The following is a 57,671-nucleotide window of genomic DNA, read 5'->3' on the forward strand; positions in this document are numbered from 1 at the left end:
GTAACGTACGTGTGTTTTTTTATGGGGAAAACAGGGCTCTAGCGCTTATCCACCATGCGCAAAAAGCTATCTATTTAATAGCAAATGGTTAACGCAGGCCTGCGCCACCAGTCCCCTCGGCGCGCTGGATCAATTCAATCTTGTAGCCATCGGGGTCCGTCACGAACGCGATGACCGTGGTGCCGCCTTTGACCGGGCCCGCTTCGCGTGTCACGTTGCCGCCCGAGGCCTTGATCTTCTCGCATGCGGCGTAGGCGTCGGGCACGCCCAGGGCGATGTGGCCATAGGCCGTGCCCATCTCGTAGCTTTCGGTGCCCCAGTTGTAGGTCAGCTCGATCTCGGCCTGGCCAGGGTTGCCGCCGTCAAATCCCAGAAAAGCCAGCGAGTATTTGTACTCGGGGTTCTCGGACTGGCGCAGCAGTTGCATGCCCAGCACCTGGGTATAGAAATCAATCGAGCGTTGAAGGTTGCCAACGCGCAGCATCGTGTGGAGGAATTTCATCCCTTCGATTGTGCAGGGATGTCAAAAACCAGGCAGGTGGTGGTGGCGTGGGCATACAGCGTGCCGTCGGGCCCCACCAGGCGCGCCTCGGCCGTGGCCAGCTGGCGCCCGCTGTGGATCACGCGGCCTTCGGCGCGCACGCGCGGCACCTTGGGCGTGATGGCCTTGACCAGGTTGATGCCCAGCTCGGCCGTGGTGTAGCCGCGCCCGGGCTCCATGCGCGTATGGATGGAGCAGCCCAGGGCAGAGTCGAGCAGGGTGGCAAACCAGCCGCCGTGCACCGTGCCCATGGGGTTCAGGTGCTCGGCGCGGGGCGTGCCCTGGAAGACGGCCGTGCCTTCACCGACTTCGATGATCAAGAAGTCCAGCGTTTTGGCGATGGCGGCGTAGGGCAGTTCGCCACGCAGCATGGCCTGCATCTGCTCCAGGCCGTTCAGATGGGCGATCTGTTCACGCCGCGCCACGCCCGGGCCGGGGCCTGCATCCAGCCGCGCCAGGATGTCGCGCTCTTGGGCCAGCCAGTGTTCAAGGTGGTTGTGTTGGGTCATGATTTTTCCGGGTCAGTGGTGGGGTCGAAACGCATGAGTTGCATATGCAATTATTGCAGATACAATTAAATCCATGCAAGCCGACACATCCACCATGGACTTTGCCGCACCACCCGTTGCCCGGACGGTGCCACAGGGGTGCACCAACTTCAAGCTGCGCCAGCTGATGCGCCGCGTGGCCAACCACTACGACGCCGAAATGGCGAAATGCGGGCTCAAGACCACGCAGTATTCGCTGCTGTCGCATGTGCTCACGCTAGGGCCCATCCGGCCGGGCGACCTCGCTGTGGCCATGAAGATGGATGCCTCCACGTTGACGCGCAACCTGCGTCCCCTGGTCGATGCGGGCTGGGTGACGCTGGAGGCAGGCGCAGATGCCCGCAGCCGCCTGGCCCACATCACCGACACCGGCCGCGTAAAACGCGCCGAGGCACAACGCCACTGGAAAGCCGCGCAGCTTGCTCTGAATGAAACGCTGGGCGTGGAACGCGTGATGGCGCTGCATGCGCTGGTGGACGACTCACTGGATTTGCTGGCAGTGCTGCCAGTGCAGGAGGCTGGGCATGACGAATAACAACACCCCTCCAGCCACCACCCAGTCCGCCGCACCGCTGGCCCTGTGGCTGGTCCTGCTGGCTGCTGCAGGTGCTTTTGCGCTCACCATGGGCACGCGCCAGACCATGGGCCTGTTCCTGTCGGCGCTCAACACGTCCACCGCGCTGGGCATTGGCAGCATCAGCCTGGCCTTTGCGTTCGGCCAGCTGTGGTGGGGCCTGACCCAGCCGTTTGCCGGGGCGGTGGCGGACCGCATCGGCACTGGCCGCGTGATCCTTCTGGGCGTGGCGCTGGTGGCGCTGGGCACCTTCATCACGCCGTACATGACCACCACGGCCGGGCTGATTTTTGCGATTGGTGTGTTGGCTGCAGGCGGTGCAGGCATGGCCGGGCCGTCGGTGCTGATGGCGGCGACCGCGCGGCTGGTACCCGCCAACAAGCGCGGGCTGGCCAGCGGCATCGTCAACGCGGGCGGGTCGTTTGGGCAGTTTGTGATGGCGCCTGTTGCCATTGGCCTGACCGCCGCGGTGGGCTGGGCCAGTGCCATGCAGTGGCTGGGTGTGCTGGTGCTGCTGGCGCTGCCTGCGGTGTGGGTGCTCAGGGGCAATTCGAACGCCTTGGCCGCGCAGGCCGCCGCCGCATCGGGCCAGAAGGCGCTGACGGCGCGCCAGGCCATTGCCCAGGCGCTGGCCACGCCGAGCTACCGGTATCTGGCGGCGGGCTTTCTGGTGTGCGGCTTTCACGTGGCATTCCTGGCCACGCACCTGCCGGGCGTCATTGCCGCATGTGGTCTGCCGCCTGAGATCGGCGGGTGGTCGCTGGCCATGATCGGCTTGTTCAACATTGTCGGCAGCCTGGCCATGGGCTGGGCCGTGGGGCGCTGGCGCATGAAGTCGTTGTTGTCACTGCTGTACGCCACGCGTGGCCTCGCAGTGCTGATCTTCTTGTTTGCGCCCAAGACGCCCACGGTGGTACTGGTCTTTGCCGCTGTGATGGGTGTGACGTTTCTCTCCACCGTGCCGCCCACGGTCGGGCTGGTGGCAAAGATGTTCGGCACGGCCAACATGGCCATGTTGTTTGGCATCGTGATGCTGGCGCACCAGATTGGTGGCTTCTTTGGTGCCTACCTGGGCGGCAGCGTGTTCCAGGCCACGGGCAGCTATGACTGGGTCTGGTACATCGACATCGTGCTGGCCGTGGGCGCGGCCCTGGTCAACCTGCCGATCCGCGAAGCCCGGCTGGTGCGCCCTGCAGCCGCCTGACCCTGCCAACACCCGTCCACCATCCCCTCATCTCCTAATTTTTTGCCATGACCGCTCACCTTGTTTCCACCGCATCCGCCCCCACCGACATGCAGCCCGTGTACCTGGACGACCTCGCTGTGGGTGACCTGTTCAAAAGCGGCGAACACGCCATGGACGAAGCGCAGATCACCGCCTTTGCTGCGCAATTCGACCCCCAACCGTTCCACCTGGATGACACTGCTGCCCGCGCCACGCTGTTTGGGGGGCTGGCGGCCAGCGGCTGGCACACGGCGTCCGTGACCATGCGCCTGCAGGTCACCACGGGCCTGCCGATTGCGGGCGGCATCATCGGGGCAGGGGTCGAGTTGAGCTGGCCCCGGCCCACGCGCGCCACCGACGTGCTGCACGTGGTGAGCGAGGTGCTGGAGATCCAGCCCTCCAAATCCAAGCCCGACCGTGGCATGGTCACCGTGCGCAGCGAAACCCGCAACCAGCACGGCGATGTGCTGCAACTGTCCACAGTCCGCATCGTGGTGCCACGCAGGCCTGTGGCCAACGGGGCAGGGGCCTGATGTGACCGAGCCCCTGAACCCACGCACCCGCATGCTGCTGGAGGCGCCGATTGCGCCCACGCTGCTGCGGCTGGCGGCGCCCAATGTGCTGGTGATGCTGGCGCAGGCGGGCGTCGGGCTCATCGAGACCTACTTTGTCGGCAAGCTGGGCACCGATGCGCTGGCGGGCATGGCGCTCGTCTTCCCGGTCGTCATGCTGATGCAGATGACCTCTGCGGGGGCCATGGGCGGCGGTATTGCGTCGGCCATCGCCCGCGCTCTGGGTGCCCGGCGGCGCGACGATGCCGACGCGCTGGTGCTGCACGCGCTGGCCATTGCGGCGGTGTTTTCGCTGGTCTTCACCGTGGGTGTGGTGGGAGGAGGGCGCTGGCTTTACACCCGCATGGGCGGCACAGGCGGCGCGCTGGACGCGGCGCTGGTCTATTCCAATTGGGTCTTTGCGGGCGCGTTTCTGGTGTGGCTGTTCAACACGCTGTCGGCCGTGATCCGGGGCACGGGCAACATGGCCGTGCCGGCCTATGTCACGGTGCTGGGCGCCTTCGTGCTGGTGCCGTTGTCGCCACTGTTCATCTTTGGCTGGGGTCCCATGCCCGGCCTGGGCATTGCCGGCGGGGCCATCGCGCTGATGGCGTACTACCTGATCGGCAGCGTGGTGCTGGCAGCGTATCTGTGGTCGCCGCGCAGCCTGCTGCAGCCATCGTTCGCGCACATCCGGTTTCGCTGGGTGCTGTTCAAGGACATCCTGCGGGTCGGGTTGGTGGGCACTGTGTCGACCGTGGCCACCAATGTGGCGATTGGGGTGACCACCGCGTTGGTCGGCGGTTTTGGCACGGCGGCCATTGCCGGGTACGGCACCGCATCGCGGCTTGAGTACCTGCTGGTGCCCCTGGTATTTGGCCTGGGCGCGCCGTTGGTCGCCATGGTAGGCACCTGCATTGGCGCGGGCCAGCGCGAGCGCGCCTTGCGCGCCACCTGGATCGGCGCCGGCATGGCGTTTGTGATGGCCGAGGCGATCGGCCTGTGGGCAGCGGCGTTTCCCAACGCGTGGCTGTCGCTGTTCAACAGCGATCCGGCCATGCTGGAGGCGGGCGCGCTGTATCTGCGCACCGTCGGGCCGGTGTACGGCTTTTTCGGTCTGGGCCTGGTGCTGTACTTTGCCTCGCAAGGGGCAGGGCGCCTGCTCTGGCCGGTGATCGGCAACATCGTGCGCCTCGCCATTGCGGTCACCGGTGGTTGGCTGGCGCTGCGCTGGGGCGGTGGTTTGGCGGCGGTGTTCGCCGCACAGGGCGTGGCGCTGGTGCTGTATGGCGTGGTCAACGCCTGGGCGATTGCGGGTGGTGCCTGGTTTGGCCCGGTGGGATGGCCGCGCAGCATGGCGGGCTTGCTGCGGCGCATGCCGCAGGCATAGAAATAGAACAAAAATGGCTGCTAGCGCTTATTTATCAAGCGCTAACAGCTATCAATTTGGTAGTACCTCGTTGAATCAAACCGGAACGGTGTAGTTCAGCGTCATGCGGCCACCATCCACGGTCACGATCTCGCCGGTCACATAACTGGCGGCGTCGCTGGCCAGCCAGGCCACCACATCGGCAATCTCCGATGGCTCGCCCAACCGCTTCATGGGGGTGCGGCTCATGATCTTCTGCTTGGCCTCGTCGCTGGTCAGCACGGCCTTGGCGGCCAGCTCGGTGGCGATGGTGCCGGGCGCCACGGCGTTCACCCGGATGTTCTTGTCAGCCAGCGCCAGGGCCATCACGCGCGTGAGCTGGTTCACGCCGCCCTTGCTCACGTTGTAGCTGGAGATGTTGGGAATGGTCAGCACGCCGTTGACCGAACTCATGTTGACGATGGCGCCGCCGCCGCAACCGCCATTTTGTGCCACCATGGCCCGCGCCACGGCCTGGCCGACAAGGAACGAGCCCTTGAGGTTGACCCGCAGCACGGCGTCAAAGTCGGCCTCGGTCACGTCCAGAAAGTCTGCAGCCCGAAAGATGCCCGCGTTGTTCACCAGCACGTCGATGCGCCCGTGGGCCGCCAGGGTCTGGGCCACGAGCGCATCCACCTGCGCCTTGTCGCCCACATCGCAGCGCACATACAGCGCGCCCAGTTCCTGTGCCAGCGCCTGGCCCCGCGCATCGTCCACATCGACGATCACCGGTTTGGCGCCTTCAACCGCAAAGCGGCGGACGCAGGCTTCGCCAATGCCTTGGGCACCGCCAGTGACGATGCAGACACGGCCTTGGTGGCCGAAGTGGATGGAAGACGCTGAAGGAGTTTGGGAAGAAAGGGTCATGGGCACGGATGGTAGCGGCCGAGGGAGATCTCGGCCCTGTGCGGTCCCACATTGTTTAAATAGATACGATGTATATTATGTTAAATTACAAATCTACCAACATAGATCAGCAGTTCACCAAGGCGTCTTGTTGACACAAAGCCAGTACGCGCCAGCCTGGCAGACCATGTCCGCCATCACATCGAAATCCATGGGTTTGACCACGTAGCTGTTGGCACCCAGGTCGTACGACTGCACCACGTCCCGCTCTTCCTGGGAAGACGTCAGTATCACCACGGGAATCCGCCGTGTGCGCTGGTCACCCTTGATGGTGCGCAGTACCTGCATGCCATCCACCCGCGGCATTTTCAGATCGAGAAGCACCAGCTTCGGGCTGGCTTCATCGTGCTGCGAATATTCTCCAAGCCGAAACAGGTAGTTGATGGCCTGTTCGCCATCTTTGACCCACAGCATCTTGCTGGCGAACCCTCGCTTCTTCAGCGCGCGAATCGCGAGTTCTGCGTCGTTGGGACTATCCTCCACCAAGAGAATATCGACTTCTTCAAACAGCTTCATTGCAGCCCTCCCGTGGGACGGTGAAATAAAACGTGGCGCCTTCACCCACATTCCCGTCAGCCCAGACGCGCCCGCCATGGCGGTGCACTATCCGCTGGACCAAGGCAAGACCCACGCCGGTTCCTGGGAATTCCTGGGCATCGTGCAGCCGCTGAAAAACCCCAAACAACTTGTCTTTGTACTTTGGGTTGAATCCGGCTCCATTGTCACGCACGAAAAAAGTGTGTTCCTGATCATCAGAAATAGCCCCGATCTCAATGCGAGGATCGCTCTGCTTCGAACTGAACTTGAGGGCGTTCGACAGTAGATTCGTCCACACTTGCCCCAAAAGCACCCGGTCACCTGTCGCGACAGGCATTGCCCCGATATGCAGGTTCACGCGGCTGAAATCCTCGTGTTCGTTCAGTGCGTTCCAGGTGGTGAGAGCCAGCTCCCCCATCGCCAACTCCCCTACTTTGAGTGCCCGGCGGCCCAATCGTGACAACGCCAGCAAATCATCGATCAGCACCCCCATGCGCCGCCCCTCGTTCTGGATGATCTGGACTTTTCGCCGGGCTTCATCGTCCAGACTCTCGCCATGGTCTTCGACCAGGGCCTCGGAGAAACCGACTATCCATCGAAGTGGCGCACGCAAATCATGAGAGACGGAATAGCTGAAGCTCTCAAGCTCCTGATTCGCTGTCTGCAATTGCATTGTGCGCTGGGAGACGCGTTGTTCCAACTCGGCGTTGAGTTCGCGGATTTCCTGGTCAGCCCGTTCACGTTCCTGGGCTTCGCGTTCCAAGGCCTTGTTGGCTGCCTGCAGATCTTCGGCGCGCCGCCCAATTTCCGACAACATGTCATTGAACGCATCCGCCAGGTAGCTCAGCTCGTCCTTCGTGGTCTTCTCCACCCGCAGCGAAAAGTCCTTTTGCTCAGTGACCTGCCGCGCCAGTTTTGTGACGGCAAGGATGGGCTTCGTCAAGGCCGACTGCAGCCATACCGACATGCCGCTGGCCACGAGCAAGCTCAGGCCCATCACGCTGGCGAGGATGCCCAGGTAGCTCCAGAACCGCTGGACGAGTTCGTAGTCCGCGCTCATATAGACGGTGCCCACGATCTCGTTGTTTTCGAGAATTCTCTTGAAAACCGCCAGTTCGTTGTCTTCCAAACGCACCCCGTCTGACTGGGGCAGCTCGGGGATTTTGTGCCCCGTGAAACTCCCCTCGCCTCGGTATTGCGCCACCATCTTTCCGCGCGCGTTGTAGATTGCGGCCGCCCGAATCTGGCGCCGGGTCTTCAGCAGGGAGAGGTTTTCCTCTGCGGATTTGTGATCATCAAAAGCCAAGGCGGGACCGGTCGCTCGGCCCAGGATTTCTGCCTGCGTCTGTAGATCGCTGACCACATTCTGTTTGTACGTCTGAAGTTCATACCAGGCGAGCGCGGCGCCTGCCACTGTCAGTGAAACGAACGTGGCCGCGAGCATGGCCAACGCGAACTTGTAGCGGAGTGAGCGAGCGATGGCGTTCCACATCTAGCGCCCCTCGCCATGCACCTTCTGGGCCACCGCGAGCAATCGGGAGCTCAGGCGCAATCCACCTTTTTTGACGGAATCGAGCGAGACCTCGAAGCGGACATTTTTATCCACGGGCAGAAAATTGATCATGCCTCCCAGCGCCAGCCCTGCTGGCTCTTCCGTGACGACAAGTACCGGCCGGGCTTGCAAGGCGCCCCTCAAGGGTTTCAGCTGTGTGGCATCACCCTTGCCAACGAACAGGATGGCGACATCGTCCAGGGAGTCCCCAGCTTTGAGGCGGCGAACCGCAAGGCCCCGAGATTGAATCTTGCGGCCCTGAACGATTTGCATCAGTTCCTCGGCAATGGGATCGGCTCCCAGGACGCCAATCGTGAGAGGTGCGTCCACGGGGCCCGGAGATCCTTCAGGCCACTCAACGTAGCCTGCAAATTTATAGAGAAAAGCTGCTTTGATTTGGAACTCATCGTTCGGCCAGTCTGGCTGAGCTGCACACGGGTTGATGAGCACACCGAGCAGCAGCAATGCAAGGACCAAGCCCCGCTTCAACAGCAGCGAAGACAGCCAGGTTTTCACAAAGTCCACCTGATTCGCAAGGCAACGTTGCGGGGGATTTTTTTGCGGCTCATCGGCGCATTGAACTCCGGGTGAGCGCCATCAAACAGATTCTGACCCACGATCGAAAATTCGACCCCGGGCCGCACTGTCCAGCCAAAACGCACATCCACGGCCGTGTATGCAGGCACCGCGGGGTCGGGCAACGCCCCTACCCTTCGCACAATGACGTCGAGTTCCTGGCGATGGGGCAGATTGAATCCGGCACGCAGCATCCACTGGTGGCCAGGATCGTTGCCCAGCGCGCGGGGCCCTTCTGGATCGGTGCTCCCGGGCATGACGCGCAGGTTCTTGCGCAATACCGACAATCCGCCCGCCAACCGCAGATTGCGTGCCGCGTGCCACTCGCCCCAGGCTTCCAATCCCCAGGTCTTTCCTTCGATCATGTTCTGCACCTGCGCACCAGGCGCTCGCTGCCCGCTGCGCAATTTGTCCCAATGGTGCTGAAATGCAGTGACCGAATAGGACAATGTTGACGATGGCTGGGACCGGTATCCAAGCTCCAGGACCTTGGCGACTTCAGACTCGAAGTCCGGTCCTCCAGCAATGATGAATGGGGGGTTGGGCGGCAGCCGTATGTCGCGGTCCAGGCGCGCTGGCGCCCGCACTGCCCGTGAAATAGCGCCCCACCAAAGCTGGTGTGGAGAAGGTTTCCACTCAAAGCGCGCGCTTGGAAGGGACTCCATTCCTGTGAAATCATTTCTTTCCAGTTTGGTGCCAACCGTCAGGTTGAGATGCTCGGTCACCTTGAATTCGTCTTGCACAAACAGATTCGCCCAGTGCAGCGACGCTTGTGCCGGAGCAAACCCGAAAATCACGCCCGGACGAATGACATCACTGGCCTGCCTGTAACCGCCGCCCCAGAGCAGCCGGTGCGATTCCAGTGGCACACCGTGCTGAAACTCCACATCAAGAACACGCTGCCGTGGTTGGTACAGAAACGCGTCTTTCCGGTCCGTGTAGTCGTAGTAGGCCTGCAGGCGAACGTCCTGCCCTGCTTCCAGCTTTCGCGTCAGGCGGCCGAGGATGTTGGCACCGGATGCTTCCACCCGCCCTATATCAAAACGCCCAAAGAACCCGCGGTTGTCTGTGGCGCCCTCGTACACGTCGCCTTGCAAGGTCAGTTCGGTGTCTTTATCCGCCCAATCAGCCCTCCACCCCAGTTGCCCACGCGAACGGCCATCCGTGGCTGCTGTGTTCCCTATCGACACAACCGGGCGCGTCACATCCCCCTTTGCATAGACGCGAAAAGTAGCGCCCTCGCCCAGCACGCCACCGTATCTGAAAGACGCTTCCCGCCCCTGATTGCCCGCGCCAACCACCAAAAGTCCCCCCTTGGGTGTGGGCAGAGGATTTGGTGATCACGTTGATCACACCGTTGACTGCGTTGGCGCCCCACAGAGTGGCGCCAGGCCCGCTGATGACTTCTATTCGATCGACGTCTTCCAGCATGACGTCCTGCTGGTCCCAAAAAACCCCTGAGAAAAAAGGTGTGTAGACCGTGCGCCCATCGATCAAGACCAGGAGCTTGTTCCCAATGGCATTGTTAAAGCCACGTGCACTGATTGCATATTGGCTTGCGTCAAGGCGGGCGACCTGAAGATTGGGCGCCAAGCGCAAAGCTTCCGGAAGGGTGGCAGCGCCCGAACGGCGGATACTGTCGGAAGTGATCACAAAAATCGCGGCGGAAGCGTCCCCCAGAAACTCGGGATGCCTCGCAGCGGAAGTGATCTGAATGTTGGCCAGCTCTTCGATGGAAAGCTCGGCAAGCAAGGAGGCCTTGTTATCCTGTGCCTGCACAGAAGACAAAGGCAGCAAAGACAGGGTCAACCACGCTGTCAGGTATGTTCGGATCTGTATCACGGCCAGCCTCCCCCATGTTTGCGTGGCAAGCTTTCGTAGCCAGCCATTCAAAGCATGGTAGGTTGAAAACCTTTTGGTGCAAACCTTTCAACGGGGGTTGCGCATCCAAACGACGGAAATTGAGAACTTCTTGATGCCCAGGGTGCTGCACCCTAGACTACTTTCAGCACGGCAGTGTTCCGCAGGCTCGTCCTGCGGAAGGAGGAATACTTGCAAGCCGCCCCCCTGAACATCCTGATGGTCGAGGATGAGCCCAACGACGCGGAACTCGTCGCACATACCTTGCGGCGTGCATCGTTGCACTTTACGAGCCGCCGGGTAGACAACGAAGAACGGCTGCGCCACGAGCTGCGTGCGAGCGTGCCGGACATCGTCCTTTCAGATTTCAGCATGCCCCGCTTCAATGGCATCGACGCGCTGTCAGTGGTCAGGGAGATGTGCCCAGAAGTTCCGTTCATCTTCGTATCTGGAACGATTGGAGAAGAGAACGCCATCAGTGCTCTCAAAAGCGGTGCAACGGACTACATCCTGAAGCATGACCTGGGGCGTCTTGCCCCGGCAATCCATCGCGCTCTCAACGATGCCGAGCTGGTGCGGGAGCAAAAGCGCACTCAGGAAGCTTTGCGGCATAGCGAATTGCGGTTTCGCCTGGCGGCCTCGACGGGCGATGTCTGGGACTGGAATATCGACACGGGCATTGCGCAGATTTCAGCGCAGTGGAAGTTTCGCCTGGGCTATGCGGACGAGGAAATTGAAAATACGGCAGCGGCATGGCTCAATCTATTGGAGCCCAGCGATCGACAGATGGTCCTGAGCGCCTTTGCAGCCCACATCAAAAACCGTGCTCCGTACGATGTGGAATACCGGGCATTGGCCAAAGACGGCTCCTACCGCTGGTCGCATGCCAAGGGCCAGGCGGTGTGGGATCACAATGGCTTGGCGACCTATATGGCCGGCTCTGTCGTTGACATCACCGAGCGAAAGAATGCAGAACTCAAAGTCAAGCGCCTCAACCGGATTTATGCGGTATTGAGCAGCATCAATTCTTTGATTGTAAGGACACAAGATCGCAAGGATTTATTCCAGGAGGCCTGTCAAATTGCCGTGAATGCCGGTGGCTTTTGCCTGGCATGGATTGGAATTATCGACATTGAGGTGCAAAAAATTACCGCTGTCGCATGGGCAGGTGCGGGAGAGGATTATATTGATCACATACCGATGGGAATCGATTCCGATCGGCAGGACTATGGGCTTATTGGCGAATGCATTGAAAATGCAAAAACCATTTTAGTTCAAGACATCAAGAGTGACACCAGGATTTTATTGCAACAGCAGGCGATCTCCCGAGGTTTTCAAAGTTTTGGACTTTTCCCTCTTTCTGTCAACAAGAAGCCCATCGGGCTCATGGCCCTATACGCTTCCGATCAGGACTTTTTTGATGAGGCCGAAATTCGGTTGCTCCAGGAGCTCGCATCTGACATTGCGTTCTCTCTGGATCATCTCGAAAAATCAGAACGGCTCAACTATCTTGCCTACTATGATGCCCTGACAGGACTTCCCAATCGAAGCCTGCTGCAAGATCGCTTTCACCAGCTGATTAAAAATACCATTCGGGAAGAAGATGACGGCTGCATTGCATTGATATGGATGAATATCGAGAGATTCAAAAATATTAATGATACTTTGGGCCGGCATGCCGGAGATGCAATGATTCAATCGGTCGCCAGGCGATTGATTGAAGCACTGGGCTCCAGCGACAAAATAGCACGAATGGGATCAGATCAGTTTGGAATCATCGCAACGTATCGGAGCGTTCCTGCAGAAATAGCCCACCTTCTGACTGAAAAAATATTTCCCTTGATGGACCGTCCTTTCATCTTTGAAGGGAAAGAGCTGTATTTGTCTTTCCGGACTGGGATATCCCTTTTTCCCGACGATGGAAAAGATGCAGACACATTGTTCGCGCATGCTGAAGCGGCTTCGCGTGAGGCCGGTGCGGCCAGTGGCCGTTACCAGTTCTACACGCCGTCCATGAATTCCCAGGTGCACAATCAACTCAACATGGAGAGCAAGCTTCACAAGGCGCTCGAAAATGAAGAGTTCGTATTGCACTACCAACCTAAAGTTTCGCTTTGGGATGGAAAAATTACCGGAATGGAAGCGCTTATTCGATGGAACGACCCCGACGCCGGGCTTGTATCGCCTGCGGTTTTCATCCCCATTCTGGAAAAAACCGGTTTGATCATCGACGTTGGGCAATGGGTTCTACAAAAAGCTATTCAGGACTATGAGAAATGGCGCAGCCAGGGTCTGGCCCCATCGCGGATCGCTGTCAACGTTTCGGCAGTCCAGATACGCCGATCAGAATTCGCCAGTGTTTTGAAATCCTGCCTGAAAGGTTATCAAGGGTCGGAGGTGCCTCTTGATATTGAAATCACCGAAAGCCTTTTCATGGAGGATGTGGACATCAACATTCAACGGCTGCACGATATCCGTGCAATGGGTGTTCGACTGTCTATTGATGATTTTGGAACCGGGTATTCTTCACTCACCTATTTAAAGCGTTTTCCTATAGATTATCTTAAAATCGATCAGAGTTTTGTGAAGGAAATAATCTATGATCCCGATGCGGCTGCAATTTGCAATGCAATCATTGATCTTGCTCACAATCTCAAACTAAAAGTGATCGCGGAAGGTGTGGAAACCGAGGCGCAAATGAATTACTTGCACCGCAAGAATTGCGATGAAATTCAGGGGTATTTCTTTAGCAAACCGATAGAGGCTACGAGTCTTGGTCGGCTGCTTGCAGATGGGGCCGCACTGAAAATCGCGGCGCAGCCCTCTGCAGTCGCCAAGAGAATTCTGATCGTAGATGATGAACCAAGCATTCTTTCATCCATGCGACGACTATTGAGGCGTGATGGATACGACATATTGACGGCGAACAGCGCAAAAGAGGGTTTCGGGATCCTGGCACAGCATGAGGTTCAGGTCATTCTCTCGGACCAACGAATGCCTGAAATGTCAGGAACAGAGTTTCTTTCGAGGGCACGAGAGCTTTATCCCGACACCATTCGAATAGTGCTTTCGGGATATACCGACCTGGAATCCATCTCAGATGCCATTAACAGGGGCGCAATTTATAAATTCCTGACAAAACCCTGGGATGATGAGTTGCTGCGGGAAAATATTCGCGAAGCGTTTAGGCACTATGATGCGGCACAGCGCAAAAACGCGTAATTTTCTAGCTGTGTGATTTCTTAGCCATCGGGTCCCAAGACCTCGCCATTGGGGCCCCACGTTACCTGGGTCAGCCCCGGTTCCAGCGCTTCCAGACGGCGGCGTTCCAGTTCCGTCGCATTCAGCTTCCCGAATTCATGGCGCCCGACGTCAGCCAATTCGCTTTCATGGCGCAGTTGGTCCGCCCTTTCGAGGGCAGAGCGGACATGACCAAGCAGGTCTTTTTCGTCCCAGGGTTTCAACAGATAACGGAAAACTTCGGCGTCATTGACTGCGCGCATCAGGTTCTCCGAATCGGAGGATGCACTTAAAACCATCCTGACGGCCTTGGGTTGGATGGCCCGGACCAAGCCCAGAAACTCCACGCCGGTCATGAGCGGCATTCGAAAGTCCGAGATCACCACATCAAAAGCAACCTCCCTCAGTCTGGCCAAAGCGACTTCTGGATCGACGGTCTCTTCAATGCGAAGGTCGGAGCCAAGTCCTGCACGGAGGCTCCGCTTGATCGCTGCCAGGACATGGTGTTCATCATCCAGTAAAAGAATTCTCTGCATGGACGGCTCCCTCCGTTACGGTTTTATAGGCAAGATCATTTCCACGTCGTCCCGTCCTTCGCGCAATCGCAGCCGTTTGATCAGTTCGGCAGTGAGCACGTGGTCGGCGGCCAACAACACCGCACCTTCACTGGACAGCAGGTCTCGCGCCAAGACCATGCCGGGTCGAAGTTGCTCGGTGCGCAGCATGCGCGGCGGAATTTCCGCTCCGGGCGCGGCCTTCAGAAGCATCTGCAGGAACACGTCCACCACCTCAGGATGAAACTGGGTTCCCCGGCCCCGGGCAATCATCGACCGGGCATCCGCAGCACTCAAGGGTGTGGAGCTGAGGTGGCCGATTTGCAGATCGTCGTAGGTGTCTGCCACTGCGAGGATGCAGGCTCCCATGGGAATCATCTCGCCGACCAAGCCATCTGGGTAACCCAGTCCATCGTGCCGCTCGTGATGGCTTCGGATAATGTTGGAGACCGTCTGCATGTCGTCGAGGGCCATCAGTGCCTGCTCCCCCAACACGGCATGCCGTCGGTACTGCGCCGTTTCTTCTTCGGAAAGCTTGGGCACGGGCTTGGCCAACAAGGTATCGGGCAGGGCAATCTGCCCAATGTCATGCATGAGCCCTGCGATAAATGCGTCTTGCTGATCCGCTTCCGCCATGTTCATGGCCCGTGCGGTGCGGCGGGCCAGGTCCGCCACACGGCGTGAATGACCGGAGAGTTGCCCGCCTCGCCACTCCATGAGGTTTGAAAACACCTTGATGGAAGTGAGATAGTTCTTCTTGATTTTTTGACTGAGCTGGAGCAATTCGCTGGTGCGCGCCGCGACCTTTTCCTCCAGGGTTTCATTCAATTCCATCAAGGCCTGGTTTTTGGACCTGAGCAGTTCCTCCAACCGGGCTTTTTCGTCTTCCAGGGCATGGCGCTCAAAAATCTGGTGCGCCGTGGCAAGCACCTCACCGTCATCCCACGGCTTGGTGATGTATCGATAGACTTCTCCGCTGTTGATGGCCGCGATGGTTGAACCAATGTCCGCGTAGCCCGTGAGCAGTACGCGCGTCGTTTTGGGCCACCGCTCCCGTATCTGCTCCAGCAACTGGGCCCCGCTCATGCCGGGCATTCTCATGTCGGAGAAGACCAGGTCCACAGGCTCTTGCTCCAGGTGCGCAATGGCTTCTGCACCACTCGTGGCCGTGGCCACCTGGTATCCGCTGCCACGGAACAGCCGCCTGAGCGAAGCCACAATATTGGGCTCGTCGTCCACGCAGAGAATGCGCCAGACGCGCTGGCCACCGTCCTGCTTTAGGCTGGCGCCCTCCTCTTGCAAAGCCGCCCCTGACAAGGCGGTGACGTCGATAGGGGAATTCACACCTCAAGCCTCCTGCGGGTGACGAATCGGCAGCGTGACACGAAAACGTGTCCCAACCCCCTGCTCACTGAACACGTCAATGCTTCCAAGGTGCTTCTTGACGATGCCATAGGAAAGAGACAGTCCAAGACCTGTGCCTTTGCCCACCGCTTTGGTGGTGAAGAACGGATCAAAGATTCTTCCCAGATTTTCCTTGGCGATGCCCTCCCCTGTGTCCTGTATTTCCACCCACACCTGGTTGTCATCAGCGCCGGTGCGAATGGTGATAGTGCCTCGGTCGGCCTGGATGGCATGTGCGGCGTTGACCAGAAGGTTCATGAACACCTGGTTGAGTTCAGAGGGCAAGCACTCGATATCCGGGATTTCTCCATACGCCTTCACGACCTCTGCCTTGTATTTGATTTCGTTGTTGACGATGTTCAGCGTGGAATCGATGCCGTGGTGCAAATCGGCCAGAACCCACTTTTGCGAGGTGTCCACACGGGAGAAGTCCTTCAGGTTCTGGACAATATTGCGCACCCGGGTAATGCCGTCTTTGGACTCTGTCATCAACGAGGGAATGTCCTCTTTCAGGAAGTCGAGTTCAATCTTCTCGCGCAAGGCCTTCAAGCGTGCGGCGACGGGAGTGCCCGCCAAGGCGGACTCGGCCTCTTCGTAAGCGGCAAGCATCTGAAACAGATCGCCCAAATAGCGCTCAAGGGTTCCGAAATTTGAAAATATGAATCCAATCGGGTTGTTGATTTCATGGGCAACCCCTGCGGCCAATTGCCCGATGGAGGCCATTTTTTCAGACTGCATCAACTTGTCCTGCGCATCCGAAAGCTTGGCGTTGAGCTGCATCAGCTCTTCATTGGAGCGCAACAGCTCCTTGACCCTGTCCGCCGTGACATCGATGGCAGAGAGCGAGGATGTGGTGTTCATGGCATCAGCCAATAGTGGATCGTGAGAACTCATATCAACCCCTCCTCAGGCCAGCAATGCGTGGCAGACCACTTCGTGTTGTTCAGCCACCGCATCAAAAACTTCTGCATAGTCCTTGTCGCCCAGTGCCAGCCGGCCCCATGCATCCAGGGACAGCAGCGGCACCATATCGTCTTCCTTGTGCGAAAGATCGAGGCCGTGTGCAATGTTGTCGGCAACATGGACGAGGTCTGCGAGCCCCCTGTTGCGCGTGGAAGGCGGCCGGTGATGGCATGCGATGGCGGTGACGATCTCTGGGGCAAAGTGCCAATGCTCTGCAATAACACCGCCGACCTCCGCGTGGTCCACACCAAAATGGTGTCGCTCCGCGGCATGCATAAGACAGTCATGTTCTGCCCGGTAGGCAATGGCGTGGGCATATTCCTCCTCATAGGAACTGACCAGGACCAGGCGCCCGATGTCGTGTACCAGACCCAGCGTAAATGCAGCGTCCTCGTCCAGTCGGGTGCGCTGCGCCAGGGCTCGGCAGGTAAGCGCGGTACCGATCGAGTGGCGCCAGAACGCATCAAAGTCGAAACCTTGGCAGCGTGACTTGGAAAACCCGCCGACCAGGCCAGCGGCCGTTGCCACGCTGCGCAACGTGCGCAGTCCCAGGATCGCAGTCGCCTCGGCGATGGAGGTGACCTGACGCGGTAGGCCATAGAAAGACGAATTCGCGAGCCGAAGGGTTTTGGCGGCAATGGCCTGGTCGTGCGATATCTTCACGGCCAGTTGCTCGGCAGAAATATGGCTGTCGCCAAAAGACTGGATCAACTCCAATACCACCGCTGGCAGCGCCGGCAGTTCGTGGACGCTGCGCAGGATGGCATCCGTAGTGAGTTGCTTCATGGCCTCTCCCCGGACCGATACCTCAAGATGAGGTGCAGCAACGGGTTGAGTTGCCCGACCTGCATGGCGGGCCTGAACAGATGCAGCAAACGCTTTTCAGTCTGTGCCTGCTGAGCGGCAGGGTCCAGCGTCTCGCCCCGGTGTTCTACCTCTTCGGGGGCATTCACAAAGATGGTGTCGATTCCCCGGTGCTGCAAGCTGTTCAGAATCCCGCGCGTGACAGGCGTACCCGCTGGCAACAGAAGCTGTGCATGCGCATCCAGCACTGGCTGCGCCAGAAGCAGCCCCTCGGGGAGCAGTTCAGTCGTTGTGGCAAGAGCTTGCATGGGCGCCCATATGGTTCAGGCCACACTGCTGGGGACCAGGACCAGCAGACGACCTCGTGAATGATTCTCCCCTCCTACCGAGCGGCAAACAACGCGAAAAGTGCCCCCAGCCAGTTGCACGTCGTGATAGCTCTGGTCCGCGGCCCGCCACACATGGCGCAAATCGGCCGGTAATACCTCGTCAGCATCCTGTCCCAACAACGCCGTGTTTCTGCCAAACAGGACTTCAGCGTCTGCATTCACAAAGGCCACCATGCCTTCCAGGTCTACCCCGATGACCGCAGCAGGAATATGGTCCAAGACCTCCCGTGCAACACTCAGGCTACTCTCTTCGCGGTGAATTTGCTCCCGTTGATTCGTGAGCAACTGTTGCAAGCGGTCGTTCACGGCACTGAGTTCCTCGTTGGCACTGAGAACGGCATTCGCAAGGCGCCGATTGTCATCAGCCATCCCTTTTTGAGTGAATGCTTCGGCGACGTGGCCGCGAAGCCGTTCGTCATCCCACGGTTTCGTGAGGAATTTGTAGATGGCACCCTCATTGATCGCGTCGGTGATGGACTGCAATTCCGTGTAGCCAGACAGCACCATCCGCACGGTGTCCGGATACAGCTCCTTGGCCCGGCGCAGAAACTCCACCCCGGTCATACCGGGCATTCGCTGGTCCGAAACAATCACATCCACCGAGTTCTCGGCCAGCCTTTGCAAACCTTGCGCTCCGCTGTTGGCCGTCACGATGTGATAGCCATCCCTGCGCAGCAATCTGCGCAGCGCAGAAACAATGCTGTCTTCGTCATCAACCAGCAACAAGGTGCGTTGGTGGGTGCGGCGCAGCAGCAGGTGCTCTGGCAGCGCCTTGCTCTCACGCAATAGCCCCCCCATGGCATCGGCTGTGAGCAAGCCGCTGAAATAGTAGCCCTGCATCTGGTCGCAGCCGTTGGCGATAAGCAATGCCAGTTGCCCCTCAGTCTCCACGCCTTCCGCCAGCACCTTCATCTGAAGGCTGTGCGCCATGTTGATGATCGCGCGCGTGATGGACACATCCTGCGATGCCGCCGTGACGTCATGCACAAACGAGCGGTCCACTTTCACCACGTCAATGGGCAGAGTGCGAAGGTAGCTCAGGCTGGAATAGCCGGTACCAAAATCATCGAGCGAAATTTCAATGCCCAGCGCCTTGAGGTCGCCCAGAATGCGCGCTATGCGGGCACTTTCTCCCATCAGTGCACCCTCGGTAATCTCCAGCCCCAGCAGCCTGGGGTCCAGGCCGGTTTCAATAAGAATTTTCTGTATTTTCTGGGTCAGATCAGGCTGTTGAAGCTGGCGAGCCGACAGGTTGACGGCAACCCGGCACATGACATGGCCCGCGCGCTGCCACTCCAGTGCCTGGAGGCAGGCCGCACGCAAAACCCATTCGCCAATGGGTACGATCAGGCCCGTTTCTTCTGCAACCCGGATGTAGCTGGACCGGGGTATCAAGGTGCCATCGGGGGAATTCCATTCCAGGAACGCCTCGGCACCAATAACGGTGCCGCTGACCAATTCGAGCTTGGGCTGAAAATGCAGTTCGAACTCGTTGCGCTCCAGCGCCCGGCGCAACCCAGATTCCATGGCGAGCCTGGAGATCGCCTTCGAATGCATGCCCGAGCTGAAAACGCAGATCTGGTTCTTGCCCAGTTCGTGGGCGCGATACATGGCCGCCTGAGTCTGCTGGAGCAGCTTTTCCGGGTCTTCCCCGTGCACGGGATAGATCGATATTCCGATATCGCACGTCACCTTGATCTCGTTGTCACCGATGGCGACCGGCAGAGACAGTGCGTCCACCAATGAGGCCGCGATGCCCCGAGCCAGGGTCTCGTCCACGGTCTCTTCCCGCGCCAGCACCAGCAAAAACTCGCCGCTGCCAAAATGCGCCAGCAAATCGTCCTGCGACACCTGGGGCTGCAGCCGTCTTCCTACCTCCATGAGCAACTGGTCCCCGGCTGCGTAGCCCAGTGATTCACTGACGAGCTTGAGCCGGTCAATCTCCACACTCAGGACCGCAATTTGCCGCCCTTGCCGCGCCGCCTCGCGCATTTTTGTATCCAGATACTCCGTCAGTGCATTACGGTTGGGCAGTCCGGTGATTTCGTCGGTGTTGGCGAGCTTGTCAAGTTTCTGTTCCGCCGCGCGCTGCAGCGTGATGTCCTGCAAAAGCGTAACCGTTCTGACCACTTTGCCATCTTCATCGGCTTCGGCCAGGACCCGGTGCAGTACCGTGCGCAAGCTGCCGTCGGCGTGAACAATGCGGTGCTGAAACTCGCAGACGTCATCGGGAGAAACGCCTTCGCTGATGGCCTGAACATATGGCCGCTCCACGGGGGGAACTTTGGCCAGCAGCCAGTCTTTGTCGGGGGAATCCTCGGTTTGCGGGATGCCGAAGATGGCGTGCATGCCGGACGACAAGGTGACGGAGCCAGAAACCAGGTCCACCTCGGCAGAACCTATGCGAGCGAGTTCCTCGGCGTTGCGAAACAACTGGACGCGCTGCTGGGCGTAGCGTGTCGCCGCCTGGATGGCACTGACGTCATGCAGCGTGACCAGATCTGCGGCTTGCGCCGAGAGAAAAATTCGCGCACCCCAGACCTGGGCGCCGAACCGTTCGCCATTCTTGCGCTGGCATTCGATCTCATAGGCTTTGCCAGGAACGCCCGCCACCCGGGCGCTGGCCTGCTCCCGCACCATGTCCCGATGCTCGGGCACGCACAGCAGCATGGGGTCCATGCCTCCCAGCATTTCTTCCTGCGTGTACCCAAAAAGTTCCAGAAGCTTTGGATTCACAAAAAGGAATCGACCCTTTTGAATCACAAAGACGGCCGCTTGCACCTGCTCCACCAGCAGCCGATAGTCGGCTTCAGACAGCGCGATCTCCTGTTCAAACGACCGGTCTTCAGTATCGTGACTATCCATTGTGATAAGCCTTGGCTAACACGGAAATGATGCAACGAAGCCCATCGATGGCGGGGCTTCAGGCTTGCCTTGGGCCGCCTCTGCCTTCACCCCTGGGGCGCTGCGTTGCGAAGAATGGTGTCGATGGTTGCAGGGCTTTCCGTCAGCCAGTGGCCTCCTCCCGATTCATTTGCGCAGTTTGCCCGCCTGCCCTGGAGCGTCGAGTCTGCGGCCCACTGTACCTATCCAGTTGCCGGTTGTCACGACATTGCCGCGAGTGCGCATGTGGTCCCCTCCTGCAATGCCGGGATACCCGTGGTTCTCCCTCAATATGGGGCGCGCCGCTCCGTCGTAGCCGCACCACAAGACCAGTCCTGCTATAAACCTATTTACATTTTGAGCAACTGTCTGTGAGACTGTTGCAAAAAGAGAGGGTCGATATGCACACGAGTCTTTCAGTGGCACGCCTCGTCGCCCAAGGGCTGGCAATGGCGGTTATTGCTGTTGCGATGACCCTGCCCCAGGCCCAAGCCCTGGACAAACCCACGGGCACCGTGGTGCTCACCATCGATGGTGCGATCAGCCAGACGAACAACGGCTCACAAGCCCAGTTCGACATGGCGATGCTGGAGAAACTGCCCCAACACAGCTTTTCCACGCAGACCCCGTGGTACCCCAGCGCAGTCACGTTCACAGGCCCGCTGCTGCGTGATGTGCTGGCGGCCGTCGGTGCCAAGGGCAAGAACATCACGGCGGTGGCGCTCAATGATTACAAGACAGAAATTCCCATTGACGATGCCACACGCCACGACGTCATCGTTGCCCGGCTCATGAACAACCGCCCCATGCGTGTGCGCGAAAAAGGGCCGCTTTTCATCGTCTACCCGTTTGATACCAAGGCCGAGCTGCGCAGCGAGCTGTACTACAACCGCGCAGCCTGGCAACTGCACATCCTGCGGATCCGCTAGCCCACACGCACTCCTTACAGGCACTCCACCATGATCCGGGGCAAAAACGTTCTGAGACTGATCATTGCGGGCCTGGTGGTGGCGTATGTGGCCATTGCGGGAGTGCAATACCACCAGTACCGCAGCGTGGAAGCGGTCATGCGCCGGGGCGACGTCAATGCCTTGTGGTCTTTCCTGCAGCTCAACGTGGAGTACGAGAAGCTGGACCACGCGCTTCACCAGTTCGAGATGGACCCGGCCAGCCTGCCCATGGACCGGCTGGAGCTGCGTTACGACCTGTTCCTGAGCCGCTTCAGTGCGCTCGAAAGTGGCACCGCCCGCACGCTGATGCAGGAGGAGCCAATCTACAGCACCGCCCTCGACGCATTGCAGAAATTTGTTGCCGCAGGCGATGAGCATTTCGGGCAAAGCGTGGATACGGTGTCCAGCCGCATGAACATGCGGCTCCTGCGGGCCGAGCTGAACAAGCTGCGCGACATCGTTCAGGAACTGTCGCTCCAGGCGTCGCGCATCTCTGCCCTGCTGGGCGACCGGCGCAACGAAGAGGTCAAGCACCAGACCCTGCTGACCACCGGGCTGACCGCCTTCCAGGCCATTCTGACCTTCCTGCTGGCCTTTGCGATGGCGCGCCAGTTTCTTCAGCGTGAAAAGGCCACCTCCCAGGCCATGGAGGCACAGGCCGAACTGGTGGATGCCCTCAAGCGCAGCGAAGAGGCCCTGGAGGCCCGGGTGGCCCAGCGCACTACAGAACTGCAGCAGGTCAACGCCGCACTGCGGGAACATGAGGACGAACTGGTGGTGGCCCAGGCCAAGGCCGAAGATGCCTCGCGCATGAAGTCGGACTTTCTGGCCAACATGAGCCACGAAATTCGCACGCCCATGAACGCCGTGATTGGCATGAGCCACCTGGCGCTGGCCACGGAGTTGACCGTGCGCCAGCGCGACTACATCCAAAAGATCCAGCGGTCCGGTCAGCACCTGCTGGGCCTGATCAACGACATCCTGGACTTCAGCAAGATCGAAGCGGGGAAGCTCGAAGTCGAGGTGGTCGATTTCGACCTGCACGGTGTGCTCGATAACGTGGCCAACCTGCTGGGCGAAAAATGTGCCAGCAAAGGGCTGGAGCTGATGTTCGACGTGGACTCCCACCTGCCTGCCGACTTGCGCGGAGACCCCCTGCGCTTGGGGCAGATTTTGGTCAATTACGCCAACAACGCCGTCAAGTTCACGGACGAGGGCGAGATCATCGTGCGGGTCCGCGAAGCCGCGCGGGATGCGCAGGGCGTCCTGCTGCGTTTCGAGGTGCAGGACACCGGCATTGGCCTCACCGACGAACAGCAATCACGGCTGTTTCGCTCGTTCGAGCAAGCTGACACCTCCACCACACGCAAGTACGGCGGCACCGGCCTGGGATTGGCCATTTCCAAAAAACTGGCCAGCCTGATGGGCGGGGACGTGGGGGTGCAAAGCGCGCCGGGCCGGGGCAGCACGTTCTGGTTCACGGCCCGGCTGGGCCTGGGCGCTTCCACACAGCGGCCGCTGTTGCCGGAGCCGGACCTGCGCGGCCGCCGCGTGCTGGTGGTAGACGACAGCGAACAGGCGCGGCAGATCCTGGCGGAGCTACTGTCCAGCATGAGCTTTTCGGTGACGCTGGCCAGCTCAGGAGCACAGGCCGTGGACCTGGCGCGAGCCGCCGATCAGGCCGGACGGCCTTGCGAAATTGCCTTTCTGGACTGGAAGATGCCCGGCATGGACGGTTTTGAAACCGCCCGCCAGCTGGCCCAACTTCCCCACCCGCCCCGCCCCGTCATCGTCACCGCGCATGGCCGCGACGACGTTCTGAACGAACTCACACGCTCAGGCATCGGGCTGATGCTGACCAAGCCTGTCAACCCATCGCAGCTTTTTGATGCTGCGATGCGCGCGTTGGGCGGGGCGCAGCGGGTGGACGATGGGCGGCGCCTGCCGGTCCCGCCACGGGGTGCAGAGCTGGCGTCGATCCGGGGTGCGCGGGTGCTGCTGGTGGACGACAACGATCTGAACCAGCAAGTGGGCCGCGAACTGCTGACCAGCGCCGGGCTGGTGGTGGACGTGGCCGACAATGGCCAGGCCGCGCTTGACATGCTGGCCCGTGGTACCTACGACATAGTGCTCATGGACATGCAGATGCCGGTGATGGATGGCCTCACCGCCACCCGCCACCTGCGCCAAAACCCCACCTGGGCGCGCCTGCCGGTGCTGGCGATGACGGCCAACGCGATGAGCAGCGACCGCGAGCAGTGCCTGGACGCGGGCATGAACGGGCACATCGCCAAACCCATTGACCCCGAGGCCCTGTTTGCCGCACTGCTGCAGTGGATTGCGCTGCCGCACACCGGCACAGACTCCGGCGGCATGACCGCTGCAGCGCAGCCTGCGGTGGCTGACGCCCCTTCAGTGGCGACGCGGGGCACAGCAGACCCGCTTGCACACATCGAAGGCCTGAATGCGACCCTCGGGCTGCGGCGCGTGCTGGGCAAACGTGCCGCCTACGAAGGCCTGCTGCGCACGTTCGTCACCGGCCAGGCCAAAGCAGTGCGGGAAGCGCAGGCGCATCTGGCCTCAGGCCGGCCGCAGGCAGCGCAGCGGGCCATGCATACCTTGAAAGGCGCGGCAGGCACCATTGGCGCGCTGCGTCTGGCCGAACTGGCCAATGCTGCGGAGCAGGCCATTGCGCACAAGGCGGTGACCGACGCCCTGGATGTCCTGCTGCAGCCTGTGGACGATGCCTGCCGGGCCCTGGTGGTTGCCCTGCAAGGGGCCTTGCCTCCCGAGCCTGACACACAGCACGCGGCGGGAGCTGCGGGAGCCCTGGTGGACGAGGCGCGCACCCGAGAGCTGGTAGCCCGTCTGGACGCCTTGCTGGCAGACAGTGATTCCGAAGCCGTAGAGCTGTTCAAGGACTCCGGCCCCAGCCTGAAGGCCCTGCTGGGCCCCGCCTACGTCGACATGAAACAGCGGCTGGACAACTACCTCTTTGCCGATGCGCTGGACGTGCTGCGCAAGGCGGGGAACAACAACACACAACACAAGGAGGACCCAGTTCATGAATAGTCCATTGGAATTGAGCGGCAAATGTACGGTGCTGGTGGTGGATGACACACCCGGCAATTTGTCGCTGATGAGCGACCTGCTGCGCCCCGACTACAAGGTCAAGCTGGCCCCCACCGGCGAGCGTGCGCTGCAAATCGTGGCGGCCGAAAAACCCGACCTGATCCTGCTCGACATCATGATGCCGGACATGGACGGCTACGAGGTGCTGCGGCGCCTGCAGTTCAACCCCGACACCGAGGACATCCCGGTGATCTTCCTGACGGCCATGAGTGCCACCGACGACGAAACCGTGGGGCTGGAGCTGGGCGCCGTGGACTACATCACCAAACCCGTCAACCCCGCCATCACCATGGCGCGGGTGCGCAACCACCTGCAGCTCAAGCGTGCCCGGGATCTGCTGGCCCACCACAACCACTTTCTGGAGCAGGAAGTGGCCAACCGCACGCGCGCCCTGGCCGAGCTGCAGGACGCCACCATCCGCGCCATGGCATCGCTGGCCGAAACACGCGACAACGAGACGGGCAACCACATCCGTCGGACCCAGCACTATGTGGAAGCGCTGGCCCGCAAGCTGCAAGACCATCCGCGCTTTCGCGACGAACTCACGGAAGACGCCATCCAGGTGATCTTCAAGTCCGCCCCGCTGCACGATATTGGCAAGGTGGGCATCCCCGACCGCATCCTGCTCAAGCCGGGCAAGCTCACGGTGGAGGAGTTCGAGATCATGAAGACGCACACCACGCTGGGCCGGGACGCCATCGTGGCGGCAGAAACCGAAACCACGCAAAACAACCCGTTCTTTCGCTACGCCAAGGAGATCGCCTACAGCCACCAGGAAAAGTGGGACGGCTCAGGTTATCCCGAAGGGCTGGTGGGCAACACGATCCCTCTGTCGGCACGGCTCATGGCCGTGGCCGATGTGTACGACGCGCTGATCTCCGAGCGCGTGTACAAGCCCGCCTTCACCCACGAACACGCGGTCGAGATCATCCGCGACGGCCGGGGCAGCCACTTCGATCCCGACATGGTGGACGCCTTCCTGGCACTGTCCGAAGAGTTCCGGCGCATCGCGCAGCGCTTTGCCGACGGGGAACATGCCCTGCAGGCGCAGCTCGACCGCATTGCCCAAGACCTCTCCACCGACAGCGCGGTCATCGGCGACAGCAGCGGCAACCATGGCAGCGGCGGTTAGCCGCAGGCGCCTGCGGCGCTTTCTACCGCCCCACCCTCCGAGGTGGTGGTGGTGGTGCGGTGTCCGTTGAGGCCCAGCTTGGCCAGCAGTTGCACGTCGGCTTCCACATCAGGGTTACCGGTCACCAGCAGCTTGTCACCATAAAAGATCGAATTGGCACCAGCCAGGAAACACAGCGCCTGCACCGCTTCACCCATCTGCTGGCGCCCGGCAGAGAGGCGTACCCGGGCCTTGGGCATGGTGATGCGGGCCACGGCAATCATGCGCACAAAGTCCAGCGGGTCGATGGGTTCGCTGTCAGCCAGCGGCGTGCCGGGCACCCGCACCAGGCTGTTGATGGGCACCGACTCGGGGTACGGCTGCAGGTTGGCCAGCTGGGCGATCAGGCCAGCGCGGTGCACTGGCGCCTCGCCCATGCCCACAATGCCGCCGCAGCACACGCTGATGCCCGCGCTGCGCACATGCTGCAGCGTGTCCAGCCGGTCCTGGTAGGCGCGGGTGCTGACCACATCGGTGTAGTACTCGGGGGCGGTGTCCAGGTTGTGGTTGTAGTAGTCCAGGCCCGCGTCCTTGAGCGCCTGCGCCTGGTGCGATTCGAGCATGCCCAGCGTGGCGCAGGTCTGCAGGCCCAGGCCCTTCACGGCGCCGATCAAGGCGCTGACTTTTTCGATGTCGCGGTCCTTGGGCGCACGCCAGGCGGCCCCCATGCAAAACCGTGTGGCACCGGCGTCTTTGGCCGCCTGGGCGGCGCGCACCACTTCGTCCACCTCCATCAGCTTGTCGGCCTTCACGCCGGTGTCGAACTCGGCGGCTTGCGGACAGTAGCCGCAGTTCTCTGGGCAGCCGCCGGTCTTCACGGACAGCAGCGTGGCCAGCTCGATGTCTCCTGCGGGCCAATGCTGGCGGTGCACCGTCTGCGCCTCAAAAAGCAGGTCCATCAGCGGCTTGTCCAGCAACGCCTGGATAGCGTTCACCGTCCAGGGGCCTTGCGGCGCGGGGACGGGTGTGGCGCGCCGGTGCAGGTGCAGGGGTTGCACAGGTTGCGCGGCGGGAGCGGCAAGGGTCGTGGAGGACATGGCGGTCAATTCCCTTCAAGGCGTCTGCCCCACAGTGGCACGGGGCCGCCGGGGAGCAAGAGGTTGGTTACACAGCGCGCACCGCCCGAAACGGGGTGGTCCCACACGGTACGCAGCGAGGTGGGCGGATTCTGGACGAGAAAAAGGCACAAACACACGCCACAGGGTCACAAAAGGTGCCAAGAAAAACGTGGTGCCAATAGCCGTCAAATTCAGAATTTTTTGAGCACAGAAGACGGTGATTTGGAGATATTTACCAGGTTTTCGTGCGTTGAGTTTTTTGCCTGCATCAAAATTCCGGCGGCGGTCGTTATCTGTACCTAACAGGCGCGCGATCTGCCGGACATACGCCTGAAGATGGCCGACGTTCAGGCTTTTGACTACAGCCCTCCGTCAGCCCAGCGCAGCAATCACGTCGGCCGGGGCCTGGACCAGCTCGATCAGCACGCCCTCGCCCGCAATCGGAAACTCGTCATTGCTCTTGGGGTGCAAAAACGTGATGTCGTAACCCGCCGCACCCTTGCGGATGCCGCCGGGCGCAAAACGCACGCCCTGCGCAGTCAGCCATTCCACAGCCCGGGGCAGATCGTCGATCCACAGGCCGATGTGGTTGAGCGGCGTGGTGTGCACGGCGGGTTTTTTGTCAATGTCCAGTGGCTGCATGATGTCCACCTCGACCTTGTGGACGCCCTGCCCCATGGCCAGGATGTCTTCGTCCACGTTCTCGCGCTCGCTCTGGAACGTGCCGGTCTGCGTCAGGCCCAGCATGTCCACCCACAGGGTTTTCATGCGCTGCTTGTCGGTGCCGCCGATGGCGACCTGCTGGATACCCAGGACTCGGAAGGGCCTGTGGGATGCGGTCATGCTGATTGCTCCTTGATTGATAGCTAAAAATAGAGTCCCATTAAGCGCCAGCGGCCAATTTCATTCAAAAAATGGCCGACTTGAGTGGCTTGCGACCTGGTGCCTACCCCTCGCGCAACACCCAACTGCTCAGCGTGGCGAAGTATTCGCGCAGCCAGGCGTTGTAGCGTGTGGCCAGGGGCGTGGGTGCTGCCACCGGCACCATGTGGGTAAAGCCGTGGCGCTGGGCAATGCGCAGGGCGCGCGGCAGGTGGAAGTCGCTGGTCACCAGCGCCAAGGGGGCCGTGGCGGCCACACCGCGCGCCTGCAGCAAGGGGCGACTCCATGCCAGGTTCAGTTCGGTGCTGGTGCTTGCCTTTTCCAGCACCAGGCGTTCAGGTGAAATCCCGTGGCGTTCTTGCAGGTAGCGCGCCATCACCTCGGCTTCCGTGTCCGTTGCGCCCCAGACCTGGCCACCACACACCGCGATCAGGGCGGCGGGCTGCAATCGCGCCAGCGCGGCCGCCGTGTCCAGCCGCGCTGCCAGCGCCGGGCGCGGTTGCCCGTTCTGGATGCCAGCCCCCAGCACCACAATGGCCTGCACCGGCGGCGCCTCGGCCGGAGACACGCCAGCATCCAGCAAAAAGGCCCAGAAAACCGCCACGCTAAGCATCCATGCCGCCAGACCACACCAGCCGGCATACCACCACTGCTGGCGCCGCCGGTCATGGTGCCGCCAGCGCGCCAGCGGAGCCCACCACACCGCCAAAGCCAGAAAAAGGGCTCCCAGCGCAACGGGCAGCATGGTGCCCAGGTTGAAGTGCCCCAGAACCATCAGCACCGCACCATCCAGCAACAGCGCGCCGCCAGCCAGCGCGAGCAGCATGCGCAAGGCCCTCGTCATTGCGGGAATGGACCCAGGTGACAGATTGTTCGGGCCGCAGCCGCAGTGCGTTGCCGCATCACTGGAACTCAATGATCACGTCGTCCACCGCCAGCGACTCGCCCTTGCCCGCCACCACCTTGCCCACCACGCCATCTTGCGCGGCAAAGAGGATGTTCTCCATCTTCATGGCTTCGATCACGGCCAGCTTCTCGCCAGCCTGCACCTTCTGGCCGGGCTGCACCGCCACATCCACCAGCAGGCCAGGCATGGGCGACAGCAGAAACTTGGACAGATCTGGCGGTGCCTTGAAAGGCATCAATTGGTGCAGGCGTGCGCCCAGCGGCGACAGCACGATGGTGTCGATCTGCGTGCCGTTGTGCGCAACGCGCAGGGCCAGCGGGTTCTTGCCAGCGCCCCGCTCCACCTGGGCGGTGAAACCCGCGCCATTGCACTGCCCCTGCACACGGATCTGGCCCAGTGTGGCGGCGCTGCTGATCTGGTAGCTCTTGTTGCCCACGGCCACCACACTGGAGCCCGACTTGTCCTGGAAGTCGGTGACCGACACCGCATGGTGCTCGTTCTGGCCCTCGGCCCCCAGCGTGACCACCACAAATTGCTCGCCCACCTTCACCTCGTGCCCCGCCAGTTGCCCGCTGATGCCCGAGGCGCGAGCGCGGTAGCGGCGGTTCATGAAGGCCGCCAGCGCCACCAGGAACAAAGGGTCCTCGTGGGGCACGTCTTCAGAGTGGAAGCCCTTGCCGTAGTGTTCGGCGATGAAGCCGGTGTTGAACTCGCCGGTCACGAATTTCGGGTGGGCCAGCAGGGCCGCCTGGAACGGAATGTTGCTGCTGATGCCGCGGATCACGAAGCCATTGAGCGCCGCACGCATCTTGGCGATCGCATGGTTGCGGTCCGTGCCGTGCACGATGAGCTTGGCGATCATCGAGTCGTAGTACATCGGGATCTCGCCGCCTTCGTACACGCCAGTGTCAACACGTACACCGAGCTTCTTGTCGGTGTCGCCCTGGAACATGCTCTCCTCGGGTGGCTGAAAGCGCACCAGGCGGCCGGTGGAAGGCAAAAAGTTGCGGAACGGGTCTTCGGCGTTGATGCGGCACTCGATGGCCCAGCCCTCGCGTTTCACGTCGACTTGCGTGAGGGGCAGCTTCTCGCCCGCCGCCACGCGAATCATCAGCTCCACCAGGTCCAGGCCGGTGATGCATTCCGTCACCGGGTGCTCCACCTGCAGGCGGGTATTCATTTCAAGGAAGTAGAAGTCCTGGTCCTTGCCGACCACGAACTCCACCGTGCCCGCGCTCTGGTACTTCACGGCCTTGGCCAGTTGCACCGCCTGCTCGCCCATGGCCTTGCGGGTGGCGTCGCTGATGAAAGGCGATGGCGCCTCTTCGATCACCTTCTGGTGGCGGCGCTGGATGGAGCACTCGCGCTCGTTCAGATAAATCACGTTGCCGTGGCTGTCGCCCAGCACCTGGATCTCAATGTGGCGCGGCTCCTGCACAAACTTCTCGATGAAGATGCGGTCATCGCCAAAGCTGTTGCGAGCTTCGTTCTGGCAGCTGGTGAAGCCCTCGAACGCTTCCTTGTCGTTGAACGCCACGCGCAGACCCTTGCCGCCGCCGCCGGCCGAGGCCTTGATCATCACGGGGTAGCCAATGCCTTTGGCAATCTCTACGGCCTGCTCGGGGCCGGCAATCGCGTCGTTGTAGCCCGGGATGGTGTTGACCTTGGCTTCGTTGGCCAGCTTCTTGGACGCTATCTTGTCGCCCATGGCGGCAATCGAATGCGCCTTGGGGCCGATGAACGCAATGCCCTCGTCTTCGCAGCGCTTGGCAAAGGCTTCGTTCTCGGAGAGGAAGCCGTAGCCGGGGTGCACGGCCTGTGCGCCGGTTTGCTTGCAGGCGGCAATGATCTTGTCAGCCAGCAGGTACGACTCGCGCGAGGGCGCGGCGCCAATGTGTACGGCCTCGTCGGCCAGCTTGACGTGGCGGGCTTCCTTGTCGGCGTCGGAGTAGACGGCGACGGTGGCGATGCCCATTTTCTTGGCGGTGGCGATGACTCGGCACGCGATTTCGCCACGGTTGGCGATCAGAATTTTGGTGAACATAACAAGTTCCTCAAAAGGAAATTTCAAAAACCAGTAACTAAGACAGAAGGACAGCACTGACGCAAAGCTTCAATGAAGCGCTGCTTCTCGCGCGGCGACACCAAAATGCTTCGGCCCGCCCCATGGCGAATGCACAAGCGGTCTAGCGACAGCGCGGGCGAGGAAATCCAACTGCGTGATGGCGAGACCTCGCGCACGTCGCTCAACGCTATGCGCCAGCGGAACGGACCACAGCGAATCAGCAACTCCTCCGCCGTGAGTGTGTAGTTGGTGTCCAGTAGCAGCCACAATGGCAGCAGTAGCGAAAAGGCCGTGATGGCCGCCAACAGCGCAAGCATCGGCGGCGCGCCGCCCGAATTCAGCACGAACGGCCCCACAACCCCTGCAACTGCAGTTATTGCCGTCAATCCGGCGAGCGGTCCGATGGCAATAAGCCATGAATCCACCCTGGATGGGAAAAACGAGCGTATCTGTGCCATTGCCGGATGCCGATGCCTTGTCTACAGCGGAATGTTCCCGTGCTTGCGCCACGGATTTTCGAGTTTCTTATCCCGCAGCATCACCAGCGACCGGCAGATGCGCTTGCGCGTCTCATGCGGCAGGATCACGTCGTCGATAAAGCCGCGAGCACCGGCCACGAACGGGTTGGCAAAACGCTGCTTGTATTCCGCCTCACGCGCGGCCAGCTTCACCGGGTCGTTCTTGTCTTCGCGGAAGATGATTTCCACCGCGCCCTTGGCGCCCATCACCGCGATCTCGGCGTTGGGCCAGGCCAGGTTCACGTCGCCGCGCAGGTGTTTGGAGCTCATCACGTCGTACGCACCGCCGTAGGCCTTGCGGGTGATGACGGTGATCTTGGGTACCGTGCACTCGGCATACGCATACAGCAGCTTGGCGCCGTGCTTGATGATGCCGCCGTACTCCTGGCTGGTGCCAGGCATGAAGCCGGGCACGTCCACAAACGTGACGACCGGGATGTTGAACGCATCGCAGAAGCGCACAAAACGCGCGGCCTTGATGCTCGACTTGATGTCCAGGCAGCCCGCCAGCACCAGCGGCTGGTTGGCCACGATGCCCACGGTCTGGCCTTCCATGCGGGCAAAGCCGATCAGGATGTTCTTGGCGTACTCGGGCTGCAGCTCAAAGAAATCCCCGTCGTCCACCGTCTTGAGGATCAGCTCCTTCATGTCGTAGGGCTTGTTGGGATTCTCGGGCACCAGGGTGTCCAGGCTCCGGTCCATTCGGTCGGCCGGGTCGTTGCTGGGGCGAACAGGAGCCTTCTCACGGTTGTTGAGCGGCAGGTAGTTGTACAGGCGGCGCAGCATCATCAGCGCCTCCACGTCGTTCTCAAACGCCATGTCGGCCACACCGCTCTTGGTGGTGTGCGTCACGGCGCCGCCCAGCTCTTCGGCGGTCACTTCTTCGTGCGTCACGGTCTTCACCACTTCGGGACCGGTCACGAACATGTAGCTCGAATCCTTGACCATGAAGATGAAGTCCGTCATGGCCGGCGAGTACACGGCGCCGCCGGCGCTGGGGCCCATGATCATGCTGATCTGCGGAATCACGCCGCTGGCCAGCACGTTCTTCTGGAACACGTCGGCATAGCCGCCGAGAGACGCCACGCCTTCCTGGATGCGCGCTCCGCCCGAGTCGTTGAGGCCGATGACCGGCGCGCCGACCTTCATGGCCTGATCCATCACCTTGCAGATCTTCTCCGCATGGGTTTCGCTGAGCGCGCCGCCGAACACCGTGAAGTCCTGGCTGAACACGAACACCAGGCGGCCGTTGATCATGCCGTAGCCCGTCACCACGCCGTCGCCGGGGATCTTGTTGTCCTCCATGCCAAAGTCGGTGCAGCGGTGCTCGACAAACATGTCCCATTCCTCGAACGTGCCGTCGTCCAGCAGCAGCTCAATGCGCTCGCGCGCCGTGAGCTTGCCCTTGGCGTGCTGCGCATCAATGCGCTTTTGCCCGCCGCCCAGGCGTGCCAGCGCACGCTTTTTCTCCAGTTGATCCAGGATGTCTTGCATGGTCGTCCTTTGGTGAATGGGTTTGTTTACTATCTATTTGATAGCTGCTTGCGCTGGATGGGATTGCGCCAGCAGCAGATTTCGTGCTGCAGTCGATGCCGCGATGCGCCCGGCTGCCACATCGGCCTGCATCTGGGGCAGCAGCTCCTTGACCTGCGGATGCTGGCGAAACGCGAGCTTGAGGCCCGCGTCGATGCGCTCCCACATCCAGGACAGCGCCTGCTTCTCGCGCCGCGTGGCCAGGCGGCCATTGGCGGTTTGCAGCTGGCGAAACTGCGCGACGGCGGCCCAGAAGCTGTCCACGCCCTGGCCCAGCAGCGCGCTCATCTGCACGACCTTGGGGTGCCACAAAGTTTCATTGTGGTGCGCGTTCTCGGGGTTGCCGTGCTGGCTGAGCAGGCGCAGGCTCGATGTGATCTGTGCCTCGGCCCTTGTTGCGGCGTTCTTGTCGATGTCGGCCTTGTTGATGACCACCAGGTCGGCAATCTCCATCACGCCCTTCTTGATGGCCTGCAGGTCGTCGCCCGCGTTGGGCAGCTGCATGAGCACAAACATGTCCGTCATGCCCGCCACGGCGATCTCGCTCTGGCCCACGCCCACGGTTTCGACGATGACCACGTCGTAACCCGCCGCCTCGCAGACCAGCATGGCCTCGCGGGTCTTCTCTGCGACTCCGCCCAGCGTGCCGCTGGAGGGGCTGGGGCGGATGTAGGCTTTTTCGTGCACCGACAGGTGTTCCATGCGCGTCTTGTCACCCAGGATGGAGCCGCCGGAGACAGTGCTGGAGGGGTCGATGGTGAGCACGGCCACACGGTGGCCCTGGGCGATGAGGTACAGGCCCAAGGCTTCGATGAAGGTGGACTTGCCTACGCCGGGCACACCACTGATGCCGAGGCGGAAAGCTTTGCCGGTATGCGGGAGCAGCGCGGTGAGCAGCTCGTCCGCCTGCGCGCGGTGGTCAGTGCGGGTGGATTCGAGCAGGGTGATGGCCTTGGATATGGCGCGGCGTTGGGCTACCGCCCCCCCTTGCAACACACCGTCCAAGAATATTTTAGGGCTCACTACTTGCACCTTCATCTGCACCCTCCCCATCGATTCTTTGGGGAGTGAAATCAGAAACCTTCCTCTGGTCTGCCGTTGCTTTTTGACTTTTTGCCGAGCCATGCCCCACGTGCTGTGAAAGCGGCTCCTCACAGTGATGAATTGCCTCCTCTGATCCGTATGGACTAACCATCTCTAAATACTTATCTTCTTCACGGTCGATCACCCTCACATGGCGTACGTATTCCTTTCGGCTGTGCGAGTAACTTGGCTTATCGAATTGTTCAAGGATCGGTTTTTTTACCCTGGGGCGCTTCACTTTCATGCCTGTGCCATCTAGGGCGTGCAGCGTTTCGACGATAGAAATCTGCACCGTTCGATACAAAGCACCGCAATTTGGGCAGGGGAGACGAACACCAGCCTCATCGCAATCAATTGCGATAGGTGTTCTACAGGATGAACAAAAAGTACCGTCGGACATATGACGAACAGTGAAGCAATCAAAGCAAAGCTCAAGACAGAACCGATTTCTTGATCTGCTCCAGCACATCCTTCGCACTGGCCGGAATCGGCGTGCCGGGCCCGTAAATGCCCTTCACGCCCGCCTCGTACAGGTGCTCATAGTCCTGCGCCGGGATCACCCCGCCCACAAACACGATGATGTCGTCCGCCCCCTGGTCCTTGAGCGACTGGATGATGGCGGGCACCAGCGTTTTGTGCCCTGCTGCCAGCGTGCTCACGCCCACGGCGTGCACGTCATTTTCAATCGCCTGGCGCGCACATTCCTCAGGGGTCTGGAACAGCGGGCCCATGTCCACGTCAAAGCCCAGGTCGGCAAACGCGGTGGCCACCACCTTGGCGCCCCGGTCGTGCCCATCCTGGCCCAACTTGGCGATCATGACGCGCGGGCGGCGGCCCTCGGTTTCGGCAAATTCGTTGATCTCGGTCTTGAGTTTGTCCCAGCCTTCGGCCGAGTCATAAGCGGCTGCGTACACACCGGTCACCTTTTGCGTATCGGCGCGGTGGCGCCCAAACACCTTTTCGAGCGCGTCAGACACTTCGCCCACGGTGGCGCGCAAGCGCACCGCCTTGATGGCCAAGTCCAGCAGGTTGCCACTGCCGTCTTCTGCTGCAGAAGTGAGAGCATCCAGCGCCTGCTGCACAAGCGCGGAGTCGCGTTTTGCCCTGATATTTTTCAGGCGTTCGATCTGCCCGTCGCGCACCTTCACATTGTCGATCTGCAGGATGTCGACCGGGTCTTCTTTGGCCAGCTTGTATTTGTTGACGCCGACGATCACGTCCTTGCCGCTGTCAATGCGCGCCTGCTTCTCTGCCGCAGCAGCCTCGATCTTGAGCTTGGCCCAGCCGCTGTCCACGGCCTGCGTCATGCCCCCCATGGCCTCGACCTCTTCGATGATCTTCCAGGCGGCATCCATCATGTCCTGGGTGAGCTTTTCCATCATGTAGCTGCCGGCCCAGGGGTCGACCACGTTGGTGATGTGCGTCTCTTCCTGGATGATGAGCTGCGTGTTGCGCGCGATGCGCGAGCTGAACTCGGTGGGCAGCGCGATGGCTTCATCCAGCGCGTTGGTGTGCAGGCTCTGCGTGCCGCCAAACACCGCGGCCATGGCCTCGATGGTGGTGCGCACGATGTTGTTGTAGGGGTCTTGCTCGGTGAGCGACCAACCCGAAGTCTGGCAGTGCGTGCGCAGCATCAGGCTCTTGGGGTTCTTGGCGCCGGTCTCCTTCATGATGCGGCACCACAGCAGGCGCGCGGCGCGCATCTTGGCGACTTCGAGGTAGAAGTTCATGCCGATGGCCCAGAAGAAGCTCAGCCGCCCGGCGAACTCGTCCACGTCCAGGCCCGAGGCGATGGCCGTCTTCACGTATTCCTTGCCGTCGGCAAGCGTGAAGGCCAGCTCCAGCGCCTGGTTGGCGCCCGCCTCCTGCATGTGGTAACCCGAGATGGAGATCGAGTTGAACTTGGGCATGTTGCGTGCCGTGTAGCCAATGATGTCGCCGATGATGCGCATCGAAGGCTTGGGCGGGTAGATGTAGGTGTTGCGCACCATGAACTCTTTCAGAATGTCGTTCTGAATGGTTCCCGACAGCTGGTCTTGCGACACACCCTGCTCTTCCGCCGCCACCACGTAGCCCGCCAGCACGGGCAGTACGGCGCCGTTCATGGTCATGGAGACCGACACTTTGTCCAGCGGAATCTGGTCGAACAGGATCTTCATGTCCTCCACCGAGTCGATGGCAACGCCGGCCTTGCCTACGTCGCCGGTCACGCGGGGGTGGTCGCTGTCGTAGCCCCGGTGGGTGGCCAGATCGAAAGCGACCGACACGCCCTGCCCGCCTGCGGCCAGTGCCTTGCGGTAGAAGGCATTGGACTCTTCCGCGGTCGAAAAACCGGCGTATTGGCGAATCGTCCAGGGCCGCACGGCATACATGGTGGCCTGGGGGCCGCGCAGGTAGGGCTCGAAGCCAGGCAGCGTGTTGGCGTACGGCAGGTTGGCCGTGTCTTCGGCCGTGTACAGCGGCTTGACGGTGATGCCATCGGGTGTCACCCAGTTCAAGGCGTTCACATCGCCACCGGGGGCGGACTTGGCTGCGGCCTTGGCCCATGCCTCCAGCGAAGCGGCAGCGAACTCGGGAGCATTGTTGGGGGGCGTGTCACTCATGGCGAAGGCTTCTCCGAAGATGGCGTTGGTGCGTCAAGTTAGTGCGTCAAACACGACGCGCGGGCGGCTGCCGCCCACTTGCATTGATGTGGCGGCGAGTTTACATCATTCATAATTATTGATTCAAAATATTCCACACAGCTTACAATCCGCCCATGTCTGCCCTCACCCTCACGCCCCGTGCACTCTACGAAGAAGTGGCGGAGCAATTGCGCCAGCGCATCTTCCGCCGCGAACTGGAGCCCGGCAGCTGGATCGACGAATTGAAGATTGCCGAAGAATTCGGCATCAGCCGCACCCCCCTGCGCGAGGCGCTCAAGGTGTTGGCGGCCGAAGGCCTGGTCACGATGAAGGTGCGCCGTGGCGCCTATGTGACCGAAATGAGCGAAAAAGACCTGCGCGACGTGTACCACCTGCTCAGCCTGCTGGAGAGTGATGCAGCAGGCGTGGTGGCCACCACCGCCACACCGGCCCAGCTGCAAACGCTGCAAGACCTGCATGCTGAACTGGAGGCCGCCGCTGGCGAACGCGAGCGCTTTTTTGCGGTGAACGAGCGTTTTCACATGCTGCTGCTGGAGCTGGCCGACAACCGCTGGCGCAGCCAGATGGTGGCCGACCTGCGCAAGGTGATGAAACTCAACCGCCACAACTCGCTGCTCAAGCAGGGGCGGATTGAAGACTCGCTGAACGAACACCGCACCATCCTGGCTGCGATGGTGGCACGCGATGCCAAGGGCACGGTGAAGGCCATGCAGGCGCATTTTGCGCAGGGGTTGGAAGCGGCGACCTGATTGGAAGCTGCCAGCACAAGCCGGCTTGTCGCGGGCTTGTGATGTATCGGCTCAGTTTTTAGCCGGCTCCACGCGGTTGCGCCCACCGGCCTTGGCGGCATAGAGCGCCTCGTCGGCGCGGCGCAGCAGGTCGTGAAAACTGCGGTCCCCTTCGCCCGCCGCGGCCACACCCAAGGAAATGGTCATGGGGATGAACACCCCGCCCGCATACAGAGGCTCCCCAGCCACCAGCGCGCGCAGGCGCTCGCCAGCCGTCAGGGCGGCAGCAGTGTCCAGCCCCTCCCACAGCACCACAAACTCCTCGCCACCGTGGCGTGCCGCCAGATCGCTGCCCCGGCATGCTGTGCGCAGGTGTACGGCCACATGCCGCAGCGCCACGTCCCCCACTTCATGTCCGTGGCAGTCGTTGATGGCCTTGAAATGATCGATATCGATCACAGCCAGGGCCAGACCGCGTGCCTGTTGCGGCCTCTCTGCAAATCGCCGCTCCCCCACCGTGACCAGCGTGCGGCGGTTGGGAAGGCCCGTGAGGTAGTCGGTGGAGGCTGCCAGCTCCCACTGGCGGCCAATGCGTTCGGAGCACATGAGCAAAAAGGCCGTCGTCCCCACCACGGGCAGCAATGCGGTGATCATGGGGCTGGCCATGTTGATCCAAGCACCGTCGCCCGTGATGTCAAAGGACGGACTGATGCCACGCCCCAAAAAATAAGCCGCCCGAAACACTGTGAACCCCGCCACAAAGGCAAACAGGCTCGCCATCACGCGGCGGCTGTGTGCACCATCGGGTGATTTCTGCGACACCAGCAACACAAAGCTTGCCAGCAGCAAGAACACGCAGCAGGTCGAAAGAATGAACACACGCATGCGCGTGTCCGGCCGGAGCACCGCGAACCAGAGTATTCCCAGGATGCCCACCGCAGCCGGGGCCAACATCCAGCGCAGATCCGGCAGGCCATAAAACTGCCTTAGCGCACGCCAGTAGCCCGTGCACCCCAGCAGCACCAGCCCGTTGGCCAGCGGCGACGCCAGCCCCAGGGGCATATGGTCGCGCGACGCGTACATCACGGCACTGCCCGCCAGCAGCAGCGTAGCGATGCGCCAGGTTTCGGTGCAGGTGCGCAAGGCCACAGGGAAGCTCTTGCGCATCAGGCCCAGCACCCACCCGTTGGCCAGCATCATCAGCGTGGCAACAATGAAGATGGTGACGGGATCCATGGCGGCGGGGGCGAAATGGCGGTTTGCGGCGGGGTGGCGAACGAGGAGGTGGCCTCCCCTTTTCATATCGGCGGAAGGTGGGACATTGTGGCCGACCCGGCTTGCAATCAGCCCGCGCATCGTGCGAAGGCTCTTCGGCAGCCCGGTTCCGAGGGTCGACCGAACCCCTTGGCGTCACCCAACGCACTGCGGAGAAAGCACAGCGACCCGCCCCGCAGCGCGCCAATGCACGGGCTGGCAGGGGGCTGCGCCAAAGCACAGGCGCGGAGCATTCCGAAAATCGGAACGCACCATTTGCAACACAAGAGGTCTCGGCGCGGGCGTTTCCAGCAGGTTCGATCGGTATGATTCCGCGGGTTTTCACTGAGGTTGTGCGCCTTTGGCGCGCACAGCCTTCACCGCAGGTTCCATGTCTCCCATCCCCTCCGATATCGCCAGCGTGCAAACGCTGCCCCAGCTCCTCGCCTACCGCGCTGCCTGCACCCCCAATGCCGAGGCGTACCGCGCCTTCAACCCCACCACCCAATCCTGGATGAGCCTGACCTGGGCGCAAGCTGCACAGCACGTCGGCACCTGGGCACAGGCCTTGGCGGCCATGCAGCTTCCGGCTGCGGCGCGCGTGGCCATCCTGCTGCCCAATGGGCTGAACGCCATGTGCGCCGACCAGTCTGCGCTGGCCACGGGCTGCGTGCCAGTGCCCCTGCATGCCATCGACAACCCCGGCAGCATCGCCTACATCCTGGCCGACTGCGACGCATCGATGCTGATCGTGAGTCACGCCGAGCAGTGGGAAAAGATCCGCGCCGTGGGCACGCGGTTTCCGGCCTTGCGCGCGGTGGTGATCACCGATGACGACACGCCATCTTTCAAGGCCGCAGCCGGCTCTGGTGAAGGCCCTGCGGTGGGCTCGCTCGCCCAGTGGCTGGCGGGCGCGGCACATGCAGACGGCGCTCCAGCACCCAAGGCCCCGGATGCTGACGACCTGGCTGCCATCGTCTACACGTCCGGCACCACCGGCAAACCCAAGGGCGTGATGCTGACGCATCACAACGTGGTCAGCGACGTGAAGGCCGTGCTCGACCGCATTGCACCCACGGTGGACGACGTGTTCCTGTCGTTCCTGCCGCTGTCGCACACCTTTGAACGCACGGGCGGTTATTACCTGCCGATTGCCGCCGGCAGCTGCGTGGCCTATGCCCGTTCAGTGCCCCAGTTGGCCGAAGACCTGAAGACCGTGCGCCCCACGGTGCTGGTCTCGGTGCCACGCATTTACGAACGCATCCACGCCAAGCTGCTGGAAAAGCTATCGCCCACGCCCTGGAAGATGCAGTTGTATGAAGCCGCACAGCACAGGGGCTGGGCGCGTTTTTGCACCATGCAAGGGCTGCCCGCTCCTGCGGCCGAGGACGGCCGCGCCGCGGGCTGGATGGCCGCCCTGCCCTGGCCGGTGCTGCAGGCTTTGGTGGCAAAGCCGCTGCTGGCCCAGTTTGGCGGCCGCGTGCGCGTGGCGGTCAGCGGTGGCGCGCCGCTGTCACCCACCATTGCCAAGTGCTTCCTGGGCCTGGGCCTGCCGCTCATCCAGGGCTACGGCATGACCGAAACCGCGCCCGTGGTATCGGTGAACTCTCTCGATGACAACGACCCGGCCTGCGTGGGCAAGGCCCTGCCGGGCGTGGACGTGCGCATCGGCGAGAACCGCGAGCTGCAGGTGCGTGGCCCCATCGTGATGAAGGGCTACTGGAAGCGCCCCGAAGACACGGCCAAGATCCTGAGCCCCGACGGCTGGCTGGGCACAGGCGACCAGGCTGAGCTCGTGAACGGCCGCATCTACATCAAGGGCCGCATCAAGGAAATCATCGTCACATCCACCGGCGAAAAGATCCCTCCGGGCGACCTGGAACTGGCACTGCTGGCCGACCCGCTGCTGGAGCAGGCCTTTGTGGTGGGCGAAAACCGCCCCTTCATAGCCTGCGTGGCCGTGCTCAATGCGGGTGAATGGCAGCGTCTGGCGGCGGACCTGGGCCTGTCTGCGCAAGATACCGACAGCCTGAACCACCCCAGCGTGCACCGCGCCGTGCTGGCCCGCATCGAGAAGAACACCGCCAGCTTTGCCCGCTACGCCGTGCCGCGCGCCGTGCACCTGACGCTGGACCCTTGGACGATTGAGAACACCTTCATGACGCCGACGCTCAAGCTCAAGCGCAACAACCTGATGGCGAACTTTGCGCAAGCGATTGACGGGATGTACCAGAAGCCGGGGCGCTGAACCCCGGGGTGTCAAGTCAAAGCACCAGCTCGCCCTCTCCCGCATACACCACCCCAAACCGGTTCGCCACAAAATCCGCCAGCCCCACCGCCTCCTGCCCCACAAACCCCTGCTGCGGCAACTGCCCCTGTGCCACCAGATCCAGCGCCGTGCAGATGCCTGCGGCCGTGGTGAGCTGGATGGCGCTCAGCGTGTGCCCCGCCACCTGGGTGCCCACGATGTGGGCCGAGTACGAGTCCTGCACCAGCCGCCCGCCCTTCAGGCCCGATGCGGTGGCAAACACCACGATCACGTCCTGGTCGGTGGTGGGAATGGCGGTTTCGAGAATGTCCTTGAGCAGATCGCGCCGGTCGCGCAGGCGCAGGTCGTTGAGCAGCAGCTTGAGGATGGCGTTGTGGCCCGGGTAGCGAATGGACTGGTAGTCCACCTGCCGCGCCTTGCCGGCCAGAGTCTCCGTCAACGTGCCCAGGCCACCCGAAGTATTGAAGGCCTCGTATTCCACGCCGTCCAGGGCAAAGGTCTCCAGCCCCTCCAGCGCGGGTACCGTGGTGCGCACGCCGTCCACAATCGCCTCGCAGGGGTTGCAGTATTCATTGATGAGGCCTTCGGTGCTCCAGGTCAGGTTGTAGCGCAAGGCACCTTGTGGGTAGCGTGGGAGCGCCCCCACGCGCATGCGCAAAGTGTGCAGCGTGTCAAAACGGCGGGCCAGGTCATTGCCCACGATGCCGATGAAGCCCGGGGCGAGGCCACATTGCGGCATGAGTACGCTGCGGGCGTTGGCGGCCAGGGCGCGGATGGCCTGGGTGCTGGCCACGTCTTCGGTCAGGTCAAAGTAATGCACTCCCGCTGCGGCGCAAAGCGTCGCAACCGGCACAGCGCGGTGAAACGGCAGTGCATTGAGCACGGCAAAACGGCCGTCGATAGCGGCCTGCAGGCTCGCATCGTCGGTGGCCAACTGGGTAGATACGCCCAGAGCCGCCACTTCGGCCAGGCGTGCAGGGTCGCGGTCCACCACCAGAGTGTCGTAGTCGCCGGCCTGCTGCAGCAGCAATGCCATGGCAAAGCCGATGTGGCCTGCGCCCAGGATGGTGATGGCGCGGCGGACAGTCTTGTGGGATTGGGTGGAAAAGGTGGTCATGGCGGCGCTCCCGGTAGTGCTCACTGCGTGCAGCGGTGATAGGTGTTGTAGATGCCTTGATGCTAGGCAATGATGCTGTCAATGTGTAGCACCTATAACGTCGAAAACCGCTCTTTGTCTCGCCACAACGGCGAATATGATGGCCGTTATGACTTTTTGAGGAATTGCCCATGACCCAGGCCCTGGACGACACCGACCGCCAACTGCTGAGCCTGCTGCAGGCCAACGCCCGCGAGGGCACGGCACAGCTGGCGCGCAAGCTGGGACTGGCCCGCACCACCGTGGTGGCGCGCATCGCACGGCTGGAGCGCTCGGGCGTGGTCGCTGGATATGGGGTGCGGCTGGGCGCCCGGCTCGACGCCACCACCGTGCGCGCGTGGTGTTCCATCAGCGTGTTGCCCAAAACTGCGCCCGCCGTGCTGCGCGCGCTAGAGGCCATGGCCGAGGTCGAAGAGGTGTCTGCCGTGAGCGGGCCGTTTGACTACCTGGTGTTCTTGCGCTGCACGAGCCATGAGCAGCTTGATGCGCTGCTCGACAAGGTGGGGCAACTCGACGGCGTGCACCAGACCCAGACCAGCATCGTGCTCAGCCGCAAGATTGACCGGCGCAGTGTGGGCGCGTGAAAGCGTCTGCCGCCAGCGCATTCACTTCATTTTTCATAGCTGTTAGCGCTTTATAGATAAGCGCTAGAGCCCAATTTTATTGAAAACTTTGACTGACAAACTCAGGCGTCGAACTGCGTCGGGTTCTTGCCCTGGATCGGCGCATAAAACGCCTTGATGCGCGCCATGTCGCTGTCCAGGTCGCCCGTGGGCTCGAACACCGGACCCAGGCCGCCCACTTTGCGGCCATAGTCCACAAACGCGAGCACGATGGGTACGCCCGCCTGCTGGGCGATGAAATAGAAGCCGGTCTTCCAGTGCCGCGTCTTGCCGCGTGTGCCTTCGGGCGGCACGATGAGCTGCATGGGACCATCGGCCTCCCGCATGGCCCGGGCAGAGCTGGCCACCAGGTTGTTCGCCTGATCCCGGTTGACGGGAATGCCGCCCAGCCATCGCATCACGCCGCCAAACGGCGCACGGAACAGGCTCTGCTTGCCCATCCAGTACACCCGCAGGCGCAGCGAAAACGCCAGCATCAGCGTGTACGGCAGGTCCCAGTTGCTGGTGTGCGGGGCGGCGATCAGCACGCTTTTGGCGGCGTGGGCGGGCAAGGCGCCTTCCACCGTCCAGCCCGTCAGGCGCAAGGTGGCGCGCGACAAGGCGCGCAGCAAGGTGTTGACAACCGGCGTGTCAAAAATCGTGTGGTGCATGGGGGATACAGCGGCAGACAGGGCCCGCAGGACGCGGCAGCACGACCGGCCACATCGGCATCGGGTCGCACATCAGAAAAGCGCCGCGAGTATCGCCGATGCCGCCTTGGCCCTGCCTTGTGGCAGGACAAGGGCTGGCGCCATTCCCAGAACGAGCACACTGCATTACTATTATTTTTATAGCTATCAGCGCTTACCCATCAAGCGGAAGGGCCTATTTTCCCCCATATCCACAGGCTGGCGCAGCTTGTGGGTCGATGGGATAATCATGCCCTCCTCCCCCTGTAGCCTCGTGGCGGGCCCGACCAGGGCGCGCCGCTGCAGCCCGTACTTGTCTTTCGTTTGCCCCCTTTGACTGCTGTGGAATCCCCCGTTTTGAGCCCCTGGCGCATGTCCGTCGCCCCGATGATGGACTGGACCGACCGCCACTGCCGTTATTTTCACCGGCTGCTGACCCGCCAGACCCTGCTGTACACCGAGATGGTGAACGCGGGTGCCATCATCCATGGCGGCACCGAGCGCCACCTGCGTTTCAACGCCGAAGAGCATCCCGTGGCCCTGCAACTGGGCGGCAACGAGCCCGACAGGCTGGCCGAGGCCGCGCGCCTGGGTGCGCAGTGGGGCTACGGCGAGATCAATCTCAACTGCGGCTGCCCGAGCGACCGCGTGCAGCGTGGCGCGTTTGGTGCCAGCCTGATGAAGTCGCCCCAGTTGGTGGCCGACTGCGTGAAGGCCATGAAGGACGTGGTCGACGTGCCCGTCACGGTCAAGCACCGCATCGGCATCGACAAGGTGGAGGACTACGGCTTTGTGCGCGACTTCATCGGCACCGTGGCCGACGCTGGCTGCACCGTGTTCATCGTGCATGCGCGCAATGCCTGGCTGCAAGGTCTGAGCCCCAAGGAAAACCGCGACATCCCGCCGCTGCGGTATGAGGTGGTGCACCAGCTCAAGGCCGAGTTTCCGCAATTCACCATCGCCATCAATGGAGGTATCGCGACCGATGCCGTGGTGCAGGAGCAGCTGGAGCATCTCGACGGCGTGATGATCGGCCGCGAGGCGTACCACAACCCCTGGTGGCTGGCCCGCTGGGACCAGCTCTACTACGGCGGCGCCCCCTGCCCTCTGACCCGCGAGGAGGTGGAGCTGGCAATGGTCGAATACATGGAACGTGAGGCCGCCCAGTACGGCACGCCCTGGCCCCACATCGCCCGCCATATGCTGGGCCTGCGCCACAGCCTGCCCGGCGCCCGCATCTGGCGCCAGGCGTGGAGCAACCATCTGCTCAAGGACCGCCCTGCACGCGAGGTGCATGCGCTGGCGGTGCAGTCGTATGCCAGCGCTGCACCTGAGTCTGCGTCCGAGCAAACAGCCCAGGCCTTGCCGGTCTGACGCCGCCCTGCGGTGGCCACCGAGGTACAGAGCAAATGCACAAGCGCGAGAAGATGCGCGTAAAACCCCCCGTGCCCATCTCCCTGCGCGCCCCCGTGGCGGCCGATGAAGAGCGTTTTATCGCGCTGGCCCAGCGCAGCCGCGTCCTGCATGCGCCCTGGACCTCGGCGCCATCAACCCCCGAGGCGTTTGCCGCCTACCTAGCGCAAATGGACGCGCCTGCGAACCAGGGGTTTTTGGTGTGCCTGCCGGACAAGGATGGCGGTGGGGATCAGATCGCGGGAGCCTTCCATCTCTCACAGATCGTGATGGGCAACTTTCGCAGCGCCTACCTGGGCTACTACGTCTTTGCAGGCTACGAGCGCCAAGGTGTGATGCGTGCAGGCTTGCAACAGCTGCTGCGCCACGCCTTTGGGCCATTGAAGCTGCACCGGCTGGAGGCGAACATCCAGCCCGGCAACGAAGCGTCCATCGCGCTGGTTCGGGCTTGTGGGTTTCTACAAGAAGGCTTTTCGCGCCGTTATCTCAAGATCAACGGCCGCTGGCGCGACCATGAGCGCTGGGCCATCGTGGCCGATGGGGCCACTTCGCACATCTGATCGCACGGTGTAGCCCCTCATTCAGCGCGCTCTGCGGCTCAGGGTGGTGGGGTCAATCGCCCCAGCCATACCGCCAGCGGCTCAGGCCGACCGAACAGGTAGCCCTGCAGGCATTCGCACTGGCTCTCCACCAGAAAATCCGCCTGGGCGCGTGTCTCCACGCCCTCGGCCACCACACGCAGGTGCAGGTGGCGGGCCACCGAGATGATGGACTGCACGATGGCGGTGTCGCTCGGGTCGTCGGGGGTGTCATCCACAAAGCTCTTGTCGATCTTGAGCTCGTACAGTGGCAGCCGCTTGAGGTAGGCCAGGCTCGAATAGCCGGTGCCAAAGTCATCGATGGAAAACCGCACGCCCAGGCCCACGATCTCGGTCATGCGGGCGATGGTGTCGTCCAGGTTTTCGATCAGCAGGCTTTCGGTCACTTCCAGGATCAGGTTGGCAGGATGGGCGCCGGTGTGGGCCAGCACATGGCGCACGCGCTCGACAAAATCGTCCTGGCGGAACTGCCGTTCGCTGACGTTGACCGACAGCGACAGCTCGCGCCCCGCAGCCTGCAGGCGCGCCAGGGTTTCGCAGGCCTGCTGGATCATCCAGTCGCCCATGCGCAGGATCAGGCCCGAGGCCTCGGCGATGGGGATAAAACGGCTGGGCGGCACATTGCCGCGCACGGGGTGGTCCCAGCGCATCAGCAGCTCGCCGCCCACCACGGTGCCCGCTGCGTCCACCTGGTTTTGCACAAAGGCAGCCAGCTGGCCCAGGGCGTGGGCTTTCTTCAGGTCCTGCTCCAGCGCCAGGCGCTCCTGCACGTCGGCCTGCATGGCCGCTTCATAAAAGCGGATGCGGTTGCGGCCCAGGTCCTTGGCGCGGTACATGGCGGTGTCGGCCTCGCGCAGCAGGTCTTCCACACCCTCGCCGCGCTTGGGGAACAGCGTGATGCCAATGCTGCCCGTGGTGCTGTAGAGGTGGGTGTCGATGGTGTACGGGGCCTCCAGCGCAGTACGGATCTCTTCGGCCACCAGCAAGGCCTGGCGCCCAGCGGCCTCCATGTCGGACGCCACGTTGTGCGCCAGCACCACAAACTCGTCCCCGCCCAGGCGGGCCACGGTGTCGCCGGGGCGCAATTGCTGCGTGAGGCGGAGCGCCACCTGCATGAGCAGCGTGTCGCCCAGCGTATGCCCACGCGCGTCGTTGATCTGCTTGAAGTTGTCGAGGTCGATGTACAGCACGGCGCCGACCTGCGCCGTTTGCTGGGCGCTGAACAAAGCGTGCTCCATGCGGTCGAGCAGCATGCGCCGGTTGGGCAGGCCAGTGAGCGCGTCGAAATAAGCCAGCTGGTGCGTGCGCGCCTCGGCCCGCTTGCGTTCGGTGATGTCGCGCGAGAGCGCGATGAACCGGGGGGCGTCGCCGGGCGCAGCGCTTTCCTTGCGGGCAATGGACAGCTCGAACCAGTGTGTGGCGCCATGGAGTTCCAGCCGGTACTGGTGGCCTGCCGAATAGCCCGTGCGGTGCGCGGCCTCCAGCGCTGCATGGCAACCGGCGGCGGCTTCGGGGGGCACAACGTCTCGCAGCAGCCGTCCGAGAAGCATGTCGGGGGGCACGGCCAGCTCTTCAGAGCGTGCCGATCGGTAGTGGTGAATGCGTCCGTCCAGGCCCAGCTCAAAGAGCAGGTCGGGGATGGCGTTGAGCGTGCTTTCCAGATCATCGCGCGTGGCGCGCAGCTCCGCCGTCATGTCGCGCGCCAGCGCCACAGCCCGCTCGCGCCCGGTGGCAAGCAGCCAGGTGAACCAGGCCAGCAGCAGGCTCAGCACCGATCCCATCAGGGCCACGGGGTGGTGGCCTTCGTCCTGGAAGCGTTCGGCAAACGCTGGCTGGGGCGACATGTGCAGTACCCAGCGCCGGCCGCCCAGCTCCAGCACACGCCGGGCCTGCAAAGCCTGGATGGCGGTTTCAGTGCCCTCAGCCGGCCGCGCAACGTTGGTGAAAAGCAGGGTCTCGGCGGCGCCAGCTTGGGTGCCGTCAGAGATCCGGAAACCGATGTCGGCATCGAACTCGCGCGACATGCCGCGGACCACGTCTTCCAGCCGAAACGGCGCCGATACCCAACCGGCCAGCCCGGTGCGCCGGCCCTCCACCGTGCGCGCATCGGTGCCCGCGCCATACAGCGGCATGTACATCACCAAGCCTGGGCTGTTGTCCTGCAGAAGTGTCAGCTGGCCGGACAACGCCAGCATCCCGGTGTCGCGGGCGCGGTCCAGCGCTTCCTTGGCGGGGGAAGGGTCAGCACATCAAACCCCAGCGCCTTCAGGTTGTTGCCCTCCAGGGGCTCGATGTGGGTGATGGGGGCCAGCACCTCGCGTGCGCCTTCGGGGCGCACGGTGTATTGGGCGTACCCACGTTGGCGCATGTCATCCAGGTGCGCAGCCAGCGCGGACGCAGGCAACTGCAGGATGAGTGAAACGCCCTGCAGGCCCGGGCGCGTTTCCCGCAATTGCAGGGCGCCCACATAGGCCTGGAACTCGGCCCGGTCGATGCGCTCGGACCCTTCAAAGTACCCCTTGACCCCACGAAGCACCACCTCGTAGGTGGCCATTCGGTCCTTGAGGTTGTAGGCGATCTGGTCGGCCGCGGCCTGAAAGTTCTGCTCCCGCTTGGCGCGGGCGCCGCCTTCTTCGCTTTGCCAATAAAGAAAGGTCAATCCCAGGGTGAGCAGCCCCACCAGGGGCGGCAGCAACACGGGCAGCCACCGATGGTTGGTGGCCCCACTCCATCCATCCGGGGACGGTACGGCTGGCGCCGACTCAGCGGCTACCTCGGTCCCTTGGTGAGAATGTTGCGTCATGGCGTTCTTGGGGGTGATTCCGCTGCGGTCAGCGAAAGCCGCCACCGTGGGCGAACTCCACCATTATGAGCACCTGTCCCGCACAAAAAAGCAGTATTTGCGCACACACTTTTCACCCAGGCGCAGCGCATGGTCGGCATTGTTGGATATGCTTCCTTCGCACCGTCGCCAATACTTTCCAGGAGCCTGAGCACAGCTCCCCCCAACCACCCTCGCACACCAAAGACCTGGCATGCCATCGCTTGATTTCGACCTGGAGGAATCCCATTTCCGTGCGTTCTACGCGCAGCAGTCTGTGGCGCTGGACGCGGCCTGCGCCGCCCTCACCGACATGGTCGCCGCCGTGGTCACGCGTGCGGGCGGCGTGGAAGTCGCCAAGGTGGAGGGCCGCGTCAAGGATGCGGACGAGTGCATCCGCAAGTTTGTGCGCAAGTACCGCCCGGCGCTGGAGGAAAACAACACGCCCTACGAGATCCAGAGCTATATCACCGACCTGGTCGGCGTGCGGGTGGTGTGCCTGTACGAGGACGAGCTGGAGAAGATCGCGGCCATCGTGCGCGGGCACTTTGCCGTGATCGATGTCACCGACAAGGTGACGGCGGTGGAGAGCACCGAGGCCTCGTTTGGCTACAAGGGCCTGCACCTGGACCTCAAGCTCAGCACCACGGAGCGCACCCAGCCCGAGCACGCCGCCTATGCCCACCTGCCCTTCGAGCTGCAGGTGCGCACCATCATCCAGGACTCCTGGAGCGTGCTGGACCACCGGATCAAATACAAGAAGTCGATTCCCGGCGAACTCAAGCGGCGCATCAACGTGCTGTCTGCCCTGTTCGAGCTGGCCGACCGCGAGTTTCGCCAGATCCGCGACGCCACGGCCGCTGAATTGCTGCAGGCACCCGACGAAACCGCAGAGCCGCTGCCCGACCCCGCTGCCGTCGACAACCCCCAGGCCCCCAGCAAGGCGCAGGCTCCCAGCAGCGAGCTCAATGCGTTCACCTTCCTCAAGATTGCGACGCACTTCTTCAAGGATTTTGAGTTCGAGCCTTCCAAGGTGGACGGTTTTGTGGACGACATCCAGGCGTGGTCGCGTGGCATGACGCGGGCACGCTTCAATGCGCTGATGCGCGAGACCGTGGGCGTGGTCAAGCGCTACAAGCAGCACTTTGAAGAACACAACCCCCAGGCCAGCTTCAATCCGTACACCGTGATCCGCCACTGCTTGTACCTGAGTAACAAGGCTGCGTTCCGCCCTGCATTGCGCAACTCGGCCCGGGAGTCTTTCGAGGCATGGCTGCAGGAGCAGACCGAATCAAAGCCGCAATAGTCTTTTAAAAATTGGATTTTCGCTTATCTACATTGAATTTATTGCTATTTATTTTATAGCAATTCTATTTCCCCCTTTTGTGGAGCAAGGCACCTGCCGACTACACCAATTTGTCGCATAGGTGACTAGGGACTGGTGGTTTTCCTCCATGCGCTTGTTACCAAGTGCTGCTATATTGCACTGCAACATAACGGAGTTTCGCCCATGCTGTATCACATTTACGAAACCCAGCGCTCCCTGATGGAGCCATTTACCGATTTCGCACAGGCTGCTGCCAAGCTGTTCAGCAACCCGATGTCGCCCTTCAGCGAAAGCCCCCTGGCGCAGCGCATGTCTGCGGGCTACGAACTGCTGTACCGCCTGGGCAAGGACTACGAAAAGCCAGCCTTCGAGATCCATTCGGTGGATGTGGACGGTGTCGGTGTGGCTGTGCATGAACGCATCGAGGTTGACAAGCCGTTTTGCGAACTGCGCCGCTTCAAGCGGTTCTCGGACGACACCGCCACCCTGACCAAGCTCAAGGAACAGCCCGTGGTACTGATCGTGGCCCCCTTGTCGGGCCACTATGCCACCTTGCTGCGCGACACCGTGCGCACCATGCTCAAGGACCACAAGGTCTACATCACCGACTGGAAGAACGCACGGCTGGTGCCCCTGGCCGATGGCGAGTTCCACCTGGACGACTACGTGAACTATGTGCAAGAGTTCATCCGCCACCTGCAAGGCATCTACGGCAACTGCCACGTCATCAGCGTGTGCCAGCCTACGGTGCCCGTATTGGCAGCCGTGTCCCTGATGGCGAGCCGGGGCGAAACCACACCGCTGACCATGACCATGATGGGCGGCCCCATCGACGCCCGCAAATCACCCACGTCGGTGAACAACCTGGCCACGAATCGCAGCTTCGAGTGGTTCGAGAACAATGTGATCTACCGCGTGCCCGAGAACTTTCCGGGCGCGGGGCGGCGCGTGTACCCCGGTTTCCTGCAGTACACCGGCTTTGTGGCCATGAACCCTGACCGCCACGCCAGCAGCCACTACGACTACTTCAAGGACCTGATCAAGGGCGACGATGCCAGCGTCGAGGCCCACCGCAAGTTCTACGACGAATACAACGCCGTGCTCGACATGGACGCGGACTACTACCTGGAAACCATCGAGACCGTGTTCCAGGAGTACAAGCTGGTCCACGGCACCTGGGATGTGCGCTCCCCCGACGGCAAGATCGAGCGCGTGCGCCCACAGGACATCACCACCACCGCACTGTTCACGGTGGAAGGCGAACTCGACGATATCTCCGGCTCGGGCCAGACTGAAGCCGCGCATGACTTGTGCAGCGGCATCGTGCGCAAGGAGCAGCGCCACCTGGAGGCCAAGGGCGCGGGCCACTACGGCATCTTCAGCGGCCGGCGCTGGCGCGAAGTGGTCTACCCCCAGGTACGCTCCTTCATCCTGCAGCACGAAAAGCCACAGACGAAGGCGGCAGCACCTGTGATGGACACCCCGGACGACAATCCGCCTCTGCGCGCAGTCCCAAAAGCCACAGCCCCCGCCCCCAAGGCTGTGGCCAAGCCCGTCGCAAAACCCGTGGCCAAAGCAGCAGCCGTTAAACCGGAAGCTAAAACGGTCGCCAAAGTGGCCGCCAAGCCCCCAACCAAGGCGACCGCGGCTGTGGCCACCCGCTGGGTGACTCCGACACCAGCCACCACCGGTAAAAAGCCCACCACCGGGGCTGCCGCGCCCGCCGAGGTGGTCGCGGCCACGCCTGCGAAGGCCACCACGGTGACAGCAGCAGCCGCTTCCCGCACCCGCCGCAGTGCGGCGCGCAAGGCTTGACCGAGCCCCAGCCGCCGGTTTCTACGCCATCCGCCGCCGTGTCGACGCTTGCGGCGCGGATTGACGCAGCCTTGCCCCAAACGCAGTGCACGCGCTGCGGCTACCCGGACTGCTCCGCGTACGCCCGGGCCATTGCCAAGGACGGCGTGCCCATTAACCAGTGCCCTCCAGGAGGCGCCGAGGGCATTGCCCGCCTTGCCGCCATCACGGGGCAGGCGCCGCTGCCGCTGAGCGCTGAGCACGGCCTGGAAGCACCGCGCGCCGTGGCCTACATCGACGAAGCATGGTGTATTGGCTGCACGCTGTGCATCAAGGCCTGCCCGACCGATGCCATCGTGGGTTCCCACAAGAAGATGCACACCGTCATCGAGCCGTATTGCACCGGCTGTGAACTGTGCATCCCGGTGTGCCCCGTGGATTGCATTGAGCTTGAGAACGTCAGCGGCAACGCCACCGGCTGGGCCGCATGGTCCGCCCCATTGGCGCTGCAGTCCCAATTGCGCTACCAAGCGCACCGTGGACGCCTGCCGCTGGAGGCCGCCGCGGACGGAGATGATGAAACCTCTCAAACAGCCATCGATGCGCCAGCCTCCACTGGTGACGGCTCCGTACCCATGGGCCCCGCCGATCCCACAGCCGCTCATGCCACCCGCCAGGCCACCATTGCGGCGGCTCTGGAGCGGGCCCGTCAGCGCCGATCCCAAGCACCGCGCTAGGCGTGGCTTCTTCGAGGTTTGACTCCCCGCCCACGCCCCTCAGAGACCAGGGGACTCTGAGGCCAAGCCCTCAGGTGCAAGTTCAGAGAAGACAAACACCTCAAAATCGAGCACATTGGTGCAAATTTTCACATTCAGCCCATGTGCCCTACATGCGGACCTCCGGGCAAGTTAATGTGCAATGCTTCAATAAGTGCCCTCCCAGAAGACAATCCTGCATGGATCTTCTCAACAATGCCCATCGCGCAATAGCCCAGTGTGGATGACCGCCCGTGCCGAAGAAAAAAATACTGCCGCACCGAGAGTTTCACAAGGGATGTGCAATCAATGCAATCTAGCCTTCCCTTCACATTGTGGCGCCACCGCAGTTTGGTCTTTGAATTGGTCAAACGCGAATTTTCCAGCAAATATCGGGGTTCTTTGGGTGGAGTCTTCTGGTCACTGGCCCACCCCCTCTTTCTGCTAGGCATCTATACCATCGCATTTGGGGTAATCCTCCAGTCCCGCTGGAACAACTCGGGCAGTGCGGTGGACTATGCGTTGATGCTGTTCGCTGGCCTGATCGTGTTCAACGCATTTTCTGAGGTCCTGAGCAAATCGCCGCTCTTGATCACCGGCAACCCCAATTTTGTGAAAAAAGTGGTTTTTCCACTGGAGCTTTTGCCCATCGTCACGGTGGCCGCTGCCTACCTGCAGGCGTTAGTGGGCACGGGAATTTTGCTGGCGGGGTATGTGATCTTCGTGGGGATGCCCCGGCCCACAGTATTTCTTTTTCCGCTCGTCCTGCTGTGCTTTGCCCCCGTACTGCTCGGACTTGCATGGCTTCTCTCGGCCATTGGTGTCGCGGTGAAAGACATCGGTCAACTCACAGGCATGCTCAGCCACAGCCTTCTCTTCTTGACCCCCATTTTCTACAGCATGGATTCCGCCCCTGACGTGATCAAGAATTTGCTGATGCTGAATCCCCTGACTTTCATTGTGGAGCAGTTTCGCCTCGTACTTCTGGCGGGAGGCATGCCCTCCTTCTTGGGACTTGCCGTCTATATCGGTCTCGCCAGTGTTTTCTCATGGGCATCGCTGACACTCTTCAGGCGCCTGCGCACCACATTTGCGGATATGGTTTGAGCAATGTCGGATATTGTCATTTCCGTCAAAAACGTCAGTAAATGCTATCGGATATTCGACGATCAGCGCTCACGATTCTTGCACGCACTGTCCCCCAGGCACACCCGAGGAATGCAGGAAGTATGGGCCCTGAAGGACATTAACATTGAAGTCGCTCGAGGAGAATCGCTGGGCGTGATCGGTCGCAACGGCAGCGGAAAAAGCACATTACTGGAAATAGTGACCCAGACCCTGACGCCGACGACCGGCGAAGTGCAGGTGAATGGCCGCGTGGCGGCATTGCTGGAACTGGGTAGCGGTTTCAACCCAGAGTACACAGGACGGGAGAACGTCCTCCTGAATGGCCTGCTGATGGGTTTGACGCGGGAAGAGGTAGAGCACCGATTCGACGATATTGCTGCGTTTGCAGACATTGGCGATGTGCTGGATCGGCAAGTCAAAACCTACTCCAGTGGCATGCTCGTACGCTTGGCCTTTGCGGTGCAGGTGGCACTGACACCCGACATATTGATCGTAGACGAGGCATTGAGTGTGGGAGACTATTTTTTCCAGCAAAAGTGCTTTGGACACCTTCGCAAGATGCGGGAGGACGGCTTGACCCTGCTTTTTGTGTCGCACGACATGGGCACGGTGCGCGATCTCTGCAAGAGAGCCATTTATTTACGCCACGGCTCGGCTGAATTCACTGGGGACAGTGGGTCTGCAATACGGCATTATTTCAACGAGGATGCACCATCCCAGCCCGCCAATACAGTAGAAATACCCGCACTCCTCTCTTACGTCCCGGAGTCTTCTGATGTTCGATTCGCTGCAATTTTCAGCGATGCGCTGTGGTCTAGACCTCAAAACCATCCGGGCCGCCTGATTGCAGTGAGCATCCAGGATCAGAATAATAATAAAACTGAACGCACTCAAATGGGTTCTGATATATACATCAAAGTATATTATCAAAGCCTTGTAGGCGATGTGGGAACGACAGTTGCATTGGCCATTAAAAATAGGTTTGATCAAGTCATCTTTGTAACCAATGCGCGCCGTCTTGGCATAGAAAACTGCGACACAGAAGACGGGCGCAACGCGGTCTTTGTGTTCAAGGTGACATTGAATATCGAGGCGGGACTTTATTCCTTGAAAATCGGAATTCATCAACCCACCGAGATCAACAAAGGTCGAGAACTTGATACCACCGGCTGGTTTGGGCCATTTCGAATTGACTGGAGCTATGAGACGGAATCAGCCCCATTTTTGGGCATGTTTGGACTTCCGGCAAGCGGCGAATTCATAGCAAGCCGCGGAGAGCAGGAATTTTATCCATAGCGACATTCACCAATAGATAGAAGCCCTCATCGCGCTTGATGGAAATTCAAATAATTTTAGCAAACCGTCAATTTTCCAAGCATAAAACTGAAATCTGCAAAAATAATGATAATAATTAAAATCTACTATCGTGTGCTTGGGGTTTGTCGCGCAATTCTGCATATCGCCTCGTCAGCATTTGGGTCTTCAAACCCCATTGTTCGATATATCATGACCCCCTTCATGCCGAGACTGGGCAATCTCAACCAGTATCCACCGCGGCCAATGATGCATTTGAAATTGTGCCAAAATGCAAAGCAACTTCCAGCTGCACCAAAAATTTCATTGATTACACCCTCATTCAAGCAAGGCACTTTTATTGAAAAAACAATAACCAGTGTTCTTGATCAGAAATATTCAAATTTGGAATACTTCATTCAAGATGGCGGATCTCCAGATGAAACCGTTTCCATCCTGGAAAAATTCGAAGGAAAAATATCTGGATGGGTATCAGAAAAAGACACAGGGCAGTCGCAAGCGATCAACAGAGGGTTTGCCCGGACTGAGGGTGAGATCATGGCCTGGCTTAATTCTGACGACCTGCTTTTGCCGGGCGCATTGAATACGGTCGCGGATTACTTCGTGCGCCATCCAGAGGTAGATGTGGTTTATGGTGACCGATTGCTCATCGACCGGAATGGGATGGAGATTGGCCGTTGGATCATGCCTGGGCATGACAGTGTCGTGTTGTCATGGGCAGACTATATTCCGCAGGAGACACTTTTCTGGCGGCGACATATCTGGGACAAGGCTGGAGGCCAAATCGACGAATCATTCAGGTTCGCGATGGATTGGGACTTGCTGATACGCTTTCGAGACGCTGGAGCGAAGTTTGCTCACATACCCCTTTTTCTGGGGGCCTTTCGGGTTCATGAGCACCAAAAAACCTCTGCCAATATCAACGATATCGGCCAGCAGGAAATGAATCGGATACGCGAGAAAATTCTCGGCAGAGTTCCTGACTATAAGGAGATACGAAGTGCGGTGCTTCCTTATCTGTCAAGGCACATGCTGCGAGATTTGGCGTTCCGCATACGCCAACCTCTCAAGCGGGTGCGCTGATCTGGGTGCCCATCAAAATGGCAGTGTTTTTTCCAGTCGTTGCAGGACATCAACGCAGTGATAGGCGAATTGGACGGAGTCCAAGACCAAGGAATTGGAAATGAGAAGTGAAGCAAATTGGAAGATGACTGGACTGCTCCAATCTGGAGAAGAAGCATCGGGGTCCGGCCTATGAACGCGATCAAGTTAAGCCCAACGACCCGGTCCGAGAGGGTATATGTGGCCGGCCACTCCGGCATGGTCGGTTCAGCCATCGTGCGGGCGCTGAAGCAACGGGGCAATGTCGAGATCATCACACGCACCCATGCCGAACTCGATCTGACCTGTCAGGCCGATGTGCGTTCCTTTTTCCAGGCTGAAGCACCCGCCCATGTCTATCTTGCGGCGGCCAAGGTGGGGGGCATACATGCCAACAATACCTATCCCGCAGAATTCATTTACCAAAACTTAATGATTGAGGCCAATGTCGTGCATGAGGCATGGCGTGCGGGTATTCAACGCCTGATGTTCCTGGGGTCCAGTTGCATCTATCCCAGGCTTGCGTCCCAGCCTATGGCTGAAGAGGCGCTGCTGACCGGTACTTTGGAGCCGACCAACGAACCCTACGCCGTCGCCAAGATTGCAGGCATCAAGCTGTGTGAGTCCTACAACCGGCAATATGGCACCGATTATCGCAGCGTGATGCCCACCAATCTCTATGGCCCGGGCGACAACTACCATCCAGAAAACAGCCATGTCATACCGGCACTTATCCGTCGTTTTCACGAGGCAAAATTAGCCCGATCCTCTAGTGTTGTGATCTGGGGAACCGGTGCGCCGCGACGCGAATTTCTTTATGTCGACGACATGGCAGCAGCCTGCATCCATGTCATGAATCTGGATCAATCGGTTTATAACGCCTGCACACAACCCCGGTTGTCCCACATCAATTTAGGGACTGGCGAAGACCTGCCCATTCGAGAGCTTGCCCAGTTGATCGGCGAAGTGGTGGGATACACAGGGAAGATCGAATTTGACTCCGCCAAGCCGGATGGCGCGCCGCGAAAGCTCCTGAATGTGAGCCGCTTGCAAGGATTGGGCTGGCGTGCCCAGGTTGGGCTACAGCACGGGTTGACCATGGTCTATCAGGACTACGTTTCAACGCTGCAACGTGCCAATGGATGATCCTGTGGATAAGCCTTTGGTGACGGTAGCCGTGCCCTCCTATAACCAGGGGCGCTACCTGAATGCGGCGCTGGAGTCCATATTTGCGCAAAACGTCCCGGTCGAGGTCTATGTCGCAGATGGCGGTTCCACCGACGAATCGATCGAGGTCATCCGCCGTTGGGAAACACAACTTGCGGGTTGGCGAAGTTGCAAGGATATGGGGCAATCATCGGCCATCAATGAGGCAATTGCAAAAGGAAACGCGCCTTTTGTGTGCTGGCTCAATAGCGACGATTGGTTATTGCCAGGTGCTCTGAAAAATCTTGTCGAAGCGTTGCAATTGAACCCTGCCGCTCCAATGGTCTATGGGCGGGTGTGGAACTATGCGGAAAGCACCGGAAAAACCCGACCTGTGCTGGTCCGACCTTTTAGTGAGTGGTGGATGGCTCAATTTTGTATTGTTTCGCAACCCGGGGCATTGATTCGCCGAACGGCATGGAATGCCGTTGGAGGCGTGGACGAGTCATTGCATATGACCATGGACTACGACCTTTGGTGGCGCCTCTACAAAATATTGGGGCCATTGCAATTTGTGGATTCCTTTGTCGCAACCAACCGTGAGCACGATGCCACAAAGACCAGCACTCGGCGCAAGGAGCATTATCGGGAGGCCATGGGCGTAGTGCGTCGGCATTATGGTCGATTGCCCCTAAAGTGGTGGATCGCCCAACCATACTCGGTTTGGTATCGATCCATGATGAAACACTGATTTCAAATTAGTTTCGGCACCATAAAATGGCATCTCATCGAATTCTGGTCGATTCTGGAAACTATTTTTCCAACAATGACAATTTGGGAGACAGGGCAATCTACCAAGTCATTTTTCAGCGCTTGCGGTATCTCTGGCCTGATTGTCAAATCCATTGGATAACTCGCAATGCTGCCTTGCTCAAGAAGGATTGTCCCGAGGTCATGGTATTGGAGCTGACCGAGGAACGCGCCCCCCTGTCACTGATCAGCCTCGATGCGAATTCACAGAACCCGGAAACCCAAGCATCCTCTGACACCGCGCGCATTGTGTCCGCCTTGATGGACTGCGACATGGTGATAGCGACGGGGGGCGGATATTTCAGT

General features: G+C 61.0%; 49 protein-coding genes and 1 pseudogene (1 of these 50 running past the window's edge). 22 read left to right on the forward strand and 28 right to left on the reverse strand.

Features of this window, described 5'->3' with window-relative positions; genetic code table 11:
• Nucleotides 1–88 precede the first annotated feature (88 nt).
• Together gloA and ARADN35_RS0102990 are read right to left on the reverse strand one after the other, a co-directional pair.
• A complete protein-coding gene (gene gloA / locus ARADN35_RS0102985) occupies nucleotides 89–502 on the reverse strand; it encodes a lactoylglutathione lyase (protein ID WP_010458830.1) in 414 nt (137 codons plus the stop codon).
• On the reverse strand, nucleotides 499–1,050 hold the full coding sequence (locus ARADN35_RS0102990; RefSeq protein ID WP_010458833.1) for a PaaI family thioesterase: 552 nt from the start codon (nucleotides 1,048–1,050) through the stop codon (nucleotides 499–501). The genes gloA and ARADN35_RS0102990 overlap by 4 nt, the downstream gene beginning before the upstream one ends.
• Before the next feature lie 73 nt (nucleotides 1,051–1,123).
• Between ARADN35_RS0102990 and ARADN35_RS0102995 the strand changes: the two genes are divergently transcribed.
• From ARADN35_RS0102995 to ARADN35_RS0103010, 4 genes are read left to right on the forward strand one after another with little or no spacing between them, the layout of a single operon-like run.
• A complete protein-coding gene (locus tag ARADN35_RS0102995) occupies nucleotides 1,124–1,624 on the forward strand; it encodes a MarR family winged helix-turn-helix transcriptional regulator (protein ID WP_010458835.1) in 501 nt (166 codons plus the stop codon).
• A complete protein-coding gene (locus ARADN35_RS0103000) occupies nucleotides 1,614–2,867 on the forward strand; it encodes an MFS transporter (RefSeq protein ID WP_010458837.1) in 1,254 nt (417 codons plus the stop codon). Before ARADN35_RS0102995 ends, ARADN35_RS0103000 begins: the two co-directional genes overlap by 11 nt.
• 47 nt (nucleotides 2,868–2,914) lie before the next feature.
• Complete coding sequence (locus tag ARADN35_RS0103005; protein WP_010458839.1) at nucleotides 2,915–3,421, forward strand: MaoC family dehydratase; 507 nt, start codon at nucleotides 2,915–2,917, stop codon at nucleotides 3,419–3,421.
• Between the two features lie 31 nt (nucleotides 3,422–3,452).
• On the forward strand, nucleotides 3,453–4,829 hold the full coding sequence (locus tag ARADN35_RS0103010; protein WP_050812439.1) for an MATE family efflux transporter: 1,377 nt from the start codon (nucleotides 3,453–3,455) through the stop codon (nucleotides 4,827–4,829).
• A 75-nt stretch (nucleotides 4,830–4,904) separates the two neighbouring features.
• Here the strand turns inward: ARADN35_RS0103010 and ARADN35_RS0103015 are convergent, their stop codons facing one another.
• The 6 genes from ARADN35_RS0103015 to ARADN35_RS26870 form a co-directional block, all read right to left on the reverse strand.
• Nucleotides 4,905–5,714, reverse strand: coding sequence for an SDR family NAD(P)-dependent oxidoreductase (locus ARADN35_RS0103015; RefSeq protein WP_029413068.1), 810 nt, complete (start codon nucleotides 5,712–5,714; stop codon nucleotides 4,905–4,907).
• A 114-nt stretch (nucleotides 5,715–5,828) separates the two neighbouring features.
• A complete protein-coding gene (locus ARADN35_RS0103020) occupies nucleotides 5,829–6,269 on the reverse strand; it encodes a response regulator (protein ID WP_010458845.1) in 441 nt (146 codons plus the stop codon).
• Complete coding sequence (locus ARADN35_RS26855) at nucleotides 6,256–7,782, reverse strand: sensor histidine kinase, YfiR-like protein-associated (RefSeq protein ID WP_010458847.1); 1,527 nt, start codon at nucleotides 7,780–7,782, stop codon at nucleotides 6,256–6,258. Before ARADN35_RS26855 ends, ARADN35_RS0103020 begins: the two co-directional genes overlap by 14 nt.
• On the reverse strand, nucleotides 7,783–8,358 hold the full coding sequence (locus tag ARADN35_RS26860) for a TOL_0243 family YfiR-like periplasmic protein (protein ID WP_010458849.1): 576 nt from the start codon (nucleotides 8,356–8,358) through the stop codon (nucleotides 7,783–7,785).
• Entirely contained in the window at nucleotides 8,355–9,623 is a 1,269-nt protein-coding gene (locus ARADN35_RS26865; RefSeq protein ID WP_159103176.1) for a TonB-dependent receptor domain-containing protein, read from the reverse strand. The genes ARADN35_RS26860 and ARADN35_RS26865 overlap by 4 nt, the downstream gene beginning before the upstream one ends.
• A complete protein-coding gene (locus ARADN35_RS26870) occupies nucleotides 9,544–10,227 on the reverse strand; it encodes a TonB-dependent receptor plug domain-containing protein (RefSeq protein ID WP_159103177.1) in 684 nt (227 codons plus the stop codon). The genes ARADN35_RS26865 and ARADN35_RS26870 overlap by 80 nt, the downstream gene beginning before the upstream one ends.
• A 243-nt stretch (nucleotides 10,228–10,470) precedes the next feature.
• Here ARADN35_RS26870 and ARADN35_RS25730 point away from each other — a divergent pair, with 243 nt between their 5' ends.
• Nucleotides 10,471–13,500, forward strand: a complete 3,030-nt coding sequence (locus tag ARADN35_RS25730; protein WP_139019158.1) for an EAL domain-containing protein — start codon at nucleotides 10,471–10,473, stop codon at nucleotides 13,498–13,500.
• Between the two features lie 20 nt (nucleotides 13,501–13,520).
• Here ARADN35_RS25730 and ARADN35_RS0103045 read toward each other — a convergent pair whose 3' ends face one another.
• Genes ARADN35_RS0103045 through ARADN35_RS26875 form a run of 6 tightly spaced genes read right to left on the reverse strand, consistent with a single transcriptional unit; the run spans nucleotide 13,521 to nucleotide 20,497 of the window.
• A complete protein-coding gene (locus ARADN35_RS0103045) occupies nucleotides 13,521–14,054 on the reverse strand; it encodes a response regulator (RefSeq protein ID WP_010458853.1) in 534 nt (177 codons plus the stop codon).
• A 15-nt stretch (nucleotides 14,055–14,069) separates the two neighbouring features.
• On the reverse strand, nucleotides 14,070–15,416 hold the full coding sequence (gene nosR, locus ARADN35_RS0103050) for a response regulator c-di-GMP phosphodiesterase, NosR family (RefSeq protein ID WP_010458854.1): 1,347 nt from the start codon (nucleotides 15,414–15,416) through the stop codon (nucleotides 14,070–14,072).
• A 3-nt stretch (nucleotides 15,417–15,419) separates the two neighbouring features.
• Nucleotides 15,420–16,370, reverse strand: coding sequence for an ATP-binding protein (locus ARADN35_RS0103055; protein ID WP_081474556.1), 951 nt, complete (start codon nucleotides 16,368–16,370; stop codon nucleotides 15,420–15,422).
• Between the two features lie 12 nt (nucleotides 16,371–16,382).
• Entirely contained in the window at nucleotides 16,383–17,225 is an 843-nt protein-coding gene (locus ARADN35_RS0103060) for an HDOD domain-containing protein (RefSeq protein ID WP_010458856.1), read from the reverse strand.
• On the reverse strand, nucleotides 17,222–17,551 hold the full coding sequence (locus ARADN35_RS0103065) for a hypothetical protein (protein WP_010458857.1): 330 nt from the start codon (nucleotides 17,549–17,551) through the stop codon (nucleotides 17,222–17,224). Before ARADN35_RS0103065 ends, ARADN35_RS0103060 begins: the two co-directional genes overlap by 4 nt.
• A gap of 15 nt (nucleotides 17,552–17,566) precedes the next feature.
• Nucleotides 17,567–20,497: an EAL domain-containing protein gene (locus tag ARADN35_RS26875; protein WP_010458858.1), complete on the reverse strand. Its 2,931-nt coding sequence runs from the start codon at nucleotides 20,495–20,497 to the stop codon at nucleotides 17,567–17,569.
• A 419-nt stretch (nucleotides 20,498–20,916) separates the two neighbouring features.
• Between ARADN35_RS26875 and ARADN35_RS0103075 the strand changes: the two genes are divergently transcribed.
• From ARADN35_RS0103075 to ARADN35_RS25740, 3 genes are read left to right on the forward strand one after another with little or no spacing between them, the layout of a single operon-like run.
• Nucleotides 20,917–21,444 carry a putative pterin-binding protein gene (locus ARADN35_RS0103075; protein WP_100199480.1) on the forward strand — a complete coding sequence of 176 codons (528 nt, stop codon included), beginning with the start codon at nucleotides 20,917–20,919 and terminating at the stop codon, nucleotides 21,442–21,444.
• A gap of 30 nt (nucleotides 21,445–21,474) precedes the next feature.
• Nucleotides 21,475–24,537, forward strand: a complete 3,063-nt coding sequence (locus ARADN35_RS0103080; RefSeq protein WP_010458860.1) for a hybrid sensor histidine kinase/response regulator — start codon at nucleotides 21,475–21,477, stop codon at nucleotides 24,535–24,537.
• Nucleotides 24,530–25,729 carry a response regulator gene (locus ARADN35_RS25740; protein ID WP_050812433.1) on the forward strand — a complete coding sequence of 400 codons (1,200 nt, stop codon included), beginning with the start codon at nucleotides 24,530–24,532 and terminating at the stop codon, nucleotides 25,727–25,729. Before ARADN35_RS0103080 ends, ARADN35_RS25740 begins: the two co-directional genes overlap by 8 nt.
• On the opposite strand, the gene bioB is transcribed toward ARADN35_RS25740, so the two are convergent.
• The 9 genes from bioB to scpA all read right to left on the reverse strand — a co-directional run bounded on the left by bioB (nucleotide 25,726) and on the right by scpA (nucleotide 36,417).
• Nucleotides 25,726–26,814 (reverse strand): biotin synthase BioB, encoded by a 1,089-nt coding sequence (gene bioB / locus ARADN35_RS25745; protein WP_050812434.1) that lies wholly within the window; start codon nucleotides 26,812–26,814, stop codon nucleotides 25,726–25,728. The two genes, ARADN35_RS25740 and bioB, sit on opposite strands and share 4 nt — an antisense overlap.
• A 384-nt stretch (nucleotides 26,815–27,198) precedes the next feature.
• Entirely contained in the window at nucleotides 27,199–27,669 is a 471-nt protein-coding gene (locus tag ARADN35_RS0103095; protein WP_010458866.1) for a VOC family protein, read from the reverse strand.
• A gap of 103 nt (nucleotides 27,670–27,772) precedes the next feature.
• Complete coding sequence (locus ARADN35_RS0103100) at nucleotides 27,773–28,534, reverse strand: YdcF family protein (RefSeq protein WP_010458868.1); 762 nt, start codon at nucleotides 28,532–28,534, stop codon at nucleotides 27,773–27,775.
• 76 nt (nucleotides 28,535–28,610) lie between these two features.
• The gene (locus tag ARADN35_RS0103105) at nucleotides 28,611–30,659 is read right to left on the reverse strand and encodes an acetyl-CoA carboxylase biotin carboxylase subunit (protein WP_010458869.1); all 2,049 of its coding nucleotides are present in this window, start codon (nucleotides 30,657–30,659) and stop codon (nucleotides 28,611–28,613) included.
• Between the two features lie 23 nt (nucleotides 30,660–30,682).
• The gene (locus tag ARADN35_RS0103110; RefSeq protein ID WP_010458870.1) at nucleotides 30,683–31,138 is read right to left on the reverse strand and encodes a PH domain-containing protein; all 456 of its coding nucleotides are present in this window, start codon (nucleotides 31,136–31,138) and stop codon (nucleotides 30,683–30,685) included.
• A 21-nt stretch (nucleotides 31,139–31,159) separates the two neighbouring features.
• Entirely contained in the window at nucleotides 31,160–32,692 is a 1,533-nt protein-coding gene (locus ARADN35_RS0103115) for an acyl-CoA carboxylase subunit beta (RefSeq protein WP_010458871.1), read from the reverse strand.
• Nucleotides 32,693–32,725: 33 nt separating this feature from the next.
• Nucleotides 32,726–33,754, reverse strand: coding sequence for a methylmalonyl Co-A mutase-associated GTPase MeaB (gene meaB / locus ARADN35_RS0103120; RefSeq protein ID WP_029413076.1), 1,029 nt, complete (start codon nucleotides 33,752–33,754; stop codon nucleotides 32,726–32,728).
• Entirely contained in the window at nucleotides 33,744–34,214 is a 471-nt protein-coding gene (locus tag ARADN35_RS27775) for a hypothetical protein (protein ID WP_139019159.1), read from the reverse strand. The genes meaB and ARADN35_RS27775 overlap by 11 nt, the downstream gene beginning before the upstream one ends.
• Before the next feature lie 31 nt (nucleotides 34,215–34,245).
• Entirely contained in the window at nucleotides 34,246–36,417 is a 2,172-nt protein-coding gene (gene scpA, locus ARADN35_RS0103125) for a methylmalonyl-CoA mutase (RefSeq protein WP_010458873.1), read from the reverse strand.
• 155 nt (nucleotides 36,418–36,572) lie between these two features.
• Here scpA and ARADN35_RS0103130 point away from each other — a divergent pair, with 155 nt between their 5' ends.
• A complete protein-coding gene (locus ARADN35_RS0103130; protein WP_010458874.1) occupies nucleotides 36,573–37,208 on the forward strand; it encodes a GntR family transcriptional regulator in 636 nt (211 codons plus the stop codon).
• Nucleotides 37,209–37,259: 51 nt separating this feature from the next.
• Here the strand turns inward: ARADN35_RS0103130 and ARADN35_RS0103135 are convergent, their stop codons facing one another.
• A complete protein-coding gene (locus ARADN35_RS0103135) occupies nucleotides 37,260–38,423 on the reverse strand; it encodes a GGDEF domain-containing protein (RefSeq protein ID WP_010458875.1) in 1,164 nt (387 codons plus the stop codon).
• Between the two features lie 409 nt (nucleotides 38,424–38,832).
• Between ARADN35_RS0103135 and ARADN35_RS0103140 the strand changes: the two genes are divergently transcribed.
• On the forward strand, nucleotides 38,833–40,689 hold the full coding sequence (locus ARADN35_RS0103140) for an AMP-dependent synthetase/ligase (protein ID WP_035198124.1): 1,857 nt from the start codon (nucleotides 38,833–38,835) through the stop codon (nucleotides 40,687–40,689).
• A gap of 16 nt (nucleotides 40,690–40,705) precedes the next feature.
• On the opposite strand, the gene ARADN35_RS0103145 is transcribed toward ARADN35_RS0103140, so the two are convergent.
• A complete protein-coding gene (locus ARADN35_RS0103145; RefSeq protein ID WP_010458878.1) occupies nucleotides 40,706–41,827 on the reverse strand; it encodes a saccharopine dehydrogenase family protein in 1,122 nt (373 codons plus the stop codon).
• Nucleotides 41,828–41,997: 170 nt separating this feature from the next.
• Between ARADN35_RS0103145 and ARADN35_RS0103150 the strand changes: the two genes are divergently transcribed.
• Entirely contained in the window at nucleotides 41,998–42,450 is a 453-nt protein-coding gene (locus ARADN35_RS0103150; protein WP_010458880.1) for an Lrp/AsnC family transcriptional regulator, read from the forward strand.
• Between the two features lie 101 nt (nucleotides 42,451–42,551).
• Here the strand turns inward: ARADN35_RS0103150 and ARADN35_RS0103155 are convergent, their stop codons facing one another.
• Complete coding sequence (locus ARADN35_RS0103155; protein WP_010458882.1) at nucleotides 42,552–43,139, reverse strand: lysophospholipid acyltransferase family protein; 588 nt, start codon at nucleotides 43,137–43,139, stop codon at nucleotides 42,552–42,554.
• Nucleotides 43,140–43,499: 360 nt separating this feature from the next.
• Here ARADN35_RS0103155 and dusA point away from each other — a divergent pair, with 360 nt between their 5' ends.
• Entirely contained in the window at nucleotides 43,500–44,531 is a 1,032-nt protein-coding gene (gene dusA / locus ARADN35_RS25750; RefSeq protein ID WP_258070073.1) for a tRNA dihydrouridine(20/20a) synthase DusA, read from the forward strand.
• A gap of 71 nt (nucleotides 44,532–44,602) precedes the next feature.
• Complete coding sequence (locus tag ARADN35_RS0103165; RefSeq protein ID WP_029413080.1) at nucleotides 44,603–45,130, forward strand: GNAT family N-acetyltransferase; 528 nt, start codon at nucleotides 44,603–44,605, stop codon at nucleotides 45,128–45,130.
• A gap of 38 nt (nucleotides 45,131–45,168) precedes the next feature.
• Here the strand turns inward: ARADN35_RS0103165 and ARADN35_RS25755 are convergent, their stop codons facing one another.
• Nucleotides 45,169–47,193 carry a putative bifunctional diguanylate cyclase/phosphodiesterase gene (locus tag ARADN35_RS25755; RefSeq protein WP_373404757.1) on the reverse strand — a complete coding sequence of 675 codons (2,025 nt, stop codon included), beginning with the start codon at nucleotides 47,191–47,193 and terminating at the stop codon, nucleotides 45,169–45,171.
• Nucleotides 47,179–47,972: pseudogene (locus ARADN35_RS28460) on the reverse strand (CHASE domain-containing protein); the annotation flags it as partial. The gene ARADN35_RS25755 and the pseudogene ARADN35_RS28460, both read right to left, overlap by 15 nt.
• A gap of 232 nt (nucleotides 47,973–48,204) precedes the next feature.
• Here ARADN35_RS28460 and ARADN35_RS0103175 point away from each other — a divergent pair.
• From ARADN35_RS0103175 to ARADN35_RS0103215, 9 genes are all read left to right on the forward strand, one after another.
• Nucleotides 48,205–49,296 (forward strand): GTP pyrophosphokinase, encoded by a 1,092-nt coding sequence (locus ARADN35_RS0103175; RefSeq protein WP_010458888.1) that lies wholly within the window; start codon nucleotides 48,205–48,207, stop codon nucleotides 49,294–49,296.
• A 204-nt stretch (nucleotides 49,297–49,500) separates the two neighbouring features.
• Nucleotides 49,501–51,132, forward strand: coding sequence for a polyhydroxyalkanoate depolymerase (locus ARADN35_RS0103180; RefSeq protein ID WP_010458890.1), 1,632 nt, complete (start codon nucleotides 49,501–49,503; stop codon nucleotides 51,130–51,132).
• 38 nt (nucleotides 51,133–51,170) lie between these two features.
• Complete coding sequence (locus tag ARADN35_RS0103185) at nucleotides 51,171–51,848, forward strand: RnfABCDGE type electron transport complex subunit B (RefSeq protein WP_244265838.1); 678 nt, start codon at nucleotides 51,171–51,173, stop codon at nucleotides 51,846–51,848.
• A gap of 327 nt (nucleotides 51,849–52,175) precedes the next feature.
• On the forward strand, nucleotides 52,176–52,973 hold the full coding sequence (locus ARADN35_RS0103190; RefSeq protein ID WP_029413086.1) for an ABC transporter permease: 798 nt from the start codon (nucleotides 52,176–52,178) through the stop codon (nucleotides 52,971–52,973).
• Nucleotides 52,974–52,976: 3 nt separating this feature from the next.
• Nucleotides 52,977–54,290: an ABC transporter ATP-binding protein gene (locus ARADN35_RS28170; RefSeq protein WP_035198019.1), complete on the forward strand. Its 1,314-nt coding sequence runs from the start codon at nucleotides 52,977–52,979 to the stop codon at nucleotides 54,288–54,290.
• Nucleotides 54,291–54,500: 210 nt separating this feature from the next.
• A complete protein-coding gene (locus ARADN35_RS25765) occupies nucleotides 54,501–55,391 on the forward strand; it encodes a glycosyltransferase family 2 protein (protein ID WP_244265839.1) in 891 nt (296 codons plus the stop codon).
• Between the two features lie 171 nt (nucleotides 55,392–55,562).
• The gene (fcl, locus tag ARADN35_RS0103205) at nucleotides 55,563–56,555 is read left to right on the forward strand and encodes a GDP-L-fucose synthase (RefSeq protein WP_010458900.1); all 993 of its coding nucleotides are present in this window, start codon (nucleotides 55,563–55,565) and stop codon (nucleotides 56,553–56,555) included.
• Nucleotides 56,548–57,306 carry a glycosyltransferase gene (locus ARADN35_RS25770; RefSeq protein ID WP_208856809.1) on the forward strand — a complete coding sequence of 253 codons (759 nt, stop codon included), beginning with the start codon at nucleotides 56,548–56,550 and terminating at the stop codon, nucleotides 57,304–57,306. The genes fcl and ARADN35_RS25770 overlap by 8 nt, the downstream gene beginning before the upstream one ends.
• A 26-nt stretch (nucleotides 57,307–57,332) precedes the next feature.
• Nucleotides 57,333–57,671, forward strand: partial view of a phytanoyl-CoA dioxygenase family protein gene (locus ARADN35_RS0103215; protein ID WP_081474559.1) — the beginning only. Its footprint extends 2,211 nt past the window's final position; the window shows 339 of its 2,550 coding nt (coding positions 1–339); it begins with the start codon at nucleotides 57,333–57,335; its stop codon lies off the right edge, out of view.

The sequence above is a fragment of the Acidovorax radicis N35 genome, assembly GCF_000204195.1.
Classification (GTDB): Bacteria; Pseudomonadota; Gammaproteobacteria; order Burkholderiales; family Burkholderiaceae_C; genus Acidovorax; species Acidovorax radicis.

Excerpts from the sequence above, each read along its gene's own strand:
- gloA (WP_010458830.1), bottom strand. The coding sequence starts at position 502 with ATGAAATTCCTCCACACGATGCTGCGCGTTGGCAACCTTCAACGCTCG.
- ARADN35_RS0102990 (WP_010458833.1), bottom strand. The coding sequence starts at position 1,050 with ATGACCCAACACAACCACCTTGAACACTGGCTGGCCCAAGAGCGCGAC.
- ARADN35_RS0102995 (WP_010458835.1), top strand. The coding sequence starts at position 1,124 with ATGCAAGCCGACACATCCACCATGGACTTTGCCGCACCACCCGTTGCC.
- ARADN35_RS0103000 (WP_010458837.1), top strand. The coding sequence starts at position 1,614 with ATGACGAATAACAACACCCCTCCAGCCACCACCCAGTCCGCCGCACCG.
- ARADN35_RS0103005 (WP_010458839.1), top strand. The coding sequence starts at position 2,915 with ATGACCGCTCACCTTGTTTCCACCGCATCCGCCCCCACCGACATGCAG.
- ARADN35_RS0103010 (WP_050812439.1), top strand. The coding sequence starts at position 3,453 with ATGCTGCTGGAGGCGCCGATTGCGCCCACGCTGCTGCGGCTGGCGGCG.
- ARADN35_RS0103015 (WP_029413068.1), bottom strand. The coding sequence starts at position 5,714 with ATGACCCTTTCTTCCCAAACTCCTTCAGCGTCTTCCATCCACTTCGGC.
- ARADN35_RS0103020 (WP_010458845.1), bottom strand. The coding sequence starts at position 6,269 with ATGAAGCTGTTTGAAGAAGTCGATATTCTCTTGGTGGAGGATAGTCCC.
- ARADN35_RS26855 (WP_010458847.1), bottom strand. The coding sequence starts at position 7,782 with ATGTGGAACGCCATCGCTCGCTCACTCCGCTACAAGTTCGCGTTGGCC.
- ARADN35_RS0103045 (WP_010458853.1), bottom strand. The coding sequence starts at position 14,054 with ATGCAGAGAATTCTTTTACTGGATGATGAACACCATGTCCTGGCAGCG.
- ARADN35_RS0103055 (WP_081474556.1), bottom strand. The coding sequence starts at position 16,370 with ATGAGTTCTCACGATCCACTATTGGCTGATGCCATGAACACCACATCC.
- ARADN35_RS0103060 (WP_010458856.1), bottom strand. The coding sequence starts at position 17,225 with ATGAAGCAACTCACTACGGATGCCATCCTGCGCAGCGTCCACGAACTG.
- ARADN35_RS0103065 (WP_010458857.1), bottom strand. The coding sequence starts at position 17,551 with ATGCAAGCTCTTGCCACAACGACTGAACTGCTCCCCGAGGGGCTGCTT.
- ARADN35_RS26875 (WP_010458858.1), bottom strand. The coding sequence starts at position 20,497 with ATGGATAGTCACGATACTGAAGACCGGTCGTTTGAACAGGAGATCGCG.
- ARADN35_RS0103075 (WP_100199480.1), top strand. The coding sequence starts at position 20,917 with ATGCACACGAGTCTTTCAGTGGCACGCCTCGTCGCCCAAGGGCTGGCA.
- ARADN35_RS0103080 (WP_010458860.1), top strand. The coding sequence starts at position 21,475 with ATGATCCGGGGCAAAAACGTTCTGAGACTGATCATTGCGGGCCTGGTG.
- ARADN35_RS25740 (WP_050812433.1), top strand. The coding sequence starts at position 24,530 with ATGAATAGTCCATTGGAATTGAGCGGCAAATGTACGGTGCTGGTGGTG.
- ARADN35_RS0103095 (WP_010458866.1), bottom strand. The coding sequence starts at position 27,669 with ATGACCGCATCCCACAGGCCCTTCCGAGTCCTGGGTATCCAGCAGGTC.
- ARADN35_RS0103100 (WP_010458868.1), bottom strand. The coding sequence starts at position 28,534 with ATGCTGCTCGCGCTGGCTGGCGGCGCGCTGTTGCTGGATGGTGCGGTG.
- ARADN35_RS0103105 (WP_010458869.1), bottom strand. The coding sequence starts at position 30,659 with ATGTTCACCAAAATTCTGATCGCCAACCGTGGCGAAATCGCGTGCCGA.
- ARADN35_RS0103110 (WP_010458870.1), bottom strand. The coding sequence starts at position 31,138 with ATGGCACAGATACGCTCGTTTTTCCCATCCAGGGTGGATTCATGGCTT.
- ARADN35_RS0103115 (WP_010458871.1), bottom strand. The coding sequence starts at position 32,692 with ATGCAAGACATCCTGGATCAACTGGAGAAAAAGCGTGCGCTGGCACGC.
- ARADN35_RS27775 (WP_139019159.1), bottom strand. The coding sequence starts at position 34,214 with ATGTCCGACGGTACTTTTTGTTCATCCTGTAGAACACCTATCGCAATT.
- scpA (WP_010458873.1), bottom strand. The coding sequence starts at position 36,417 with ATGAGTGACACGCCCCCCAACAATGCTCCCGAGTTCGCTGCCGCTTCG.
- ARADN35_RS0103130 (WP_010458874.1), top strand. The coding sequence starts at position 36,573 with ATGTCTGCCCTCACCCTCACGCCCCGTGCACTCTACGAAGAAGTGGCG.
- ARADN35_RS0103135 (WP_010458875.1), bottom strand. The coding sequence starts at position 38,423 with ATGGATCCCGTCACCATCTTCATTGTTGCCACGCTGATGATGCTGGCC.
- ARADN35_RS0103140 (WP_035198124.1), top strand. The coding sequence starts at position 38,833 with ATGTCTCCCATCCCCTCCGATATCGCCAGCGTGCAAACGCTGCCCCAG.
- ARADN35_RS0103145 (WP_010458878.1), bottom strand. The coding sequence starts at position 41,827 with ATGACCACCTTTTCCACCCAATCCCACAAGACTGTCCGCCGCGCCATC.
- ARADN35_RS0103150 (WP_010458880.1), top strand. The coding sequence starts at position 41,998 with ATGACCCAGGCCCTGGACGACACCGACCGCCAACTGCTGAGCCTGCTG.
- ARADN35_RS0103155 (WP_010458882.1), bottom strand. The coding sequence starts at position 43,139 with ATGCACCACACGATTTTTGACACGCCGGTTGTCAACACCTTGCTGCGC.
- ARADN35_RS25755 (WP_373404757.1), bottom strand. The coding sequence starts at position 47,193 with ATGTCGCGCGAGTTCGATGCCGACATCGGTTTCCGGATCTCTGACGGC.
- ARADN35_RS0103175 (WP_010458888.1), top strand. The coding sequence starts at position 48,205 with ATGCCATCGCTTGATTTCGACCTGGAGGAATCCCATTTCCGTGCGTTC.
- ARADN35_RS0103180 (WP_010458890.1), top strand. The coding sequence starts at position 49,501 with ATGCTGTATCACATTTACGAAACCCAGCGCTCCCTGATGGAGCCATTT.
- ARADN35_RS0103190 (WP_029413086.1), top strand. The coding sequence starts at position 52,176 with ATGCAATCTAGCCTTCCCTTCACATTGTGGCGCCACCGCAGTTTGGTC.
- ARADN35_RS28170 (WP_035198019.1), top strand. The coding sequence starts at position 52,977 with ATGTCGGATATTGTCATTTCCGTCAAAAACGTCAGTAAATGCTATCGG.
- ARADN35_RS25765 (WP_244265839.1), top strand. The coding sequence starts at position 54,501 with ATGACCCCCTTCATGCCGAGACTGGGCAATCTCAACCAGTATCCACCG.
- fcl (WP_010458900.1), top strand. The coding sequence starts at position 55,563 with ATGAACGCGATCAAGTTAAGCCCAACGACCCGGTCCGAGAGGGTATAT.
- ARADN35_RS25770 (WP_208856809.1), top strand. The coding sequence starts at position 56,548 with ATGGATGATCCTGTGGATAAGCCTTTGGTGACGGTAGCCGTGCCCTCC.